The sequence below is a fragment of the Craurococcus roseus genome (assembly GCF_039523795.1).
GTDB lineage: Bacteria > Pseudomonadota > Alphaproteobacteria > Acetobacterales > Acetobacteraceae > Craurococcus > Craurococcus roseus.
This window is the reverse complement of record NZ_BAAAFZ010000047.1, coordinates 1-53,887: the sequence shown is the minus strand read 5'-3', so window position 1 is coordinate 53,887 and position 53,887 is coordinate 1. Positions and strand designations below refer to the sequence as shown.

Sequence of the window (53,887 nt, the reverse complement as noted above, 5' to 3'; positions counted from 1 at the left end):
TTTGCAAGGCGCGCACGCGCCGCTCCATCACCGCGGCGCGGGTGCGGGCGAGCACCAGCGCCGCGAAGGCCAGGGTGAAGCCCAGCGCGCAGACCAGCAGGGGGTACAGGATGTCCGCGTGCAGCGCTGGCGCGCCGATGCGGGTGACGCTGGCCGGCTGGTGCAGGGTGTTCCACCAATCCACGCTGAACTTGACGACCGGCAGGTTCACCGCCCCCGCCAGCGCCAGCATCGCGCCCATCCGGGAGCCCCGCTCCGGATCTTCAAAGGCGCGCACAAGCGCGGCGTGGCCGAGCCAGAGGAAGAACAGCACCAGCACGCTGGTCAGCCGTGCGTCCCACACCCACCACGTCCCCCACATCGGCCGGCCCCAGATGCTGCCGGTGGCGAGGCAGAGCGCCGTCACCGCGGCGCCCACCGGCGACAGTTCGCGGCAGGCGAGGTCCGCTAACGGGTGCCGCCAGACGAGCGCGATGGCGGAGCCGATCGCAAGCCCCGCGTAGCCGCCCATAGCCAGCCAAGCCATCGGCACGTGTATGTGGAGGATGCGGACCGTCTCGCCCTGTTGCCAATCCGGCGGCGAGAAGAACAAGGCCCAGGGCAGCCCGACGGCGAGCGCCAGCACGGCCGCGCCCGTCAGCCAGGGCAGTACCCGGCCGGACAGCCGCAGGAACCGCCCGGGATTGGCGAAGCGGTGCAGGCTCCGGCCACCTCCGCCACGCGCCGCGGAAGGGCCCCGCGGCGGCGGCACGTCATCGGGTGTCAACGTTTCCACGCCTCTACATTAAGGTGTGATCGCCGCGGGTTGAAGCGCTCAACCGCCCGGCAACCCACTAATCTAGTTGCAAGTTCAGAAGGGTTCCCGTTTTGGCGCACTGGCTTGTCAAGAGCGAACCCGACGCCTTTTCCTGGGAAGACCAGGTCAGAAAGGGCACGGAACCCTGGACCGGCGTGCGCAACGCCCTGGCGGCCAAGCACCTCCGGGAGATGCGCCGGGGCGACCGCGCCTTCTTCTATCACTCCAACACCGGCAAGGAGATCGTCGGCGTGGTCGAAGTGGCGCGCGAAGCCTACCCGGACCCGACCGACCCCACCGGGCGCTGGGTCTGCGTGGACGTGCGCGCCGTCGGGCCGATGCCGGAACCGGTCGGGCTCGCCGCCATCAAGGCGGAGCCGGCGCTGGCCGGCATCGCCCTGGTGCGCCAATCGCGTCTTTCGGTGATGCCGGTCTCCCCGGCGCATTGGGCCGCGATCTGCCGCATGGGCGGCTGGCGTGACGAGAAGCGGCCGAAGAAGGCGGCGGCCGCCGGATGAGGCTCGAAGGCTCCTGCCATTGCGGCGCGGTCAAGTTCCGGCTGCGCTCGGAGCACCCTTACCCGTACCAGCGCTGCTACTGCTCCATCTGCCGCAAGACCCAGGGCGGGGGCGGCCACGCCATCAACCTCGGCGGCGACGCCCGGACGCTGCGCGTCACCGGCAAGCAGCACGTCTCGATCTACCACGCCAGGATGCGCGAGGCGGGTGTGAAGCGCGCGGGCCGCAGCCCGGCCGAGCGGCACTTCTGCTCCAGGTGCGGCAGCGCCTTGTGGCTCTACGACAAGCGCTGGCCCGACCTCGTCCACCCCTTCGCCTCGGCGATCGACACGCCCTTGCCGGCCGCGCCGCGCTCCACCCACATGATGCTGGGCTCCAAGGCGCCCTGGGTGGAGGTCGCGGCCAAGCGCGGCGACCGGCGCCATGACGAATACCCGGACGAAAGCATCGCCGAGTGGCACGAGCGGCTCGGCCTGACGCGGGAAGGGGAGGGTTAGCGCGTGCGGGCTGGTGGCGAGGCGGCCGCGGTGGCGGGACCGGGCGAGCGGACGCTGTGCCGCCTGGACGACATACCGGACGGCGGCGCCCGCGGCTTCCCCGCCGCGCCGGGCGGCTTCACCGGCCTGTTCGCGGTGCGCCGCGGCGACCGGGTGTTCGTTTACGTCAACTCCTGCCCGCACATCGGCCTGCCGCTGGAGCCGCTGCCCGACCGTTTCCTCGACGCCCGCCGCCAGAACATCGTCTGCTCCGCCCACGGGGCCCGCTTCCGCGTGGAGGACGGGGTGTGCGTCAGCGGGCCATGCCTGGGCGACACGCTGGAAGCGGTGGAGGCGCGGATCGTGGACGGGGCGGTGGTGGTGCCGGCCGACGCGGGGCTGTGAGGGCGCGTCTCCCCGAGGCGCTCCGGTCCCCAGCGCCGACCGCGCCCAGGATCCGCGCTGACAAAAGCGGGAATGCCGCACTCCAGAGTTGACGTTACGGCCATCATCCGGAATGATGCGCCCTCGGAAAATCGAAGGATGAACGCAGGGGCGATGGGCACCAACGCGCCGCCATGAGTGACGGCAGCCCGTTCGGGTTGCGCGACTGACTTCGACGCCCGTGGTTTGGGGGCTTGGTGTCGCTCGTCGTGGCCTGGCCCGCTTCGCGCGCGGCGATACGCCGCGCGTCGTGCCCTGAACGATCGACTGCGCTTAGCGCCCTCCCGGCAAGGGAGGGCGTCATGCACGCGGCGCCTGTGAGTCCCCATGTCCTTCGAAACACACCCGCACACGGCCCTGACCGGGGTTGCCGATCGCGCTCGCGCATCAGCCGGGGTGGTGCCCCGCTTTCCCGTAGCCTTCTGGAACGCGCGTCCTGATCCGGATCGGCGCCGCGCCGGCACGGGCTCGGCCGGGTCGAGGCTTCTTCCTGCCCATTCCCTTCCTGCGCCGGCGCCTTCGACGGCAGGGGGCGCGCTGTGAACGAGATCCGTTCCCTGACCGCGCTCCGGGGGGTGGCCGCCCTCTGGGTGTTCGGCTTCCACCTCTGGCTGCTCGACCACGCCTCGCCCGCCCCCGCATACGACGGCACGCCCGCCGCGACGCTGTTCGAGCACGGGTGGACCGGGGTGGACCTGTTCTTCATCCTCAGCGGCTACATCCTGGCGACGGTCCACCCGGGCCTCTCCGCCGCCGGCACGTCCCGGTTCCTCGTCCGCCGCGCCTTCCGCCTCTACCCCTTGCATGTTGCCACGACCCTCGCGCTGGCCGCGGGGGTGGCGCTCGCTTCCGCGGCGGGCATGGAGCTGTCCCGCGACGGGCGCTACAGTTGGGACGACCTGCCGGCGTCGCTGCTGCTGCTGCACACGTTCTTCTCCGAACCGAACCGGTGGAACTCCGTCACGTGGTCGATCAGCGTCGAACTGGTCTGCTACGCCCTGCTGCCGGCGGTGCTGCCGGTGATGCGGCGCGTGCCGCGTCGCGGCCTGGTGGCCGCCGCCTTCGCCCTGGGCGCCGCGGCGGCCGTGTGGATCGTGGCGCTCGACGCGCCGTCGCACGGTTGGCCCGCCCTGGTCCGCGGGCTGTTCGGCTTCTACCTCGGCTGCTGCGTCGCGCTCGCCAGCGCCGGGCCGGGCGGGGAGGCGGGGTCGCGCTTCGGGCGGCACGCCGGGGCGTGGGCGCTCGCCGCGGCGGCCGTGCTCGCCTTCGGGGTCGTGGCGGACCTGCCGAGCTTGGTCCCGCCCTGCACCGCCGTCCTCGTCGGGGCGCTCGCGGCCGAGCGCGGAATGATGGCGCGGGCGCTGAACGCGGAGCCGCTGGTGTGGCTGGGCCGCGTGTCCTTCTCGATCTACCTGTTGCACATGCCGGTGCTCGCGGTCCTGGAGCGCCTGATGCCGTTGCACAAGCTGCCCCTGTCGCCGCTCGGCGGCGCGCTGCTGCGGGACGCGGTCGCGCTGGCCGTCGTCCTGGCGGCTTCCGCTCTCGCCTACAGGCTCGTGGAAGAGCCGGGGCGTCGGCTGCCGTCGCGCCTGGGCCTGCTCGCGCCCCGGCCCACCCCGGCATGACCGCGGGAGGCGACACCGCGCGGCGGGCCGGACCCGCTCCCCGTTCGGAGGGGCTGTCCCGCCCGCCGCGCCGCATGCTCCACCGCCGCCTCGTCCGTCGCGCCGCCCTGGCGTACGTCGCGCTCCTGCACGCCCTCGCCTTCGTGCCGGTCGCCGCGCCCGACCTGCCCGCCCGGTTGGGCAAGCGGTGGGGGCTGCTGCCGCCCGACGACATGGAAGACAGGTTCATCGAGCTAACGCTCCCCGTGGTGGAGCAGGCGCGCCTGGACCGGGCGGTGCCCGAAGCGGCCCTGGTCGTCCTCGGCGACAGCATCGCCAAGCAGATCGACGCGGCCCGGCTCGGCGAGAACGCCGTCAACCACGGCATCGGCGGCGACACGGTCCGGATGCTCACCTGGCGCCTGCCGGTCCTGCCCTCGGTCGAGCGCGCGCGGGCCGTCGTGGTCAACGCCGGGGTGAACGACCTCAAGTACCGCCCCGCCCCGGCCATAGCGGCGGATTACCGGACCCTGCTCGCCCGCCTCCCTCCCTCGGCCGCGTTGGTCATGGTCTCGCCGCTGCCTGTCGACGAGGGCGCTCCTTGGCCCCGCCGCAGCCTCCACCTGCGCAACGCCAACCTGCGGTCCTTGAACGTGGCGCTGCGCCCCGTTTGCGAGGAGCGCCCGAACTGCCGCTTCGTGGACGTTTGGCCGGTCTTCTGGGACGCCGCGGCCGGGGGCCTGCGGCCTTCCCTCCACAGCGGCGACGGTCTGCACCTGTCGCCGGCGGGAAGCCGGGAGCTGGAGGCGCTGATCCGGGGCGCCATGGGCGCGCGCACTGGCCCGAAGGACGCGGCGTAGGAGCCGATCGCCCGCGCGGCGCGGGCGTGGCGCCCGGATGGCCGCGCCGGTCATTCCGAGAAGCAACCGACCGCTCGCGGCCCGCCATCGGCACGCAGCGCTTGTCCCGGCCACGGCCGCCGCCACACTATAAGGCGATGGCAGCGCCCCTTTCCGCCACCGCCGGCCCGGAGCCCGACCCGGACTTCGCCGAGCTGGTCGCGGCCCGCCCCCACCTCTCCGCCAACGCCTTCGACGGGCTGACGGTGGAGGAGGTGCCGCTCGCCCGCATCGCGGAGGCCGTCGGCACGCCCACCTGGGTCTACTCCGCCGGCGCGCTCCGCCGCCGCGCCCGCGCGCTCCGCGCCGCGCTGGACGGCGCCGGGCTCCGCGCCTCGATCCACTACGCGGTGAAGGCCAACGGCAACCTCGCCGTGCTGCGCGTGCTCGCCGCCGAGGGCCTGGGCGCCGACGTCGTGAGCGAGGGCGAGTTGCGGGCCGCCCGCGCCGCTGGCGTCCCCGGCTCCGCCATCGTCTTCTCCGGTGTGGGCAAGACCGAGCGCGAGCTGCGTCTCGCCCTCGCCGAAGACATCTTCCAGATCAACGCCGAGAGCGCCGAGGAGCTGGAAGCGGTCTCCGCCCTCGCCGCGTCGCTCGGCCGCACGGCCCGCGTGGCGCTCCGGGTCAACCCGGACGTGGACGCCCGCACCCACGCCAAGATCACCACCGGCCGGTCGGAGAACAAGTTCGGCGTGCCCATCGCCGACGCGCCGGCCCTCTACGCCCGCATGGCCGCGCTGCCGGGGATCGAGCCGGTCGGCGTCGCCGTCCACATCGGCAGCCAGATCACCGCCGGCGTTTCCGCCTTCCGCGCCGCCTACGCCCGCTTGGGCGAGTTGGTGCGCGAGCTGCGCGCCGCCGGGCTGCCCTTGCAGCGCGTGGATTGCGGCGGCGGCCTCGGCATCCCCTACCGCGACGAGCCGGCGCCGCTGCCCGAAGCGTTGGCCGGCGCCATCCGCCACGGCCTCGGCGACCTCGGCCTGCCGGTGATGCTGGAGCCCGGCCGCTGGATCGCCGGTCCCGCCGGCGTGCTGCTGGCCTCCGTGGTGGTGCAGAAGCAAGGCGCCGCGCGCCGCTTCGTGGTGCTCGACGCCGCCATGAACGACCTGCTCCGCCCGGCCATGTACGAGGCGTGGCACGGCATCCTGCCCGTCTCGCCGCGCGCCCTGGTGGCGCCGTGCTCGCCCGCCGACGTGGTCGGGCCGGTCTGCGAGACCGGCGACACCTTCGCCCGCGGCCGCGCCCTGCCGGCGCTCGACCCCGGCGCCTTGGTCGCCCTGCTCGACGCCGGCGCCTACGGCGCGGTGATGAGCAGCACCTACAACATGCGCCCCTTGGCCGCGGAGGTGCTGGTGGACGGCGCCCGCTTCGCCGTGGTGCGCGACCGGCAGGACCACGCCGCGCTGCTCGCCGGCATGCGCGTGCCGCACTGGTTGGAGGACGCGCCATGATCAACCTCCGGGGCGGCCCCGAGGCGGCGCTGGAACGCCGCCGCCTGCTGTCGCGCGCGGCGCTGCTCTGGGAGTCGGTTTGGCCGCGCCTGTGGCCGGCGCTCGGCCTCCTCGGCCTCTTCCTCGTGCTGGCGCTGCTCGAACTGCCGCAGGCGCTCCCCGGCGGGTGGCATACGTTGCTGCTGGCCGCCGTCGCCGGAGGGATCGGCTTTCTGCTGTGGCGCGGCTTCCGCGGCTTCCGCCCGCCCGGCGACGCGGCGGCGGAGCGCCGGCTGGAGCGCCAATCCGGCCTGCGCCACCGCCCCCTCCAGGCGCTCGCTGACCGCCCGGCGGCGGCGTCGGACGACGACCCAGCGGCGCAAGCGCTGTGGAAGGCGCACCAGGAACGGGCCGCGGCGCAGATCGCCAAGCTCCGCGTCGGAGCGCCGCGCCCCGGCCTGCCGGCGCGCGACCCGGTGGCGCTGCGCGCGGCGCTGGGGCTCGGCCTGGTGTCCGCCGTCGTGGTGGCGTGGGGCGACGCACCGGAACGGCTGCGCCGCGCCCTCCTGCCCGAATTCTCCCGCCCGGCGCCTGCGCCCGCCCAGCGCCTGGAAGCCTGGGTGACGCCGCCCGCTTACACCGGCGCCGCGCCGGTGTTCCTCGACCCGGCCGGTGGCGCCGCGACGGTGCCGCAGGGCAGCCGGTTGCAGGTGGCGGTGTCGGGCGGCAGCGGCGCCCCGCCGCTCCTAACCACCGACGCCGGCGACGCGACGTTCCGCGCCCTGGACGGCGCCAGCTTCCTGGCGGAAACGCCGCTGGAGACCGGCGGCAAGCTGGCGGTGCGGCGCGAAGGTCGCACGCTGGCGGCCTGGACGCTCTCCGTGCAGGCCGACGCGCCGCCCACCGCCGCCTTTTCCGAACCGCCCGCCCGCGCCCAGCGGGGCCTCGGCACGCGCCTGCCCTGGCGGGCGGAAGACGATTGGGGCTTAGCATCGCTCCGCGCCGAAGCGCGGCTCAAGGCCCGGCCGGACGCGCCGCCTTTGGTGCTCGAACTCTCCCTGCCCGGCGGCAACCAGAACAAGCACGCGCGCGGCACCGCGCAGCCTGACCTCTCCGCCCACCCCTGGGCCGGGCTCGACGTGGAATTCCGGCTGGTCGTGCGCGACGGCGCCGGCCAGGAGGGCCGCTCCGACGCCGCCGCGCTGGCCCTGCCGGAGCGCTCCTTCAACCACCGCGTGGCGCAGCGGGTGATCGCCGTCCGCAAGGCGCTCTCGCTCGACCCCGGGGCCCGCCGGCCGGCGCGCGCCGAATTGGAGTCGATCGCCGCCGCGCCGGAACTCTTCGAGCACGACGTCGCCACCTACCTCGCGCTCCGCGCCGCCCGCACCCGCTTGATGGTGGACCGGCGCCCGGAAGCGATTTCGGAGGTGCAGGACCTCCTGTGGGAGGTCGCCCTGGCGCTGGAGGAGGGCAGGGACGGCCGCACCCTCCGCGCCCTCCAGCAGGCGCGCGAAGCGCTGCGCCGGTCGCTGGAAGAGGCCGAGCGCCTGGACCGCGAACAGCGCGAAGCCGATCAACAACGGCGCGAAGCCGAGGAGCGCGAAGAGGCGGAGCGCCGCGACGGCCAACAGCGCCAGGAGGACGGCAAGACGCAGGAGCAGCGCGACGCCGAGCGCCAGCAGCGCGAGCAGGCCGAACGCGAGCGCCGCGAAGCCCAGGACGAGCAGCGCGCCGAACTCCAGAAGCGCATCCAGGAGCTGCGCGACGCGATCCGCCAGCACCTCGAAGCCCTGGCCGAGAAGCTGCAGCGGGAGAACGCGGAGGCCATGCCCTTCGACCCGCAGAACCGCCTGATGGACCAGCGCGAGCTGAACCGCCGCACCGAGCGGATGCAGGACGCCGCGCGCGAAGGCCGCACGGAGGACGCCAAGCGCGAACTCGCCGAGTTGGAGGAGATGCTCCGCGCGCTGGAGGAGGGCCGCGTCGCCCGCCAGGAGAACCAAGAGCGGCAGGGCCAGCGCCAGCGCGGCCAGCAGCAGATGGGCGTGGTGCAGGACATGGTGCGCCGCCAGGGCGAGATGCTCGACCGCAGCCACCAGCGCGCCGACGCCGACGAAGGGCGCCGCGCCCAGGAGCGCCGCCAGCGCCAGCTCCGCGACCAGGGCCTGCGCTGGCCGCCCGAGCCGCAGCAACCGCAGCGGGGCCAAGGCGAATCCACGGACCCGCAAGCGCGCGAGCAGAGCGCCCAGGACGCCCGCCGCCAACGCGCGCTGCGCCGGGCGCTGGGCGAGCTGATGCAGCAGTTCGGCGACCTGACGGGCGAGGTGCCGGAGGCGCTCGGCCGCGCCGACCAGGCGATGCGCGACGCGCAGGAAGCGCTGCGCGAGGGCGGCGACGCCCGCGACCCGCAGGCCCGCGCCATGCGCGCCTTGCAGGAAGGCGGCCGGCAGATGGCGCAGTCCATGCAGCGCCAGTTCGGCGCCGCGCCGGAGGACGGCCAGGACGGCGGCGATGGCGACGACATGGCCGGCGACCCGCAGAACGGCGGCGAAGGCCAGGACCGCGCCCAGGCGCAAGGCGAAGGCCGCGACCCGCTCGGCCGCCGCCGCACCGAGACCGGCGGCAGCAACGAGGAAGGCGCCGACACCCGCGTCCCCGACGAGGCGGAGCTGCTGCGCACGCGGCGCATCCAGGAGGAACTGCGGCGGCGCGGCGCGGAGAAGGCGCGGCCGGTGGAGGAACTGGACTACATCGACCGGCTGCTGCGGCGGTTCTGACGGGGGGAGGGTGGGGCCGCTCAGCGGCCACTCTCTGCATGAAGTGCGGGTGCGGGCCGCGGCCTTCGACGAAACGGGAAGTAGGATTTGCAGAAAGCGATCGCTTACAACGGCGTTGCGCAGGGGCGCCTTGCTGTTGCTGTGCCCACCTTCGACGAACTCATGTGGCCACTTCTAAAGGCGCTCAGAGCCATGGGTGGGTCGGCGACCAACGAAGAACTCCTGGCGAAGATCATCGAGCAGGAAGCGTTCCCCGCTGAGGTCCAGTCGGTTCAGCACACCGATGGCCGACAAACGAAGCTGAACTACAACCTCGCTTGGGCGAAAACGTACCTGAAGAAGGTCGGTGCGCTCGAAAACAGCAGCCGAGGCGTTTGGTCGCTGACCAAGACGGGCGAACAGCTCACACGACAGGACATCGCTGCTGTCCCGAACCGTGTGCGCAAGCAAGACTTGGACGAGCGGAAAGCGAAGAGGCTTGCCGACACGGAAGCAAACCCGGCAGCCGCTGTTGACGCTGGCGACGTTGAGGAAACCGAGGCGTCCTGGAAGGACAAGCTCCTCCAGACGTTGCGCGCATTGGCCCCGAACGCGTTCGAACGCTTGGCGCAGCGCCTGCTGCGCGAAGCTGGGTTCCTGAAGGTTGAGGTCACTGGCCGCAGCGGTGACGGGGGCATAGACGGCATCGGCGTGCTGCGCGTCAACCTGCTTTCATTTCAAGTGCTCTTCCAATGCAAGCGCTACCAAGGCAGCGTCGGTGCGGGCGCCATCCGCGATTTCCGGGGAGCCATGGTTGGGCGCAGCGACAAGGGCCTTATGATCACGACCGGCACGTTCACACCGGACGCGAAGCGCGAGGCGACCAGGGACGGGGCGCCCGCCATAGACCTGATCGACGGCGACCAACTCTGCGATCTGCTCAAGCAGTTGAGGCTGGGCGTCCGTACCGAGATGGTCGAGAGGATGACGGTAGAAGCTGACTGGTTCTCCGCTATCTAAAATCCTAGCCTTTTCCAGCCATCGCTGGGGTGCATAGCTGCAAGGACACCGGCGCAACGACGCTCCGGGCGTGCTAACCAGTGCGACCCTCACCGGAGCCCCGCCGCCATGATCCTGTCCACCACCCCCACCATCCAAGGCCGCGAGGTCGAGCGCTACATGGGCCTCGTCTTCGGCGACGCGGTGCTCGGCGTGAACGTCGTGAAGGATTTGTTCGGCTCGGTGCGGGACTTCATCGGCGGCCGCTCCGGCACCTACGAGCGCGAACTCGGCGCGGCGCGGGACGCGGCCATGCGGGGGCTTGTGGCGCAGGCGCAGGAACTGGGCGCCGACGCGGTGGTCGGCATCGACCTCGACTACGAGGTGCTCGGCGCTAACGGCGGAATGCTGATGGTCAGCGCCAGCGGCACCGCGGTCGCGCTGAAGGGCGGCGCCCCCGCCAGCTCGTGGTCGCCCTCCTCGGCGGGATGATCGCCGCGGGAGGTTAAGCGCCCGCCCCACGCGCGCTTAGCCGTTCCGTAAAGCGTCCGGGGCCAGGCTGCCCCTCCGAAGACCGCCGCCAGGATGGAAGGCCGCGGCAGGAGGGGCATGGCCACCATCACCGGCGGCGCGGGCGACGACCCGCTGTCCGGCACCGCCGAAAGCGACCGCCTCCTCGGCGGCGACGGCGACGACACGCTCTTCGCCGGCGGGGGCGAGGACACGCTGCACGGCGGCGCCGGCCGCGATCGCGCGGTGCTGGACCGCTCGGCCGATACCGCCGCGCTCGCCGCCTGGATGCCCGCGGCGCCCGCGCAAACGACGCGCGTGGCCGGCGCGGTGCTCGCCGGCATCGAAGACTTCACCGTCCTCGCCGGGAGCGGGAACGACGGGCTGGTCGGCGCCGCGGGCGACGACAGCCTTTCCGGCGGCGCGGGCGCCGATTCGCTCCAGGGCGGCGCGGGCGCCGACACGCTCGTCGGCGGCGACGGCGCGGATTGGCTGCTCGGCGGCCTCGGCGGCGACGTGCTGGCCGGCGGCGCCGGCGCGGACCGTTTCGTGCTGCTGGAAGCGGGCGCGGCGGCGCCCGGCTCCACCCTCGCCGCCACCGACCGCGTCGTGGACTTCACCCCCGGCGCCGGCGACCGCTTGGTCCTGCGCGGGCAAGCGGCGGGCACGGCGCTCGACGCCATCGCGTCCGGCGCCTTCGCGCCGCCCGGCGGCGGCCCGCTGCTCCCCATAGGCTTCGCCGGTGCCCTCGCGCCCGCCGCGGCGCCGGTGGCCGGCCTCGCCCTGCCGGACCCGACCGAAGGCGCCGCGTGGCTCCTGCACTGGCTGCCCACCGCCGCGCCGGGCGACGGCGGCGGCTGGCTGGTGCTGGACGTCGACCGCGACGGAGTGCTCGGCGCCGCGGATGTCGTGGCGCGCTTCGACCTGCCGGCGGGCGCGACCATCGCCGCCGAGGACTTCGTCCCCGGCACCTTCGCCCTCGCCGGCACCGGCGGTGCCGACACGCTGATCGGCGCCGCCGGCGACGACACCGCGCTGGGCTTCGGCGGCGCCGACCGGCTGGAAGGCGCCGCCGGCAACGACGCGCTCGACGGCGGCGCCGGCGATGACACGCTCCTCGGCGGCGCCGACTCCGACACGCTGGAAGGCGGCGCCGGCGCCGACAGCCTGCTCGGCGGCGACGGCATCGACCTGCTCCGCGGCGGCGACGGCGGCGACCGCCTGGACGGTGGCGACGGCGCGGACCTGCTGCGCGGCGACGCGGGAAACGACGCGCTGCTCGGCGGCTCCGGCGACGACACGCTCGTCGGCGGCGCGGGCGCCGACACCTTCGCGGGCGGCGCCGGCGCGGACCTGTTCGTGCTGCGCGAGGACGGGCGACCCGCCGCCTCCGGCCCCGCCGAGGTCGACGCCATCCTCGACTTCAGCCGCGCCGAGGGCGACAAGCTGCGCCTGTCCTCCGCCTGGGGCGGCCTCGCGGACGGCAGCGGCGCCACCGCGGGCACCATCGCCGGCCCGGACGGCGCGGCGCGGCCGCTGCTCTTCGTCGGCGGCCTCCCCGCGCGGGAGTCGATCGCCCAGGGCATGGCGCTGCCGGCGCCGCGCCTCCCCGGCCTCGACGCCCGCGCGGCGTTCTGGGTGCCGGCGACCGAGGGCGGCGCGCCGGCCGGCGGCTGGCTGGTGCTGGACGCGGACGGCGACGGTGTGCTGGGCGCCGCGGACCTCGTCGCGCGCGTGGGTTCCGCCGCGTCGCCGGTCGCGCTGGACGCTTCGGACTTCGTCGCGGGCACCTTCTTCGCCAACGAGGGCGGCCGGTCGCGCGCCGGCACCGCGGGGAACGACACCCTGGTCGGCGGCACCATCGGCGAGATCTTCATCGGCAGCGGCGGCTCCGATCGGATCGAGGGCGGCGCGGGCAGCGCCAACGGCATCGCCTACGCCGGCCTCGCCGGGCCGGTCGAGGTCCGGTTCACCGGCCACGGCACCGGCGCCACGACGAAGGCCGACGGCGGCGCCGACACCTTCGCCGCCGTCCACGCCGTGTCCGGCACCGCCGGGAACGACACCCTGGACGCGAGCGCCGCCGGCAGCGGCCTCTTCGCCACGTCCCTGGAAGGCGGCCGCGGCAACGACCGCATCGTGGGCGACGGCGGCTTCGGCGCGCAGGCCACCTACGCCGCGGGCGCGCCCTTCGCCGTGCTGTTGGATCTGCACGCCGGCACCGCGGCGGACGGCTGGGGCGGCACGGACGCGCTGGTGAACATCCGCCGCGTCGCCGTCGCGTCGGACGCGCACGACACGGTGCTGGGTTCCGCCCACGACGACCTGTTCCTGTCGGCGGGCGGCGGCAACAAGGTGTTCGACGGGCGCGGCGGCTTCGACGAATACCGCTACGCCGGGGCCGGCAACATCACCGTCGCGCTGACGCCGCCGGTCTTCGACGGGCTGGCGGAAAGCGCCTACGTCCTGAAGCCGGACGGCTCCACCGACCGCCTCCAGGGCATCGAGGCCGTTTCCGGCGGCTCCGGCGCGGACAGCATCGTGGGTTCCGCCGCCGCCGAGCGGCTGGCGGGCGGCGCCGGCCGCGACACGCTCGACGGCGGCGCCGGGTTGGACACCGTGCGCTACGACCTCCTCAGCCCCGGCACGCCGCTTCCGGTGCGCGGGGCCGTGGTGGACCTCGCCGCCGGCACCGCCACCGATCCCTGGGGCGACACGGACACGCTCCGCCGGATCGAGAACGCCTGGGGCTCGCACGGCGCCGACGGCATCTTGGGCGCCGGCGGCGCCGGCAACCGCACCTGGCTGCGCGGCCTCGCCGGCGCCGACACGCTGCGCGCCGCGGCGTCGGGCACCCTCATCACGGCGGACCACGCCGCCGACCCCGGCGGCGTCCGCGCCGACCTCGCCGCCGGCGCCGTGCTGGACGGCTGGGGCGACCGCGACACGCTGCTGCTCATCGCACACCTCCGCGGCGGCGCCTTCGCCGACAGCGTGCTCGGCAGCGCCGCGGCGAACTGGCTGGACGGCGCCGCCGGGAACGACACCCTGGACGGCGCCGCCGGCGCGGACACGCTGCTCGGCGGCGCGGGCGACGACGCGTTCTTCGTGGACAACGCCCTGGACTCGATCGTGGAACTGGCGGGCGAGGGCACGGACACGGTGTTCGCCGCCGCTGCCTGGACGCTCGGCGCGAACATCGAGGCGCTGGCGTTCATCGGCGTGGCGGACATCCGTGGCGTCGGAAACGCTCTGGACAACCGCTTAAGCGGCAACGCCGGCGCCAACGCGCTGCTCGGCGGCGACGGCGACGACACGCTGGACGGCGCCAACGGAAACGACAGCCTCTCCGGCGGGAACGGCCGCGACTTCCTGATGGGCGACGCCGGCGCCGACACCCTGGACGGCGACGCCGGCGACGACCGGCTGGAAGGCGGGGCCGGCGACGATCGGATCCTGGGCGGCGTCGGCGACGACTGGCTGCGCGGCGACGCGGACGCGGACTCGTTGGACGGCGGCGCCGGCGCGGACGCGCTGGCCGGCGGCGACGGCGTCGACACCCTGGACGGCGGCACGGAGTCCGACACGCTGGCCGGTGAGGGCGGCTCGGACCTGCTGCGCGGCGGCGACGGGGACGACACGCTGCTCGGGGCCGCCGGTGCCGACTGGCTGCGCGGCGACGCGGGCGCGGACCTGTTGGACGGCGGCGCGGAAGCTGACACGCTGGAAGGCGGCACGGAGGGCGACACCCTGCTCGGCGGCGCCGGCGCCGACCTGCTGCGCGGCGGCGGCGGCGGCGATCTGCTCCGGGGCGGCACGGAAGCGGACACGCTCGACGGCGGCGACGGCGCTGACACCCTCCTGGGCGACGGCGGACGCGAGTCGATGGATGGCGGCGCCGGAGCGGACTTGCTGGACGGCGGCGCCGATACGGACACGCTGGACGGCGGCACGGACGCCGACACCTTGGTCGGCGGCGAAGGCGCCGACCTGCTGCGCGGCGGCGCGGGCGCCGATCTGCTCGACGGCGGCGGCGAAGCGGACGCGCTGGAGGGCGGCGCGGAGTCGGACACCCTGCTCGGCGGCGCCGGCGCCGACCTGCTGCGCGGCGACGCCGGCGCCGACGCGCTGGACGGCGGGATCGATGCGGACACCTTGGAAGGGGGGACCGAAGCCGACACCTTGCTCGGCGGCGACGGCGGGGACCTCCTGCACGGCGAAGCCGGGGCGGATCTGCTGCGCGGCGGCGCGGGGGCGGACACGCTGGACGGCGCGGGCGAGCCCGACCTGCTCCTCGGCGAAGACGGCGCGGACCTGCTCCTCGGCGGCGACGGCGCCGACACCGGGCTCGGCGGCCCGGACGCGGACACCTTGGATGGCGGCGACGGCGCGGACCTGCTCCTCGGCGGGGCCGGCGCCGACCTGCTGCGCGGCGGCGCGGGCGGCGACACGCTGGACGGCGGCGCGGGCGACGACACGTTGGACGGCGGCGGGGGCGTGGACCGGCTGCACGGCGGCGCGGGCGACGACCTGTTCCTGATCGACGCCGAGGGGGCCTTCGCTTTCGAGGCCGCCGGCGGAGGGAACGACACGGTGCGGGCCTCGGTCGGCCACCGGCTCAATCCCGACATCGAAGCGCTGGTGCTGGCGGGCGCGGCGGACCTCGACGGCGAGGGCAACGCTTCGGCCAACGCCATCGCCGGCAATGCGGGTTCCAACCGCCTGTCGGGCGGCGCCGGCGACGACACCTTGGACGGCGGCCCCGGCGGGGCGGACACCCTCCACGGCGGCGAAGGCGACGACGTGTTCCACGTCCGGGGCGCGGACGACGTGGTCGTGGAGTGGGCCGGGCAGGGGCGCGACACGGTGGTCGCGGACATCGGGCCGGCCGGCCACCATGCGCTCGCGCCGCACGTGGAGGGCTTGGTACTGGCGGGCGCCACGGCGCGCGGCACGGGCAACGACCTCGCCAACCGCATCGAAGGCAACGGCTTCGGCAACACGATCCAGGCCGGCGCGGGCGGCGACACGCTGCTGGGCGGCGGCGGAGACGACCTGCTGCACGGCGGGGCCGGGGCCGACCTGTTCGTCTTCGACCCCGGCATGGGCTCCGACCGCATCGCCGACTTCGAGCCCGGCGCGGACCGCTTGCTGCTGCGCGGCCTCGGGGTGTCGGGTTTCGCGCAGTTCCTGGCCGCGGCGGCGGACGGGGCGGGGGGCGCCTCGATCGACTTCGGGGGCGGGCAGCGCCTGTTGTTGGAGGGCGTCTCCGAAGCCCGGCTGGGGGCCGCGGACCTGCTGTTCGGTTGACCCGTCAGCGCTCGGGTTCGAGGCGCAGCACCCGGCCGCGGCCCTCGTCGGTGAGGACGTAGAGCAGGCCGTCGGGGCCCTGGATCACCTGCCGCAGCCGCGTGCGGTTCCAGAGCAGGCGCTCCTCGCCGGTGACGCGGTCCCCTTCCGTGGACAGGCGCACCAGGCCGGGCGGATTCAACGCCGCGAGGAACAGGCTGCCGCGCCAAGCGGGGAAGGCGTCGCCGGTGTAAAAGGCCATGCCGGAGGGGCTGACGGACGGCACCCAGATGTGGATCGGGTCTTCCAGGCCGGGTTTGGACGAGCCCTCGCCGATGCGGCTGCCGTCGTAGTCGACGCCGTGCGTCACCAGCGGCCAGCCGTAGTTGCGGCCGGGGCGGAGGACGTTCACCTCGTCGCCGCCGCGGGCGCCGAACTCGTTCTCCCACAGGCTGCCGGTGCGCGGGTTGAAAGCGAGGCCCTGCGGGTTGCGGTGGCCCAGCGTCCAGATCTCGGGCCGCGCGCCGGTCCTGCCGACGAAGGGGTTGTCGGCGAAGGGCGCGCCGTCGCGCGACACGCGCAGCACCTTGCCGGCCAGGTCGTCCAGCCGTTGCGCACGCATCTTGGTGTTGAAGCGGTCGCCGGTGGACAGGAAGAGTGCGCCGTCGGGGCCGAAGGCGATGCGGCAGCCGTAGTGGTTGCGGCCGGAGGATTGCGCCGGCGTGGCGTCCAGGATCGGCGTCACCGCTTCCAGGCCGGAGTCGTTCCCGGCGAGCCGGGCGCGCACCAGCCGCGTGGCGGCGCCCTCGGACAGCAGGACGGAGTGGCAGAAGAAGACCTCGCGCGTGCGGGCGAAGTCCGGCGCCAGGGCGACGTCGAGCAGGCCGCCCTGGCCGCCCGTCTCGACCCGCGGCACGCCGGACAGCGGTTCGGACACGCGGCCGTCGCGGCCGACCAGGCGCATCCGGCCCGGCCGCTCCGTCACCAGCAAACGGCCGTCCGGCAGGAACGCGCCGCCCCAGGGGCGTTCCAGGCCGGTGGCGAAGTCCACGGCGCGGAAGGGGACGGAGGAGGACCGCTCCTGCGCCGCGCCCGGCAGGGCGAGCAGGGGCAGGAGCAGGATGGCAAGGGCGATGGAACGGCGCATGGGGCGGAGGTTGGGCCGGACCGGCCGCGCCGCAACCCGCGCCGTCGCGGCCAAGGGCGCGGAGGGCAGCGCCGACACGGGCGCGTGGTCCCGGGGGCGCGGCGGCCTTTCGGCCGGGCGTCCGTGGTCCTGGCCTTCTTCCCGCGCTTCCGCCTTGCTGCCCCGCCATCCTGCTGTCGGGCGTCTGCCCGCAGCGCGTTTCGGACGAAACGTTTCCTTTCGCGCGCCCCGCGCCGAGCCGCCGCTCCCGGTCCTTGCCGCAGCCGCGCTCCGTCATGGGGCGCCTTTGCGCGTTTCGGACAAATGCCGCGGGGGCGCCTGGGGCCCGCGCCGCCTCCCCGTCGGCTGCGCGTTTCGGACGAATCGCCGCCGGATGCCTCGCGTGCGTGCCGCTCTGGTTGTACGCGGCCGCTCCGGGCGAAGCGGTCCGAGGGGCCCTTCGCCCCTCCGGTTCTCTTCGCCCGTGGTGCGTTTCGGACGAATCCTCCGCTGGCGCCTCGCACGCCTCCGGCTTGCCTCGGTCGCGGTTCCTTTCGGACGAATTTGCCCGTGGGCGCCTCGCGCTCGTCTTTCTCGCTAAGGGGGGCCGCCGCCCCTGTCCGCTTGGAGCGTGGCGGCGGATCGGGCGGCACGCGCGTCCCGCCCAGGAATCGGCCTCGCCCGGCGCGCATGCGTTGGGTGCTGCGCGGCGCGTCGCGGCCCGGCCGGGTGTCGCCCCGGGGCGCCATGAAGCGCGCGGAGGCGCTCGGCGAGTAGCCGAATTCCCGGGATTGCGCCTTGGACCAAGCAGTGCGCCCGGCGGCTCGGGGCGTCGGGGGCGGTTCCCTGAAGCCGAGGACCGGCGCTTCCCGCATCGCTCCGGTGGCCAGCTCGGGGATCGGCGACGTTCGCGGCATCGCCCGTTCTTCCTTCCGACACCCAAGCCGGTATATATTCCTACACAGGCCTCTTCGTGTCAAGTCCGGAGCGGCGTGTCGGCAGGGCGCCCACGGAGCGCCCGCGCCGCCCGCCTTGCCCGGCGGTGCGGGCGGCGGCAGGGTTTCGCTGTCCCCGACACAGGACGCCCGCGGATGGACTTCGCCGGATTGCTCGTCTTCGCCGTCGCCTACCTGATGGCGACGGCTTCGCCCGGCCCCGGCGTCGCGGCGGTGGTGGCGCGGACCTTGGCGCGCGGGCCCGGCGGCTCGGCGGAGTTCATCGCAGGCTTCGTCCTCGGCGACCTGATCTGGTTCGCGGTGGCGGCGAGCGGCCTCGCGCTGCTGGCCGAGACCTTCGCTGCGCTGTTCACCGCCATCCGCTACGCCGGCGCGGCCTTTCTGCTGTTCCTGGCCTGGAAGCTCTGGACGGCGCCGGCCGTCTTGCCCGGTGCGGAACCCGCCCGGCCGGAGAAGGGGGCGCGGCTGTTCCTCGCCGGGCTGGCCATCACCTTGGGCAACCCGAAGGTGATCGTGTTCTTCCTGGCCTTGCTGCCGACGGTGGTGGACCTGCCGTCGCTCACGTTCCGGGGCTTCGTCGAGATCGCGCTGCTGGGCACGGCCATCCTGACATCGGTGCTGGCGGCCTACACGCTGGCGGCGGCGAGGGCGCGGCGGCTCCTCACCTCGCCCCGCGCCGTACGCGCCGTGAACCGCGGCAGCGGCGCCGCGATGGCGGGCGCGGCGGTGGCCGTGGCGTCGCGTTAGGGTTCGTCGCGGGGCTTGGCCTGGAGCGCTGTTTCCCTGCCCGAACCGGGCGTTCGCGGCACGGGGTTTCGCCGGTGCGAACGGCGAGCACGTGCCCCTTCAGCCCCACCGGCATCACGCCAGCAACGCGAAGCGGGAGGCCTGCCTGCGCGCGGGTCAGCCTATGCGCTTGAGGCCGGCGGCGAAGCGGCGCCAGTTGGCGACGTAGTGCAGCGCCGAGGCGCGGATCTTCTCCGCCGCGGGGCCGTCGAGCGTCCGCACCGCCTTGGCCGGGGCGCCCACGATCAAGGAGTTGTCGGGGAACTCCTTGTTCTCCGTCACCAGCGCGTTCGCGCCGACGATGCACCCAGCCCCTATGCGCGCCCCGTTGAGCACCGCGGCGCCCATGCCGATCAAGGTGGCCGCGCCCACCGTGCAGCCGTGCAGGATCGCGTGGTGGCCCACCGTGACGTCCGGGCCGATCGTCAGCGGGAAGCCGGGGTCGGCGTGCAGCATGCAGCCGTCCTGGACGTTGGAGCGCTCGCCCACCTCCAGCGGCTCGCCGTCGCCGCGCAGCACGGCGCCGAACCAGACGCCCACGTCGGCCCCGAGCCGGACGCGGCCGATCACGTGCGCGTCCGGCGCCACCCAGAAGCGGCCGGGCTCCGGCAGGTCGGGCGCCTGTCCATCGAGTTCGTAGATCGGCATTCCTGCTCCTCCTCCACCACGCCCGGCCCGAGGCTCCGCCGCGCCCCGCGCGCCGCGGCGCCACGGCCGGATCAGGACCGGTAGTCTATGCGGTCGTGCTCCAACAGCCGCAGCGCAGCCTCCCAGGCCAGCGCCGAGCGCGCCCCGGTGTCGCGGCGGAATCGCTCGGCGTTGCGGGACCGCACCTCACTTCGCGGACCGCTACGGCCCGAAGGGCTCCGCCTAAGACGCGGAATTCGAGTGGGCAAGGGAGCGCGACCCCAAGCCGGCTGGCAACGGGCTCTACTACCTCGACCACCTGACCCACAACGTCGCGCGCGGCCGCATGGACGTGTGGGCCGGCTTCTACGAGCGGCTCTTCAACTTCCGGGAGATCCGCTACTTCGACATCAAAGGCGAGTACACGGGCCTGTTCTCCCGCGCGCTGACGAGCCCCGACGGCAAGATCCGCATCCCCATCAACGAGTCGGCCGACGAGAACAGCCAGATCGAGGAGAAACTGCACGCCTACAAGGGCGAGGGCGTCCAGCACATCGCCTGCGACTGCCGCGACATCCACGCCACCGTCGAGGGCCTGCGCGCGGACGGGCTCGCCTTCATGCCCTCGCCGCCCGGCGCCTACTACGAGCGGGTGGACGAGCGCGTGCCCGGGCACGGCGAAGACTTGGAGCGGCTGCGGAAGAACGGCATCCTGATCGACGGCGAGGGGGCGGTCGCGCTCGGCGAAAAGGAAGGCAAGATGACCAAGGTGCTCTTGCAGATCTTCTCCGGCACGGTGGTCGGGCCGATCTTCTTCGAGTTCATCCAGCGCAAGGGCGACGAAGGCTTCGGCGAGGGCAACTTCCGCGCGCTGTTCGTCTCGATCGAGGAAGACCAGCTCCGCCGCGGCGTGCTCAAGGCCGGGGAGGCGGCCGAGTGACGCGGCGCCGACGGCGGTCCTGGGGCGCCTGACGATGGCCGCCGCCGAGACCGGCACGGGAGCACCCGACGGCGGCCCGGTGCTGGGCCGCTTGTCGGACTTCCCGGCCGGCGCCGCGGCCCCGGCCGGCTACCGCCGCGCCGGCGGGCGCGAGGTCGCCGTCCTGGTGGTCCGGCGCGGCGCCGGGCTGCGGGCGTACCTAGACCTTTGCCCGCGCCAGTACCTGCCGCTGACCTGGCGCGGCCGGCGGGTGCTCAGCGCGGACGGGGAGCGCCTGCGCTGCTCCAACCACGGCGCCGAATTCGCGGTCGGGGACGGCCTAAGGGGTTTTGGAGCCGGGGGGCGCGTGCGGCTTGACGCCCGTGCCGCTGCGCGTGGACCCGGACGGGACCGTGTGCGTGGACAGCGGCGGCGGGCCGGGGTCCGTGCCGGGCTGAGCGGACCGAGGCCTGAACGGAGAACGAGGAGGAGGCATCCATGAACGTCGTGCAGCAGCTCACCCCGGCGAAGTCCGGCAGCGGGGAAGCGGACTACCTGTCCGGCTTCGGCAACCAGTTCGAGACGGAGGCCCTGCCGGGCGCCTTGCCCATCGGCCGCAACTCGCCGCAGCGCTGCGCCTACGGCCTCTACGCCGAGCAGCTCTCCGGCTCGCCCTTCACCGCGCCGCGCGCCGCCAACGAGCGGAGCTGGCTCTACCGCATCCGCCCCACGGTGGCGAACTGGGGCGGGTTCCGGAAGGCCGACGCGGGCCTGTGGCGCACCGCCCCCTGCGCCGAGGCCGAGATGGCCCCGGCCCCGCTTCGCTGGAGCCCGGTGCCGATGCCGCGCGAGGGCATGTCCTTCGTCGAGGGCGTGCGGACCGTCACGACGGCCGGCGACGCCGGCTCGCAGGCCGGCATGGCGGCGCACCTCTACTTCGCCACCCGCTCCATGCAGGACGAGTACTTCTACAACGCCGACGGCGAGATGCTCGTCGTGCCCCAGCAGGGCGACCTGCGGCTGCGGACCGAGTTCGGCGTCATCGATGTCGGGCCGGGGGAGGTCGCGGTGATTCCGCGCGGCGTGAAGCTCCGCGCCGAGCTGAAGGACGGACCGGCGCGCGGCTACCTGTGCGAGAACTACGGCGGCGCCCTCACCCTGCCCGAGCGCGGGCCGATCGGCGCCAACTGCATGGCCAACCCGCGCGATTTCCTCACCCCGGTGGCCGCCTACGAGGACCGCGACGCGCCCTCCAGGCTGACCGTGAAGTGGGGCGGGAGCCTGTGGGCCGCCGAGATCCCGGCCTCGCCGCTCGACGTGGTGGCCTGGCACGGCAACTACGCGCCCTACAAGTACGACCTGCGCCGCTACTCGCCGGTCGGGCCGATCCTGTTCGACCACGCCGACCCCTCGATCTTCACCGTGCTTACCTCGCCTTCGGAGACGCCGGGCACGGCGAACATCGACTTCGTGATCTTCCCCGACCGCTGGCTGGTCGCCGAGGACACCTTCCGGCCGCCCTGGTACCACATGAACGTCATGAGCGAGTTCATGGGGCTCATCTACGGCGTCTACGACGCCAAGCCGGGCGGCGGCTTCGAGCCGGGCGGCTTCTCGCTCCACAACACCATGCTGCCGCACGGGCCGGACCGGGAGGCCTTCGAGGGGGCGAGCAAGGCGGAGCTGAAGCCGCGCAAGCAGGAGGGCACCATGGCCTTCATGTTCGAGACGCGCTTCATGCAGCGCGTCACCGCCTACGCGGCCGGGCTCGAGCAACTCCAGAAGGACTACGGCGGCTACGGCCGCGGCCTGCGCAAGCTGTTCGACCCGAACCGGCGCGAGTGGTGAGCGCCGCCATGGCACAGATCGACGAAACCCACGACCCGGGGCTCCGGAGCTGGGTGGCTTCCGCGAACGGCCACCCGGACTTCCCGATCCAGAACCTGCCGCTGGGCGTGTTCACGCCGCCCGGCGGCGGCGTGCCGCGAGGGGGCGTGGCGATCGGCGACATGGTCCTCGACCTCGCCGCCGCGCACGCGGCCGGGCTGTTCACCGACGAGGCGGCACGGGCCGCCGAGGCCGCGGCGGGCGGGACGCTCAACGCGCTCTTCGCCTTGGGCGCGGGCCCGCGCCGCGCCTTGCGGGCACGGCTCTCGGAACTGCTCGCCGAAGGCGGCGCCGGGCGTGGGGAGGCGGAGGCCTGCCTGCACCCGGCGGCGCGGTGCGCGCTGCACCTGCCGTCGCGCATCGGCGACTACACCGACTTCTACGTCGGCATCCACCACGCCACCAACGTCGGCAAGCAGTTCCGCCCCGACAACCCGCTGCTGCCGAACTACAAGTGGGTGCCCATCGGCTACCACGGCCGGGCCTCCTCCGTGGTGCCGTCCGGCACGCCGGTCCGCCGCCCCAACGGCCAGCGCAAGCGCGCGGACGAGGCGGCGCCGAGCCACGGCCCGTCCCGCAACCTGGATTATGAGCTGGAGCTCGGCGTCTGGATCGGCCCCGGCAACGCGTTGGGCGAGCCGATCCCGATCGGCGCGGCGGCGGGGCACGTCGCGGGCTTTTGCCTGCTGAACGACTGGTCTGCGCGCGACATCCAGGGCTGGGAGTACCAGCCGCTCGGGCCGTTCCTCGCCAAGAGCTTCGGCACGACCGTCTCGCCTTGGGCGGTGACGCCCGAGGCGCTGGCGCCGTTCCGCGCCGCGCAGCCGCCGCGGCCCGAGGGCGACCCCGCGCCGCTGCCCTATCTCTGGGACGAGGCCGACCAGCGCGAAGGGGCGCTCGCCCTCGAGCTGGAGGTCCTCCTGCTCACGCCGGGCCTGCGCGAGCGGGGCCTGCCGCCGCACCGCCTCGCGCTCTCCGACGCGCGCCACATGTACTGGACCGCGGCGCAGATCGTGACGCACCACGCCTCCAACGGCTGCAACCTGCGGCCGGGCGACCTGCTGGGCACCGGCACCATCTCCGCGCCGGGCGAGGAGGGCTGCGGGAGCCTCCTGGAGACGACGCAAGGCGGCAAGAAGCCCATCCGGCTCGCCTCCGGCGAGGAGCGGCGCTTCCTGGAGGACGGCGACGAGGTGCTGCTGCGCGCCCGCGCCCGCCGGGAGGGCTTCGCCACGATCGGCTTCGGCGAATGCCGCGGCTCCGTCCTGCCCGCGCCGGCGTGCGCGGCCGCGCCGGGCGAAAGCACCTGAACCCGACCGCCCCGGCGCCCGGCGGGGCGCCGCGCCCGGCAGAGGACAACCGCATGGCCAGCCTCACGATCGAGCAGTTCCGGGACGCCAAGCGCCGCGGCTTCCCCGGGTGGGAAACGGCGCTGGTGCCCGGCCACGAGGGGGCCGCGCCCTACGTCGATCCCATCGACGCGCGGTACGGCGCGCCGTCTTTTCCGTTCGGCGCGGACCCCGCGTCGGCGTGCGCCGCGTTGGAGCGGTGGTGCGCCGAGAACTTCGCCGGCGGTCATTTCCTGGTCGCCGGCGCCTTCGGCGGCTTCGTCTACTGCGAACTCGACGCCGACGCCGCCCGGCTGCGACGGCTGTACGCCGCCCGTGCGTCCGGCGCGCACCGCGGCGCTTGAGCGCGGGCGAAGCGGTGCGGGCGCGGTCTTCCGCGCTCGTCTTCCCGTCGGGACGGCGGACGCGATTGCGTCAGGAGCTCGGCCAACCGCGCGGCGTGGCGGCGGAGGTCGCCGGCCCCGCGTGGGCAAAGCGCCCAAGGGCTCGGGGCGCTTGGGGCCAGCGGAGCCGTTCCCCCGCGGCGCCGCCGGCGAGATGGCCGGCGACGGCAGCGCCCGGGCCGTGCGCAGGTTGGAAAGGCGGAAGGCGCGCGGTGAGACGCCGAGCCGTTCGACCGCCGCAGCCGGCCCGCGGCCGTCCTCGCCGCTGCACCCGTCACCGGGAGGTCGCTCCGCGGCTCGCCAGCGCCACCCCCGCCGCCGTCAGCGCCATACCGACCAGGGCCACGGGGCCCAGCGCCTCGCCGAACAGCGGCCAGGCGATCAGCGCGGTGCAGGGCGGGACCAGGAAGAACAGGCTGGCGACCCGCGACGCGGCGCCGCGGCGGATCAGCACGTAGAGCAGCGACACCGCGCCGAGCGACAGCACGAGCACCAGCCAGAGCAGGGCGAAGACGAACTCGCCGTCCCATTCGACGCTGGTGTCCTCGAACAGCAGCGCCAGCGGGGCGGTGGCCAGGCCGGCGGCCGCGAACTGGACGACGCTCCCGGTGCGCAGGTCCATGCCGGCGCCGTGCCGCTTCTGGTAGAGCGTGCCGGCCGTGATGCCGAACAGGGCGGCGACGCAGGCGAGGGCGCCCAGCGCGTCGCCGGACCCCTGGCCGAGCTTGCGGGCCAGGACCAGGGCCACGCCGAGCAGTCCGAGGCCGAGCCCGGCCCACTGCCGTGGCGCCACACGCTCGCCGAGGAGCGCGCCGGCGAGCGCGGCGGTCAGCAACGGCTGGAGGCCGACGATGAGCGCCGAAACGCCGGCCTCGACCCCGAGCGAAATGCCGACGAAGACGCCGCCCAGGTAGACCCCGTGCACGAGCAGCCCGGCCACGGCGTAGTGGCCCAGCTCGGCCGGCCGGCGCGGCCAGGGCGCCCGCGTCGCCAGCGCGACCAGCGCGAGCAGCCCCGCGGCGATGGCGTAGCGCAGCGCCAGGAAGGTGAGCGGCCCGGCATGGGGCAGGCCGAGCCTGGCGCCGATGAAGCCCGTGCTCCACAGCAGCACGAACAAAGCCGGGATGCCAACGCCCTGGAGCGACGCGGGAGGCCGGGGCACGGTCATGCTCGTCCAGGCCTGCGGCGGAGCCGGATGGACCGGTTCAGCATCGACGCGCTGGCGGGGTTGGCGGAGCGTGCGGCTTGAAAGCCGGCCGAGGGGCCGCCTGAACCCCTGGTCCCGTCCGGGCGGCACCGGGCTTTTGCGATCCTGGACGCGGTCGGCGCATGGCCCGGAGACCTCCTCCCGAGCCGTGCCCGGCCGAGCGCAAGGAGACACTCGTCGAAGCGACGCGCCGGAGCGCGCCGATCGGCCGTCGCAGGCCAAAGGGCGTTCCGGGGCAGATCGCGTCCCGGGCGGCCCGTCCGCCCGCTACTCGCCGAGCTTGTCGGCGATCCAGCCCTTGAGGGCGCCCTTCGGCATGGCGCCGACCTTCTGGTCGAGCAGCTTGCCGTCGCGGAACAGCAGCATGGTCGGGATGCCCCGCACCGCGTACTCGTTCGGCGTCATCGGGTTCTCGTCGATGTCCATCTTGGCCACCGTGAGCTTGCCCGCGTAGTCCTTGGCCAGTTCGTCCAAGATGGGGGCGACGGCCTTGCAGGGGCCGCACCACTCGGCCCAGAAGTCCACCAGAACGGGGCCGGGGGCTTCCAGCACGTCGTGGCGGAAGCTCTCGTCGGTGACGGCCTTGGTCAGTTCGCTCATGCGGCTGGGTCGCCCTCTTCCGGAGGCCCGGATCGGCCCCGCGTCCCGTCCGAATTCGGATGGCGGCTTCTTGCGGTCAAGCACCCCGCGGCATGGGCCAGCCATGCGGCGCGGTCATGCGGGGGCGCCGCCGGCGGCCGGCGCGTGGGCGTCCAAAAGATGGGGCGGCAGCGTCATGACGAGGGCGCCGTAGGTCCAGACCAGCACGCATTCCACCTCGCGGCCAGGGAAGGCGGCGCGCAGCACGGCGCGGTAGGCGGCCATCTGCCGGAGGTGGATCGGGGCCACCTCGTCGGGCGTTTCCGGCGGGGGGCGGTTGGTCTTGTAATCGAGGACCACCACCCGGTCGGGCTCCACCGCCAGCCGGTCCACCTGGCCGGACACCAGTTGCCCGCCGACGCGGCCGACGATGGGCGCTTCGGCCAGGCTGCCGGGGGCGAAGGCGGCGGCGAGGGCGGGGGTTTCCACGATGTCGAGCACCTCGCGCAGCAGTTCGGCCTGCTCGTCGTCGGAGAGGCCGTGGCCTGGGCGTGAAAGGAAGCAACGGCCGGCGGCGTCCCGCTCGGCCGGGTCGCGCTCGGGAAGGTGCTGCAACAGGGCGTGGACCAAGCGGCCGCGGCGGAAGCGCCGGCCGTAGGGATCGGCCCGGCCGTGCGGCGACGCGGCCGGGGTTTCCTGCTCGCCGGGCAGGGCGGCGGGGGTGATGACGGTTTCGGCGCTCTCGGGCGGCGCCGGGCGGATGGCCCAATCCGGCAGCGCCTCCGCCGCGTCCTCCGCCGCCTCCGCCGCGGCGCGGTCCTCCACCGGGTCGAGGCGCTGCGGGCATTCGTGGCGCCACGCCTGCTCGGCGCCGAAGTCGCAGGCGGCGGGGGCGCCGAAGGCGAGGTGGTCGAAGGCGGATTGGGCGGCGCCGCGCTCCGCCAAGCGGCGGAAGCCGCCGGCGACCTTGCCGTGCCAGCTTTCCGGGTCCGGCTCGCCCATGCCGCAGACCAGCAGGCGGTCCTCGGCGCGGGTGAGGGCGACGTAGAGGAGGCGGTTCTCCTCCTCCTGCCGGCGGCGGTCGTCCTCTTCCTTCACGCGGGCGTAGGCGGGGGGCTGGTGGTCCTGGCGGGCGCGGGGCGCCCAGAGCGGCAGTTCGATCCCGCCTTCCGCGGCGGTCCAGCGCACCACCTGCTTGGGGTTGCCGGCGCCGAGGTCGGGCAGGATGACCACGGGCGCTTCGAGGCCCTTGGCGCCGTGGACGGTCATGATGCGCACCGCGTCGGCGCCGCCTTCCGCCTCGCGCTTCACCTGCGCGCCGCCGCGGCGGAGCCAGTGGACGAAGCCTTGCAGGCTCGGCGGGTGGGCTCGCTCGTAGGCCAGCGCCGCATTCAGCACCTCATCGAGCGGGTCGGCGGCGTCGGGGCCGAGCCGGGCCAGGAGCCGCGCCCGGCCGCTGGTGCCGCGCCCGCCGGCGGGGCCGAGGGAGGGTTCGCCCAGCACCTCCGCCAGCAAGGCGTGCGGGGTGACGAGGTCGGCGCGGGATTGCAGGGAGGCGATCCACTCCGCCGCGCGGCCTTCCGACGTGTCCGCGCCGCGCTTGGCGGAGAGCGCCGCCCAGAGCGGGCCGGCGCGGTTGTGGGCGAGGGCGAACAGCGCGTCTTCGGACAACCCGACCAGCGGCGACTTCAGCAGCGCGGCGAGCTGGAGGTCGTCCTCGGGCAGCAGCAGCGCGTCGCAGAGCGCGAGCAGGTCCTGCACCGCGATCTGCTCCACCAGTTCCAGGCGGTCCACGCCGCCCACCGGCACGTTGCGCTCCTTGAGCGCGCGCACCAAGCGCTGCACGAAGGCGGTGCGGCGGCGCACCAGCACCAGCACGTCGCCGGGGCGGACGGGGCGGGACTCCAGCGTTTCCGCGCCTGTCGCGGAACAGCGGCGGCGGACGCAGCGGGCGGGCAGGCGCTCGTGGCGCAGCATGTGGGCGATGCGCGCGGCGACGGCTTCGGCGAGCAGCGTGGGGGCGTCGGCCACCTGCTCCGGCTGCTCCGGCACGTGCCAGGGGAGGGGCTTGGGCTTCGTGGCGCGGCGGAGCAGCGGCCACAGCTCCACGGCGCCGGCGTGGCCTTCGCGGTCGGCGCGGTGGAGCAGCGGGGGCGCGCCGTCCGGGACGACGCCGCGGCGGGCCTGGTCGCAGGCGAACACCGCGTCCACCAGCGCGAGCACGGGCGCGGTGGAGCGGAAGGAGGTGGTCAGGGGGACTTGGCGGAACTCGCCTTCGCTCTCGCGGACGCGGTTTTCGAAGGTGCTCCCCCAGGTGCCGAAGCCGGCGGTGTCGGCGCCCTGGAAGCCGTAGATGGACTGCTTGATGTCGCCCACCGCGAAGACGGAGCGGCGGCGCATCGCTTCGGCTTCCGACAGGGCGCGCCGGGATTCCACGCCTTGCCCGGCGAAGAACTCCTCCGTCAGCGCGGCGGCTATGCGCCACTGCGCCGGGTTGCTGTCCTGCGCCTCGTCCAGCAGGACGTGGTCCAGGCCGCCGTCCAGCTTGAACAGCACCCAGGCGCTGCCGGGGTCGCGCAGGATGCGCTCGGCGTGGGCGATCAGGTCGTCGTAGGCCATCAGGCCGGCGCCGCGCTTGCGGGTGTCGAAGTGGCCGAGGACAGGGTGGGCGAGGGCGAGCAGGGCCTCGGTGGCGGAGAGGAGGCGGCAGGCGGCGAGGCGGCCTTGCGCCTCGGCCAGCCGCTCCGCTTCCGCCGCCATCGCCGCTTCGGCGGCGACCTCGGCGCGGACCTTGCCGTCCTTGGTGAAGAACAGGCCGTGCCAGTCCTGCCAGCGGGCGGCGCGCTCGTCGCCGTCGAGCGCGAGCCAGGCGCGGATGCCGGCGGCGAGGTCGCGGGGCTTCTTGTTCTTGTGGTTCACCAGCGCCGCGGCGGCGCGCGCGACCTCGTCCGGCACGCGGCACAGCGCGGCGACCGCGGAGGCGGCGTCCTCCTCGCCGTCGGGGAGGCCGATGGCGCGGGCGAGGCGCAGGCGCAGGCCGGAGACGCCGTTGCAGCCGTTGATGCAGGCGGCGATGCGCTCGCGCTCGCGCATCAGTTCGCCCAGCACGCCGGAGAAGTCGTCGGCCGAGATCAGGCCGGCCAGCAGGCCCAGGTTCTCGGGCGGGGCTTGGCCGGCGGTGAGCACGGCTTCGCGGGCGTCGGCGAGCAGGGAGGCGGCTTCGGCGTCCTCCAGCACGGCGAATTGCGGCGGCAGGCCGGCTTCCAGCGGGAAGGAGCGGAGCAGCGACTGGCAGAAGGAGTGGATGGTGGAGATGCGCATCCCGCCGGGCAGTTCCAGCACCTCGGCGAAGAGGCGGCGGGCGCGGCGGCGGAGCGTTTCGCCCGGCTCGCAGCCGAGGGCTTGGAGCTGCGCGTCCAGCAGCGCGTCGTCGGCGCAGGCCCAGGCGCCGAGGCGGCGGGCGAGGCGCGTCTGCATCTCCGCCGCCGCCGCCTTGGTGAAGGTGAGGCAGAGGATTCGGTTGGCCGCTTGGCCTTCCTGCAACAGCAGGCGCAGCACGCGGTCGGTCAGCACCTTGGTCTTGCCGGAGCCGGCGGAGGCGCCGACCCAGGCGGAGACCAGCGGGTCGGAGGCGGTGTGCTGCGCGAGTTCGGCCTGCGCGCGGGCGGAGAGCGGGGCGTTCACGCGCCGGCCTCCGCGTCCTCGGCGCCGGACCATTCGGCCAGGCGGGAAAGGTGGTCGTAGTCGCTGCCGGCCGGGGCGCGGCCCGGGTGCGGGCGGGCGGTGAAGGGCGCGTCGCCGAACAGGAAGCGCTCGGCCAAGCCTTGCAGGCGGTCCAGCGCGTGCGCGGCGGCGGCGTCGATGGCGTGCGCCTCGCGCATCACGGTGCGCACCTCGCCTGGCTCCGGGCCGCCGGTGAGGCGCCAGTAGGTGAGTTCGCTCGTGTCGCCGTCCTTCAGGCCCTCGAAGCAGCCCTTCGCGGCCATGGCGGCTTCCAGCAGGAGCTGGGGCTTGTGCCCCTCCTGCACCGCCTTGGCGGAGGGGAGGGTGCCGGTCTTGTAGTCGAGGATGGCGAAGGTGCCGTCGGCGCGGAGGTCCAGGCGGTCGGCGCGCGCGGACAGCGACACGACGCGCCCGTCCGGGTGGCGAAATTCGAGGCGGCCCCTGGTTTCGGTGTGGCTGCGGACGATGGCGCCGTTCTCCCGCAGCTCCTCCTCGCGCGCGACCACGAAGGCGCCGATGCGGCGGAGGCGCGGGCGCCAGAAGGCGGCGAGGCCGGAGTGCGCGCCGGCCTTTTGCAGCGCCGCCTCGGCGGCGTTGGCGAACTGCGCTTCGGCGGCCTCGCGGCCGGGCCAGACGGCGCCGAGGCGGCGCACGAAGCCGGCCATCGCGTCGTGGACCAGTTCGCCGTAGTCGGCGGCGCCCACCTCCGCGTCCAGCGGTTCGAGCGGGCGGAGGCGCAGCACGCGCTTGGCGTAGAAGGCGTAGGGGTCGGCGATCAGCGTTTCCACCTCGGTGACGCTGATCTGGTCCGGCCGCGCCGCCGCGGGCGGGCGCGGGGCCGGGCGTTCGCACGGCGCGGCCGTTTCCGGGCGGTCCAGCAGCGCGGCCCAGCGCATCGCGGGCTCGGGCGGCAGGCGGAGGCCGGCCGGGTGAGTGGCGTCGGTCTGCCCGCCGAGAAAGGTCTCGATGCGCGTGAGCCAGCGCGCGGACACGGTCGGCGCGCCGCCGCGCTTGGCCGCGCGCGACAGCACGGCCTTCGGGGCGGAGCAGGCGGAGAGCAGGAAGTCCGCGGCGACGCGCCCGATGCGCGCTTCCGGCTCCGGCAGGCCGAACGCGATCCGCATGGGGCGGCTCATCCACGGGCCGGGGTCGGTGGCGAGCGGCCACACCGTCTCGTCCAGCGCGCCGAGGACCACGGTGTCGAAGGCGAGGAGGCGCGCTTCGAGGAGGCCGAGGATCTCCACGCGCGGGTGCGGCCCGCCGTCGCGCCCCAGGGTGCCGCGGAAGGAGGGGGCGGCGGCGCCGGCCATGGCTGCGTCGAACAGCGACGGCCAGGCGGCGGGCGAGATCGGTCCAAGCGACGCCATGGCGGGGCCGAGGCCGGCGAGGTGGGAGGCGAGCGATTCGCCCTCCGGGCCGGCGTAGAGGCGGTGGCCGCCGGGCAGCAGGTCGGTCGAGGCCAGCGCCTCCGCCGCTTCGAGGTGCGCGGTGAGCAGGTCGGCCGGCGGCGTGGACGGCGACTCGGGCAGCCGGGTGAAGGCGCCGAGGCATCCCTCCAAGCGGTCGAGCACCGCGAGCACGGCGGCGGCGGTGTCCTCGCCCCGGCGCGCGAGGCCGGCACGGGCGGCGGCGCGCAGGCCGGACAGGCCGGGGGCGGGGCGGGTGCCGCGCAGCGCCGCGCGCTCCAGCCGCCGCACGTCGCGCAGCCATTCGCCGCGCTCGGTCCCGCCGGCGCAGAGCGGGTGCTTGAGGGCGGCGAGCAGCGGCACTGGCGCGAAGTCGGCGGCCACCATGCGGGCGAGGAGGCGCAGGAAGGCGCCGGCGGGCGTCTCGGCCAAGGGCTCGCCGGCGCTGTCGTCCGCGGCGATGCCGTGGCGGGCCAGCTCGGCGGAGACGCGGCGGGCGAGGTCGCGGTCGGGGGTGACGAGGGCGGCGCGGGCGCCGGGCTTCTCCAGCGCGCCGCGCAGCGCGAGGGCGGCGGCGGCGGCCTCGTGCTGCGCGTCGGGTGCGGAGAGCAGCGTCAGGCCCTCCATCGCCTTCCGCCATTGGGCGGGGCGGCGGGACTGCCACGCGGGCAGGCCGGCGGCGGGGCGGAGCGCCATGCCGATCAGGTCGGGGCGACCCGAGGGCACGGCGCGCTCGACCGCCTCGCCTTGCGGACAGCCGTGCCAGCGCTTGACGTCCTCGCGTTGCGCGCCGAGGGCGTGCAGCAGGCGTTGCTGGCCGCAGAAGGGGTGGCTCGGCGCTTCGCGGATGGCGTCCCACACCGCTTCGGCCGAAGCCTGGTCCACGCCGTGCAGCACCACGGCGCCGTGCGGAAGCCGCGTCGCCACCACGCGCAGCAGCTCCTCCGCGGCCGGGATGGTGCCGCCGACGCCGATGCCGGCGGCGATCACCGGGTCTTCCGGCGGCGACTCTTCCCAGGCGCGGGTCTGCACGCGCAGCGCCTGCACGCGCCGCATGCCGATGTCGAGCAGGCCGTGCTGAGAGAGCCAGTGCTGCCACTGGGCGACGACGCCGCGCAGGAAGACCAGGGTGATTTGCCAGTGGCGGGCGTGCTCCTCCGGCACCAGGGCGGCGAGGCGCTCGAGCCAGGCGTCGGCCAGCGCGTCCGGCGGGTTGGAGGCGAGCAGGTCGAGGTCGCGTTCCTCGAGGGCTATCTCGTCGAGCAGGGTGGCCAGCGCCCCGGCCAGCGACCACGCCTGCTCCGGCGTGGCCGGGCCGCCGCGGGAGGCGGGCAGGGTGCGGACGAAGCCGGCCAGCACCGCCTGCCGGCGCAGCGGGTCCACCGCCGGGGGCAGGTCGAGCAGCGCGGGCAGGGCCAACTCGTCCGCGTCCTCCGTGGACAGGCCGGCCAGCGCGCGCATCCGCGGCAGGAGCAGGGCGCGCGGGGAGGTGTCGTCGGCTCCGGCGCCCTCCGGGGCGACGGCGCGCAGGAAGGCGAGGCGCAGCGCGCGGGCGGAGCGGCGGGTCGGCAGCAGGATGGTGACGCGCGACAGCCGCTCCGGCTCCGGCACCGAGCGCAGCACGCCTTGCGCCAGGCAGTCGAGGAAGGGCAGGTGCGCCGGGATGTCGTAGAGGCTGAATGGCATTGCCGCTCGCGTCAGGATCGGTCCGGGGAGTGGGGTGGCGAGCGCTTCATGCGGCCTCGTGGCTGTCCTTCGCCCGGATAGCGGTCGGCTTGGAGTCGAGGCTACCAGATTAAGAGGGCCATCGTGCGTCGTTACGGTGCGGGTTGGCGGCGGGGAAGCGGGATCGGGTCAGCGCCGGCCTGGGCGGCGCCGGGCCGGGCGGGCGCCGTCGGGTCGGCTCGCGGCCATCATCGGGCGGTCCTTCAAAACGGCGCCTTGGCGAGCCCGTCGCGCATCGCCGCTTCGGCGCGCTCCAGGTCGGGCGGCGTGGAGAGGTGGAACCACACCCCATCGTGGACCAGGGCGAAGAGGCGGCCGGCGGCGATGGCGCGGTCGTAAACGCGGTTCAGGCTGAAGCGGCCGGTGGGCGCCTCGGCGAAGATGGCGGGCGTGAGGATCTGGACGCCGGCGAAGATGTAGGGCGCCACCTCGCGCTCCTTGGGGCGGCGGAGGCGGCCGAGCGGGTCGAGCAGGAAGTCGCCGCTCCCGACCTCGCCCTCCACCTGGGCGCTGCGGACCAGCAGCAGGAGGCCGTCCATCCGCTCCGGGTCGAAGGCGGCGGCGAGGCGCGCGAGGGCAGCGATCGGGCCGTCGAGCCACATGCTGTCGCCGTTGGCCACCGCGAAGGGGCCGGGGCCGAGGCGGGGCAGAGCGCGGGCAACGCCGCCGCCGGTTTCCAGCGGTTCTTCCTCGCGCTGGAGGTGGATGCGAGGGGTGCTCCGCTCGGCGACCGTCGCCGCGACCTTGTCGGCGTGCCAATGCGCGTTCACCACCGCTTCGCGCACGCCCGCTTCTTCCAGCCGGTCGAGCGCGTGGTCGAGCAGGGCGCGGCCCGCCAGCGTCAGCAGGGGCTTCGCGGTGTCCAGCGTGAGCGGGCGCATGCGCAGGCCGAGGCCGGCCGCCAGCACCATGCCGCGGGACAGGTCGATCATTCGCCGGCCTCCGCGGGAACGGTACCGGCGGCGGGCGCCGCGGGGTTGCGGCGCATCTCCCGCGGCACGTGGGCGTCCATGAAGGCGCGGAGCGGGGCGCAAGCGGGCTGCGACAGGGCGCGGTCCAGCAGCGCCCAGCAGCGCGGGCCGTGGCGGAGGTAGCCGGGCTTGTTGTCGCGCCGTTCGAGCCGGACCCAGAGGGCGGCGACGCGGAGGTGCCGCTGCGCGCCGTGCGCGGCCAGGGCGGCGAGGAATTCGCCGCGGTCCAGGCCGGGGCGGAGCGCGAGGTAGCGGGCGAGGGCGGCGCGGCGGACCTCCGGCGCCACGTCCCGCCGCGCGTCCTCCACCAGGGAAGCCACGTCGTAGGCGGGGTGGCCGAGGGCGGCGTCCTGGAAGTCGAGGATGCCGGTGCGGCGCGGGCCTTCGCGGTCGGGCAGGCGCATCAGGTTGGCGGGGAAGAAGTCGCGGTGGACGATGCCGCGCGCGGCCGCGAAGGGGGCCAGGGTGGCGCGGAGCGCTTCGTCCAACCCGGCGCGGACGGCGGGCGAGGGGGCGGCGCCGAAGGCGGCGGGCCACCACCAGTCGAGGAAGGTGGCCGCCGTCGCCTTGGACATGGCTTCCGCGTCCCAGCGTGGCAGGCCGGGAGGGGGCGGCGCGGCGTGCAGGGCGGCCAGGGCCTCGGCGGCTTCGCCGTAGAGCGGCGCGGGGTCGGCTCCGGCGTCGAGCAGGCCGGCGTGGGTCTGCTCGCCGAAGTCCTCGACGATGAGGAAGCCGGCGGCCGGGTCTTCGGCCAGGATCTCGGGCACGGACAGGCCGGCGGCGAGCAAGTGGCGCGCGAGGTCGGCGAAGGGGCGCACGTCCTCGGGCGGTGGCGCGTCCATCAACAGGGCCGGGCGCGGGCCGCCGCGCAGGCGGGCGTAGCGGCGGTGGCTGGCGTCGGCGGGCAGGGGCTCGCGCGCCGCCGCGCTGTAGCCGTGGGCGGCGAGGAAGGGCTCGGGGAACCTCACGGCGCGAGGGTCCGCAGCCGTTCCGGCGGGCCGGAAAGGGTGGCGAACCGTTGCTCCTCCCCTTCGCCGGGCGCCAGGGCCAGGGCGATGGCGTCGTCCGGCCTGAGCGCGCCGAGGCGGTCGGGCCATTCCACCAGGACGATGCCCTCCCGCGCCTCGTCCCAGCCGAGTTCCCGGAGGTCGGCCGGGCCGGACAGGCGGTACAGGTCGTAGTGGTGGGCCGCGCCGCCGTCCGGCAGGTCGTAGGACTGGACCAGGGTGAAGGAGGGCGAGGGCACCTCCAGCGTCGGGTCGCCCGCCAAGCGGCGCAGCACGGCGCGGGCGAGGGCGCTCTTGCCGGCGCCGAGCGGCCCTTCCAGCAGCAGCGCGTCGCCCGGCCGGAGGGCCGAGGCCAGGCGCGCGGCGAGGCGCTCGGTGTCGGCGAGGCTGTCCAGGTGCACGGTGATGGTCGGGCCTTCGTCGGGTCGCTGCATCGGGGCGCCGGTCCATCCTCTACGCCGCGGCGTTGATTCTTGGAAGGTGTTCTCGCGTCCTGCGCCCCGATCCGGCGCAGGCGTGGCCGCCGGGTTCGTCACCGTCCGGGTTTCGCACCGGAGGACCCGGCCCTATCTCCCGGTCCTGTTCTGGGAAGGGGAATCATGGCCGCCACGGTCGAAACGGACGTTGCGATCATCGGGGCCGGGCCGGTCGGGCTCTTCGCGGTGTTCGAGTGCGGGATGCTGCGGATGCGCTGCGCGGTGGTGGACGCGCTGGACGCGATCGGCGGGCAATGCACGGCTCTCTACCCGGAGAAGCCGATCTACGACATCCCGGCCCACCCGGCGATCGACGCGGCGGCGCTGATCGAGAAGCTGGAGCGGCAGGCGGCGCCGTTCACGCCGCTCTACCTGTTGGGCCGGCGCGTGGAGCGGCTGACGGAGGCCGACGGCGAGTTCACCCTGGGCACCTCGCAGGGCGACACCATCCGGGCGCGGGCGGTGATCGTGGCCGCGGGCGCAGGCGCCTTCGGGCCGAACCGGCCGCCCCTGGAGAAGCTGGCCGGTTACGAGGCCTCGGGCGCGGTGCGCTACATGGTGGCGCGGCGGGAGGAGTTCGCCGGCAAGCGCGTGGTGATCGCGGGCGGGGGCGACTCGGCGGTGGACTGGGCGCTGTCGCTCAAGGGCATCGCCCGCGTCACCATGGTCCACCGCCGCCCCAAGTTCCGCGCCGCGCCGGACAGTGCCGCGCGGCTGGAGCAGGCGGCGGCGCGCGGCGAGATCGAGATGGCGGTGCCCTACCAGCTCCGCGGGCTGGAGGGCGACGGCTCGCGCCTGTCCGGCGTGGTGCTGGCGACGCTCAAGGGCGAGACGCGGACGGTGCCGGCGGACCACCTGCTGGCCTTCTTCGGCCTGTCGATGGAACTCGGCCCGATCGCGCATTGGGGGCTGGGGCTCGACCACAGCCACGTCTCCGTGGAGCCCTCCACCTGCCGGACCAGCATCCCGGGCGTCTTCGCCATCGGTGACGTCGCCGCTTATCCGGGCAAGCTCAAGCTGATCCTGCAAGGGTTTTCGGAGGCGGCGATGGCGGCGCACGCCATACATCCCCTGGTGTTCCCGGGGGAGGCGCTGCACTTCGAGTATTCCACCACCAAGGGCGTGCAGGCGCCGGGCGCGGCCAGCGGGGCCAAGCCGCCGGGCTGAGGGCGCCCGGCGGCGGCAACCGTCGGGATCAGCCGGTCCGGCCGGGCTGCCGGTGGAGCATCTCTTCGAGCCGCTGCTTGTCGGCTTGCGGCACGGCGAGACGCACCGTCGCCGCGTCGCCGGCGCGCTCGAACTCCGCGCAGCCGCGGTCCACCGGGCCGTCGCGCACCAGCGCCTCGACCGCGAGCTTCGCCGATTCCATGCCGTCGAACCGGGCGGTCAAGGTGGCGGTGCCGCTCTGGGGCTTGTCGCCGCCGCCGCGCATCAGTTCGTCCATCGGCACGGCGCGCGCGCCCTGGGAGGCGACTGTGCCCATGGGGTCGCTGGCGGGGAAGGTGCCCTCCACCGCCGCCTCGACGTTGTTGTCGGGGGTGCGGTCGGTGCGTTCTTGCGTGGTCTTGGGGTCGTTCTGGCCGGACATGGCGGTTCCTGCTCTGCGCTGGTTGCGGGGCGAACGCGGCGGTGGAAAGCGGGTTCACCCGTGGCGGTCAGGCCGTGGCGGCGCGTTCTTCCCGGAACAAACGCAGTTTCTCCTGCGCCGCGCGGTCGGAGTAGCCGAACAGCACCAAGCGGCTCTCGGCCCGCAGCTCCAGCGCGTGCCAGGAGGGCACGACGAGCAGGTCGCGTTCGGAGAGCGCGAACTCCCGGCCGTCCACCCGCGCCGTGCCGCGGCCTTCCACCACCACCAGCACCGTGCCGTCGGTCGAGCGACGCGGGCGGGTTTCGAAACCGGCCGGCAGGTGGCGGACGTGGGCGGAGATGGTTGGCATCACCGGGCCGCCGTCGGCCGGGTTGGTGAACTCCATGGCGTGGCCGAGGTGCGGGTCCGGGTCCTCGGCGGCGGCCAGCGCCGAGAGGCTCTCGCGCCATTCCGAGTACGGGTAGTGGAACAGCGGCTGGTGCGCCGGGCGGCGGTCGGCGGCGGTGGCGCGGAAAGGGCGCATGTTGCGGCCGTAGCGGCGCATGCTGTCGCCCGGGGGCAGCGCCTCGCCCTGCGCCTTCTGCTCCGCGCGCTCGGCGAAGGACGCGTCGTAAAAGCGCACGGTCGGGATATCGAGCCCGTCCAGCCAGATCATCGGCCGGCCGCTGTCGTTGCCGTGGTCGTGCCACTGCCAGTTCGGCGTGAGCACGAGGTCGAAGGGGCGCATCACCGCGCGTTCGCCGTCCACCGCGGTGAAGGCGCCGTCGCCCTCCATGACGAAGCGGAGCGCGCATTGCGTGTGGCGGTGGGCCGGCGCCACCTCGCCGGGCATGATGAGCTGGAGGCCGGCGTAGAGGCTCGGCGTGACCGCGGAGGAGCCGGGCATGCCGGGGTTCTCCAGGATCAGCACGCGGCGCTCGGCCTGTTCGGCGCTGATGAGGTCGCCGGCCCGGAGCAGCAGGTTGCGCGCGGGCGCGTAAGACCACAGGTGCGCCTGTGCGGGCGAGCGCGGGGTGGGCGTGACCAGGGCGTGCAGCACTTCCCAGAGCGGGAAAAGGCCGTGCGGGCGCATGTCCTCGTAGAGGGACTGCAATTGCGCCTGCTGGGTGTTGGCGGCGTGCGCCGCCGGCGTGGTGCCGTCCATGGCTCTTTCCTCCTGCCGTCCGGCCTCCAGTTTACCAGGTCAACGGTTCCGGACACCAATTCGCCGCGGGGCGGGGCTTCCGTTGCCTGGCCAAGCAGGTTAAGAAGGATGCACGGACCCGTAGCTCAGCTGGATAGAGCGTTGCCCTCCGAAGGCAAAGGCCGGACGTTCGAATCGTCTCGGGTCCGCCAAGCTTCCTTTAGGCACCACTCGGTTAGAAGAGTTGCCTTGACGGCCTGCAGTGAGCCGGGCGCTGCCTGCGACCGGTGTCGTGCCGCGCTGCTTGTTCTTTGCGTCGCTGCTGAAATCGCGGCGCTCATGCCCTGGTGGATGCAGGACGGCACGATTCCAAGGAGAGCGGCAGAATCACCTCGTGGCGTTTGGCGGTGCTGAAGTCGGTCAGGGGTGGTCCATTGCAGGCACTGTCCCCCAGGCGGTAGCTCGACCCGAAATGTGACGTGCTTCCGCAAAAGAAGCGGTCCGCCGGCAGCACGAGCCCGGCGGAACGCTGGAGCGGAGTGGCCCGGAAGCAGCACAAGCCAGAGGAGATCGTGGCCAAGCTGCGGCAGGTCGAGGTGCCGGCGACACTAGGCAAGGCAAGCGGCCGAAGGTGCCCATGCGATCGAAGGCACGGAGGCCACCGCGGATAGGCTCGGCGCCGCCGAGACCCGGCCTGCTGGCGACGCAAGAGCCGAGAGAGCCCGCTCCCACGCACGCCGGTTGGCGGTTTCAGCGATCGGCGGTACCGCTGACCTCCTGATGGGCAAGGCACGCGCGTTCACCACCGCGGTGAAACGGACTCGAATCCCGTCCAGGGGACGAAGATTTTCACCGGCTTGGCGCGGCATTTCCGGTGTTCTTCCTGGGGGCTGGGGGAACGCACTGCCGCATTCGTCAGAAACCGCTGGTGGCCGCGGCAGCCCGCGGCACCCACGTCGCGTCGAGACCCCGCCATGCCCGTAGAGCGCGAGCTGAGTCTGCGGGCGGCGCTGACTGGGGCGCTGCTGGGTGTCTTTTTGACGCCGTCTAACGTCTACGCCGGCCTGAAGATCGGCTGGTCCTTCAACATGTCGATCATCGCGCTGCTGGTGGGGTTCGTCTTCTGGCAGGGCTTGGCGGCCCGGGTCCGGAAGGGGCCCTCGTGGACGCTGCACGAGAGCAACATAAGCCAGACCGTCGCCTCCGCCGCGGCTTCGGTCATCTCCGGTGGGTTGGTGGCGCCGATACCGGCCTACACGCTGTTGACCGGCGAGGCGTTGCCGGCCGCGCCGATGGCGGCCTGGGTGTTCTCCGTCAGCTTCCTGGGCATCTGGATCGCTTGGTACCTGAGGCCCTCGCTGATCGACGACGACAAGCTCAAATTCCCCGAAGGAAGGGCCACCCTCGAAGCCCTCACGCAAGTTTACGGGCATGGCCGCGAAGCGGCGAAGCGGATCGCGGTGCTCTTCGGCGCGGCCTCGCTGTCCGGCCTCGTGAAGTGGGTGGACGCCTTCTATTGGGCGCTGCCCCGGTGGGCGCCCACTGCCCAGTTGGAGCGGCTCACCTTCACCCTCGATCCGTCCCTGCTGCTGGTGGGGTTCGGAGGCATCATCGGGATGCGGGTGGGGTTGTCGTTGTTGTTGGGCGCCGTGCTCGCGTGGGGCGGGGTGGCGCCTTGGCTGCTTTCGCAAGGCTTGGTCGCGTTGCCGGCAGGGAGCGAAGGGCCGCAGTTCGCCGCGCTGGTCGAGTGGCTGCTCTGGCCGGGCGTCAGCCTCATGGTCTGCGCCACGCTGTCCTCGTTGGCGCTGCGCTTGTTCCGACGGGGCGAGGGGGACGCGGCGGCCGCGGCCGGGCGCTTCCGCCTGCGCCGTCCGGAGCGGGTGCCCGCGCTCGGCCTGTGCTTGGCCGTGCTGCTGGTCGTCGCCCTGCAGGCCGCGTTGTTCGGCATAGACGTGTTCATGGCGCTGCTGACGATCCCGCTGGCGCTCTGCTTGGCGGCGGTAGCCGCTAGAGTGGTTGGCGCCACCGGCATCCCGCCCATCGGGGCCATCGGCCAGCTGTCGCAGCTCGGCTTCGGCGTCGTCGCGCCTGGCCAGGTCTCGACCAATCTCATGGGCGCCAACACGGCCGGCGGCGCGGCCGGGCAATGCACCGACTTGATGAACGACTTCAAGGTGGGAAAGGCCATCGGCGCGACGCCTTCGAAGCAGGTGATCGCCCAATGCCTGGGGATCGCGGTCGGCAGCGCGGTGGGCGTGCTCGTTTACAAGGCGCTGATCCCCGATCCCCGGGCGATGCTCCTCACCGAGGAATGGCCGGCGCCCGCGGCGGCCACCTGGAAGGCCGTGGCCCAGACGCTCGCCTTGGGGCTGGAATCGTTGTCCTCGAGCGTCCGCTGGGCCATCCTGCTCGGCGGATTGGCCGGCCTCGTGCTGGGCGTGCTGGAGGTGGTGGCGCCGTCCCGGTGGGCGGGGTATCTGCCGAGCGCGGCCGCGCTCGGGTTGTCCTTCATCCTGCCCGCATCGGTTTCTGGCATGATGGCGTTTGGCGCGGCGCTCGCCTGGGCGGCCGGGCTGCGCTGGCCCGGCCTGAGGGACCGCTTCGCCATCACCGCGGCGGCGGGCCTTGTAGCCGGCGAAAGCGTGACCGGCGTCGGCGCCTCGCTTTGGCAGTTGCTCCGGCACGTGTGAGTCCAGCGGCGGGTTGCCCGCCCGTGTTCAGCGCATCAACCGCATCGCGTTTGACGGAGCGCCGCGAAGTTCGAGGGGAGCCGGAGCAATCCCGCGATGCGGCGTTTCCGCGATAATCCCTCCCCGATTCATTCAACAGGGTCCGCCCAGTCCGCGACGCGACGACCCGCCTCCTTGGGCCGGACGTCCTCGGCCGCTTCGGTCGGCTGGCTCGTGAAGCCCTGGAGGCCCGCGAGTTCCTCCGCGTCCCGCGTGATCTCGACGGGGCTGAGGACGTAGCTCGTCACCAACTCGGCTAGCGACCGGAGGGCGTGCATGTGGATGCGCTCGTATCCGTGCGACGCGTCGACGCCGAAGGTGATCAGCGCCGTCCGCACGTCGGCGCCCGCTTCCACAGCGGAGGCCGAGTCCGAGCGGTAATAGCGGAAGACATCCTTCTGGTACCGGATGTCGTTGTCGCGGCAGAGCTGCACCAGCTTCCGCGTCAGGTGGTAGTCGAAGGGCCCGGTCTGGTCGGCCATGGCGACCGTGACACCGAATTCCGAGGAGTTCTGGCCAGGCGCGGTGGTGCCGTTGTCGATGGTCACCATCGAGGCCACGTCGGGGACGAGGACCGAGGAGGCGCCGACGCCCGTCTCCTCGGCGATGGAGAACAGCCAGTAGGTGTCGACCGGCGGCTCCATCTCGTCCCGCGCCAAAGCGGCCAAGGCGGCGAACATGGTCGCCACGCCCGCCTTGTTGTCGAGGTGGCGGGAGTTGATGAAGCCGTTGGCCATGAATTCCGGTCGCGCGTCGATGGCGATGGTGTCGCCTATGTCGATCCCGGTCTGGCGCAGGTCTTTCGCGTCCCGGGCCAGCGTGTCCACGCGCAACTCGATATGGTCCCAGCCCGTCGGCTGGGTGTCGACTGCTTCGTTGAAGGTGTGCCCCGACGCCATGAGCGGCAGGATCGTGCCGCGGTAGCTGCCCTTCTCCGAGAAGATCGTGCAGCGCGCGCCCTCGGCGAAGCGCGCGGACCAGTTGCCGATCGGCACGATCCCCAGGCGCCCGTTCGGCTTCAAGGCCTTCACCTGCGCCCCGAGGGTGTCGAGGTGCGAGATGATGGCGCGCGCCGGCTTTGCCCGGAGGCCGGGGAACTTCGCGCGGATGGCGCCGCGCCGCGTCAGCTCGTAACGGATGCCGAGCCGCTCCAACTCGCCGCAGCATTCCCGGGCGATGGTGTCCGTGTACCCGGTCGGGCTCGGCAGTTCGAGCAGCCGGGCCAGCCAGTTGCGCAGGTAATCGGTGTCTATGGCCAATCGCGTCATGCGCAATCGTTCCCCCTGTCCGCCGCCGACCGGGCCGACACCGGGACCGACTGCGGGAACAGGAGGTCCACGAAGCGCTCCGCAGTCGGCTGCGGCTCGTGGTTGGCGAGGCCCGGGCGTTCGTTGGCCTCTATGAAGGCGTAATCCGGCCGGTCCGGCGCGGCCACGACGAAGTCGATGCCGACGACGGGGATCTCGATCGCTTGGGCGGCCCGGATCGCCGCGTCGACCAAACGGGGATGGACCTCCCCGGTCACGTCGTGGATGGTGCCGCCGGCGTGGAGGTTCGCGGCCTTGCGGACGACGATTTCGACGCCTTCCGCCAGGACGTCGTCGAGGCCGTGACCCTGCCCCGCGAGGCAGCGCATGGCCTCGTCGTCGACGGGGATGCGCGACTCGCCCCCGGTCGCGGCGGCGCGGCGGCGGCTTTGGCGGTCGATGAGCGCGCGGATGTCCGACCGGCCGTCGCCCACCACGCGGGGAGGCCGGCGGACGGCGGCGGCGACCAACTTGTAGTCGATCACGACGAGGCGCAGGTCCTCGCCGGTCACATGCTGCTCGACGATGATCCGGTCCGAGACGGTCCGGGCGGACGCAACCGCCGCGGTGACCGCGTCCATGGTGTCGAGGCCGACCGCGACGCCTTTCCCTTGCTCCCCCCTCGCGGGCTTCACCACGATCTTGCCGTGGCGGCGGAGGAACGCCTCTAGTTCCGCGTGCCCGTCGCCCGCCACTTCCAATTGTTCCGGAACGACGACGCCGGCGCGCTCGACGATCCGCCGGGTGACCGCTTTGTCGTCGCAGATCGACATGGCGACCGCGGAGGTCAGCTCGGACAGGCTCTCACGGCACCGCACGGTGCGTCCGCCGTGCGTCAGTCTGAAGAAACCTCCTCTGGCATCGATGACCTCGACCATGATGCCGCGCCGCCTCGCCTCGTCCGTGATGAGGCGGGCGTACGGATTGAGGCCTTGGTCGTCGAGCGGCACGGTGAAGAGCCTTTCGTTGATCGTGTTCTTTCTTTTCACGGCGAAGAAGGGGATGCGTCGGAAACCCAGCTTTTCGTACAGGGCTATGGCCAAGTCGTTGTCATGCAGCACCGACAAGTCCATGTGGCCGGCGCCGCCCTGCTTGAAGTGCTCGGCCAAGTGCCGCACCAGAGCCTCCCCGATGCCCGGCTGTGACGCTTGGGGATCGACGGCGAGGCACCAAAGCGAACTCCCGCGCTCGGGGTCCCCGAAGGCGCGGCCGTGGTCAACGCCCATAACGGTGCCGATCACGCCGCCGGTGCGTTCGTCTTCGGCCACCAGGTAGATGACTGCGGGGTTGTCCGCGTTCCGCTCGAAGAACTCGGGCGGCACGGGGACCATGCGACGCGCTGCGTAGATGCGGTTCACGTCCGCGGCGTCGGCGCGCGGCGCCAGCTTGCGGACCGCGAAGCCGCGCGCCTCGCGCCCGCCGTTCCCCGGGCCGGACGCGAGGTCGAGCCGGAAGGTGTGCGAGGGGTCGAGGAAGATTTCGAGCGGCGCCTTAGCGAGCAGCACGTGCGGATCGCTGATGTAGAAAGCGATGTCCCGGCGATCGGGGGACTCGGCGCGCATGGCCTCGGCGAGCGCGTGCGGATCGCTGAAGGTCTGGCCGAACAGCAGCCGCCCCCAACCGCAATCCACCGTCACATCCGTGGCCGGCGGCCTGGCGGCGGGAGTGCCGCCGAGTGGGTCCCGCCGGCGGCCGGGCCGAGCGTGGTGCATCCCATCCCCCTCAGATCCGATTGGCTTGCAGCCACATCTCGATGACCGCGGCCTGCCACAACTCCGAACCGCGCAGCGGCGTGATGTGCTCCGTCGGCGCCGCGAAGAGGCGCTCGAGGTACTCGGGCCGGAACAAGCCGCGCTGCCGCGCTGCCCGGGACGTCAGGGTGTCACGCACGAGGTCCAGGTAAGGCCCCTGGATGTACTTCAGGGCCGGGACCGGGAAGTAGCCCTTCTTGCGGTCGATGACCTCGTGCGGGATGACGAGGCGGGCGGCGTCCTTCAGCACGCCCTTGCCCCCGTCGCGCAACTTGAGTTCCGGCGGAATCCGGGCGGCGAGTTCCGCGAGTTCGTGGTCCAGGAACGGGACGCGGGCTTCGAGGCCCCAAGCCATGGTCATGTTGTCGACCCGCTTGACCGGGTCTTCCACCAGCATGACTTGAGCGTCGAGGCGGAGCGCCCTGTCCACCGGCGTTTCGGCACCGGGCTGCGCGAAGTGCTCGGCGACGAAACCTCGGCTCACGTCTTCCTGCGCCAGCCACTCGGGCGCGAGTTGCGTCGCGAGGGTGGCATGGTCGCGGTCGAAGAAGGCGCGCGCATAGTCGCCGAGCGCGTCCTTGGAGTGCAGCAGCGGCGGGTACCAATGGTAGCCGCCGAAGACTTCGTCGGCGCCCTGGCCCGATTGCACGACCTTGATGTGCTTCGAGACCTCCTTCGACAGCAGGTAGAAGCCCACGTTGTCGTAGGACACCATCGGCTCCGACATGGCGCCGAGAGTCCCGGGGAGGGCGTCGAGCAGCCCGTCGGAGGGCACGAAGATCTTGTGGTGCTTGGTGCCGTAATGCCGGGCGATGAGGTCGGAGTAAACGAACTCGTCGCCTTTCTCGCCATGGGCTTCCTCGAAGCCGACCGAGAAGGTCATGAGGTCCGCTTGGCCGGCTTCGGCCAGCAGCCCGACGATGACGCTGGAGTCGACGCCGCCCGAGAGGAGCACGCCGACCGGCACATCCGACACCATGCGGCGCTTCACGGCCGTGCGCAGGGACGCTAGCACCCGGTCTCGCCAGTCCTCGGCCGAAAGCCGGCCGTCCTCGGCGCGGCGCTCGTATCGAGGCGCCCAATAGATGCGTTCCTTCGCGCTCCCGTCGGGCTCCATGACGCGGATCGTCGCGGCGGGGAACTTCTTCACGCCCCGAAGCAGGGTGCGCGGCGCGGGTACGACGGCGTGGAAGGTCATGTAGTGGTGGAGGCCGGCCCGGTCGATCTCGGTGTCCACGCCGCCGCCAGCCAGCAGAGCGGGGATGGACGACGCGAAGCGCAACCCGCCGTCGCCTTCCGCCAGGTAGAGCGGCTTGATGCCGAAGCGGTCGCGGGCCATCACCACGCGCCCGGTCTCGCGCTCGTGCAGGACGAAGGCGAACATGCCCAGGAAGCGGTCGACGCACCCCATCCCCCAGGCGTGCCAAGCCTTGAGGATCACCTCGGTGTCGCCATGCGAGAAGAAGGTGTAGCCGAGCGCTTCGAGTTCGGCGCGCAACTCCGGGTAGTTGTAGATGCAGCCGTTGAAAACGATGGTGAGCCCGAGGGCGGGGTCCACCATGGGCTGCTCTGCCCGCTCCGAGAGGTCGATGATCTTCAGCCGCCGGTGGCCGAAGCCGACATGACCGCGCATGACGAGGCCGGACGAATCGGGGCCGCGCCGTTCGAGCGCCTGCGTCATGCGGGTGATCGCCGCGGCGTCCGCAGGGCGTCCCCGGAAATTCAGTTCACCGCAAATTCCACACATTATTGCTGCGCCGCAAAAAAGACCCGAACGTGACAACGATCGGTTGGGAAGCGGGTTGCCGAGAAGCGCACGGGGAGGTGCCGACGGCGTCGGTGAAGAACTGAAACGGGCCGCTTGGCGTCGTCGGCCGTGGGCGGGGCGAGGTGGCGGCTCAAGCGCCGCGCGCGATCTGCGTCACCGGGCATGGTCAAGCGCTGCTCCCTTCCGGCATCAGGCTCACATGGGCCGAGACGACGCGCCAGCCTCCCGGCGTGCGCGCCCAGGTCTGGCTCTGGCGGCCGAGGCGCCCGCCGCGCCGGAACAGCGTGTTCGCGGTCGCCATGTCGCGGCCGTAGGTGGTGATGACCGTCCTGTCCAACTCCCGCGCCAAGCCGGCGGGGGAGCGCCCTGCGCGGAACGCCTTGATCTCCCCATACCCGTAAAGGTTCTCGGCGATGCCGTAACGGATGGTGAGCGGGTCGTCCCAGAACAACTCGTCGAGCACCGCGACGTCGTTGGACACCAGCGCCGCCTCGTAGCGTCGAAACGCGGTCGTGACCTCCGCCACCACCTCGGGGTCGTTGATTTCCATGGTTCACCTCGGAGGGGTTGGGGAACCGGCGACGCCGGCGCGCTCCAGGGCGCGGGCGGCGCGGAAGAGCAGGTCCTCGCGCCACGGGGCGGCGACGAGTTGCAAGCCGATCGGCAGGCCGCCGGGGGCGCCCGCGGCGCCCGGATCGACCAGGGGGACCGACATGGCGGGCAGGCCGATGCAGGAGATCGGTTGCGTGTAGACGCCGAGATTGGGTCGCACGGGCACCGCTTCGCCGTCCACCTCGACGGTGTCCTGCCCGATGCGCGGCGCCACGTAGGGCGTGGCCGGCGTAAGGAGCAGATCCCATTCCTCGAACAACGGCAGCACGCGCGCCCGGTACGCGGCGCGGACGCGCTGGGCCTGCAGGAGCCACGACGCGGGCAGCAGCGCGCCGGCCAGGAAGCGGTCGCGGGTCATGGGGTCGAAGTCGTCTGGCCGGGTCCGCAGGTCGGGCAGGTGCAGGTTGCCGCCTTCGGCCATGGTGATGAGGAAGGCGGCGGCCCGGCCGCGCGCCGCTTCCGGCACCTCGACCCGCGCCGTGGCGCCGAGGGCGCGCGCCGCGGCGGCCACGGCGGCGAAGGCTTCCCCGTGGCCGTTGCGGGCGAAGTGACCGTCGGCCACCGCGATCCGCAGCGCGCCGATGCCGCTGTCGAGCAGCGGGGAAGCGGGCGCCGGCTCGCGCCATTGCTGCGCCGGGTCGTCCGGGTCGGCGCCCTGCGCCGCGTCGTAGGCCAGGGCTAGGTCGGCGGCGCTCCGCGCGAAGGGACCTACGTGGTCGAAGGACGCGGCGAAGGGGTAGGCGCCGCCCCGCGACAGGCGGCCGTAGGTGGGCTTCAGGCCGAAGACGCCGCAGAGCGACGCTGGCACGCGGATGGAGCCGTTAGTGTCGCTGCCGAGCGAGAGGGGAACCAGACCCGCCGCGACCGCGGCCGCGGAGCCGCCGGAGGAGCCGCCGGCGATGCGTCCCGGGTCGTGCGGATTGCGCGTCGGGCCATGATGATGGTTTTCCGTGGTGAAGCCGTAGGCGTACTCGTCCATGTTGAGGGCGCCCACCGGCACGGCCCCCGCGGCGCGCAGCCGGCGAAGCACGAAGGTGTCGCGCGCGGCCGCCGGCTTGTCCCGCTCGATCTTGGAGCCCGCGAGGGTGGTCAGGCCCTCGATGTCGAACAGGTTCTTCGCGGCCACCGGCACGCCGGCGAGCGGGCCGGGATCGCGCCCCGCGGCCACCGCGGCGTCCACGGCCGCCGCCTCCGCCCGCGCGCGGTCGGCGGTGACGGCGGTGAAGCAGTTGAGCGTTCGGTCGCGCACGGCGATGTCGGCCAGCGCGGACTCGACCACCTCCATCGCGGAACGGCGTCCGGCGCGGACGGCGGCCGCGGTTTCCGCCGCGCTCAACCGGGCGCGTTCCGGCCGGCGACGAAAACCGGCGCCGGCTCGTCGGCGGGCGCGAGCGGCAGGCCCTCCACAGCGGCGGCCATACGCGCCGCGAGGCGGAGGTTCGCGGCGACGCCGGGCCGGTGGCGGGGGTCGAGCGGCAGGCCGAGCGCCGCCGCGGCCGCGCGCGCGTAGGCCTCGGCGTCGAAGGCGGAGGGGTCGGGAGGCGTGCTGCTCATGCGGCGACTCCGGCTGGGAAGTGGCAGGCGACGCGGCGGCCATCGGGCATCGGCCGCAAAGGCGGCGGCACGGCGCGGCACGGGTCCCGCCCGCTCGGGCAGCGACCGTGGAAGCGGCAGGCATCCGGGTCTATGGGGCTGCTCGGCTTGCCAAACAAGCGGGGCGCGGGCGCCGCTCCCGGGCCTTCGGGCGTTGCGGCGGCCGCGGCCAGCGCCGCAACGGGGCGAACAGGGCGCGTCATGAGAGCTGTGCGCGGAGCGTCTGGGAGGCTGCGCATTCCGCGTTCCCGGGACGTTGAGGCGCTGGATGCGGTGCCGGGGCTTCGTCTCGGCTGCCGGCGGGCCGATCGCCGCGGTCTGGACAGACTCCTCCCCGATCAAGCCACGTCGGCGTGCAGGAGGGTGAGCGTCCGCCGCAGGTTGTAGGCCATGGCCGCGAGCCTGACTTGCAGCCCCGCCTTGGCCAGGCCGATCCAACGCATCCGCCGCAGGCCGTAGCTGCGCTTCCAGGTGCCGAACACCTTCTCGATGCGGCAGCGGATGCGGCGCACCGCGGCGTTGTGCGCGTGCAGCCGATCGAGCGCCTCCGGCCCGCGGCCCCAGATGCCGGTCCACACCGTGCGCGGCCGGCCGCCGCAAGCGGTGATCACCCGCTCGGCGGGCGCGCCGGTGAAGGCGCTGTCGGCGTAGACGTCGCCCGGCTCCGGCGGCAGCACCGCATCCAGCATAGCGGCGTCGTGGACATTGGCCGTGGTGACCTCGACGCCGCGGACCAGGCCGGCGCCTTCGTCGGCGGCCACGTGCGCCTTGTAGCCGTGGGTGGGCCTGCGCCGGCGGTGCCCGGCCCAGCGGGCCTCGCCGTCGCCGCCGATACTGGCCGACGGGATCAGGGTCGCGTCCACCAGCGTGCCCGTGCGCACCGCGACGCCCTTGGCCTCCAGCTGGCGCGTGACCGCCTCGAACAGCGCCCGGTCCAGGCCGCGGCGGACCAGCTCGCGCCGGAAGCGGACGAAGGCGGTGCGCTCGGGGGTGGGCTCGTGCGCGGCGAAGCCGCAAAAGCGGCGGAAGCTGGCGCGGTCGTCCAACGCTTCGGCGAGCCGCACGTCGGAGAGGTCGTGCCAGGTCGCCAGCAGCAGGGCGCGGAACAGGGCCAAAGGCGGCCAGCCGAGTTCGCCCTTCGCCGCGGCCGAGATGCCGGCGAGGTGGCGGTCGACCTCAGTCCAGTCGAGCAGCGCCGCGAGCTCCGCCAGCGATGATGCCGCGCGCGGCTCCGGCCGCGCGATGAGGTCCTCCTGTCCGATCCGCCGCCTTGCCATCGCCACCTCCTGCCGACGGCATCATGGAATCAGAGCGCGCCGCGTCGCCTCAAGCACATCCGCGCACAGCTCTCGTCATACCGAAAGGCATGTGCCGGATGCGCCCGGGCGCGGGACCGCATCGCGGGCAGCGCGGACGCGCCGGGCGCCGCGGCGACCAGGGCGCCGCAACCGGCGAGCAGGCCGAGGTGGAGCGCAGTCTGGGCGGCGCCCCTGGCATCGGAGCGCATGTTGAAGTGCATCATCTCTCGCGGCTTTTGGGGCCGCCGCCGCGCCGCTTGCGTCCATGGCACCGCATCCCGGTTTCAACGGCCGAGGGCTTTGCAAAACGCATGCCGCGCGCTCGTGTCGGCATGCCAAGCCTGCGGTTCGCGCCGCCGGTCGTGCACGGACTGCCGACGGGCCCCGGATGGATCGTGGAAGGGGACCGCCGAGGTGGGTGGCGGTCTGTGGAACGGGCGAGCCGAAGGGACTACCCCTGCTTCCGGGGCGCGCTCTTCGGCCGGAGCGACACCCGTGGGGGACCGCGGCGATCGTGCGCTCTACCGCCAGGGATTGCCCTCCGGGACTCCGGCCCGGCGTCGTTCGCCGCCCTCGGCTCCGCCTCCGGCCGCGGCACCCCTGTGGCCGATGCGGTGGTTTGGCGATCATGGGCAAGGAGGTGCGGAGTGCCTGTACTCGTTTTCGGCTCCGTCAACGCCGACCTCGTCTTCGCCCTGCCGGAGTTGCCGGCGCCCGGACGCACCGTCCTCGGCGAAGCGTACCGGGCGCTGCCCGGCGGGAAGGGCGCGAACCAAGCCGTGGCCGCCGCGCGGGACGGGGCGCGGCTGGCTCTGGCGGGGGCGGTCGGGCGCGACCCGCTGGCGGATGTCGCCCTTTCGGCTTCGAGGGCGGCGGGGGTCGATCTTTCGCGCGTGGCGGCGCTGGGCGCGCCGACGGGCTGCGCGGCCGTCTGCGTCGATCCGGCGGGGCGCAACCAGATAGCGGTGGCCTCGGGCGCGAACGCGCTCGCCCGCGCGGTGCAGGTGGAAGACGCCGCGCTGGACCCGGGAACCGTGCTGCTGTTGCAGATGGAGGTGTCGCCGGCGGAAACCGCGCGCCTGATCGCCCGGGCGCGGACCCGCGGGTCTCGGTCGGTGCTGAACTTGGCCCCTCCGGGTTCGCTGCCGGACGGCGCGTTGCAGGCGGTGGATCTGCTGGTGGCGAACGAGCACGAGGCCGCTTGGCTCGCGGCGCGGTTCGGCTGCGGAGCCGACGCGGCGGCTTTGCGGGCGGCGCTCGGCGGCGGGCCGGATGTGGCTGTGACGCGCGGCGAGGCAGGGGCCGGAGGCGGCGACCGCGGCCGGGACCGCGCGCGTGCCCGCCTTCCCCGTCGCGGCAATCGACACGACCGGCGCCGGCGATTGCTGGTGCGGCGTGCTGGCCGCGGCGCTGGAAGCGGGCGCGCCTTTGGAGGGGGCGATGCTGCGCGCCGCGGCGGCGGCCGCGATCGCCTGCACCCGCCCGGGCGCCGCGGCTGCGATGCCCGGCGCCGCCGAGACGGAAGCGTTCCTCCGCTTTTCGGCTTGAGCTTGCGAACGCCTCCGCCCTGCAGCCGCCTCGGGAAATGCTGGTCGGGACGGCGCGGCGGTCCGCGTTCTGGTGGCTGTACGCCGGCAGGATGGCGCCGGCCGCCGCTGTTGCCACCGCTTGGCCGGGCGGCACCGGAGCCGGGCAGTCGGTCGAAGTGAAAGTCGCGGGCAGGTACGCTCCCAACAAACCCCCGGCGAGCGGGGCGGCGAGTAGGCGGGCGCCGTCCCGCAACGGCGTGCCGCCACGCGCTCGCTCGCCGCCCCGCTGCCCGCGCCGCGGCACTTGGCTCAGGACCTCGTCCGGTGACGGCGCGCCAACGCGGTGCTAGTCGGCGGTGATGCCCGCGGCGCGGACCAGCTCGCCCCAGCGCTCGTCCTCGGCCGCGACGCGTGTCGCAAGCTCTTCACGCGTCGAGCCGATGGCTTCGGCCCCCAGGGTGGCGAAGCGCCGCGCGGTGTCCGGATCGCGGGTTGCGGCCATCACGGCGGCGCTCAAGCGCGCGGCGACAGCCTCGGGCAGGCCCGCAGGGGCGCCGACGGCGAGCCACGACGCCGTCTCGAAGCCCGGCAGGGTCTCTGCGACCGCCGGGAGATCCGGCGTCAGCGGCGAACGGCGGGGGCTGGTGACCGCCACCGCACGGGCGCGGCCGTCCCGCACCAAGGGCAGCGCGGTCGGAAACGCATCCACCATCACCTGCGCGCGCCCGGCCGCCAAGTCACGCAGCGCGTCGGGGTTGCCGCGGTAGTGGACCAGTTCGCAGCGCGTTTCCAGCCGCCGGAGCAGCATCTCGGTCGCGAGGTGGGGGATGACGCCCGCGCCCGGCGTGGCGCAGATCGGGGGCGCGGCTTGCGCCCTCATCCAAGCGCCGAGCTCGGCGACGCTCGAAACCGGGACGGAGGGATGCACCATAACCGCGGAAGGGAAGCGCGCGAACTCGCTGATGAGGGCGAAGTCGCGCCGCGGATCGAAGGGAAGGCTGCGGTAGACGTGCCGATTGACCGCGAGCGTGGCGGCGAACAGCGTGCCGAAGGTAAGCCCGTCCGGCGCGGCGCGGGCGAGCGCCGCGGCGGCGAGGTTGCCGGCGGCACCGGGCCGGTTCTCCACCACGACGGGCTGGCCGAGTTCCGCCTCCAACCGTTGCGCCAGGATGCGCGTGAGGAGGTCCGGCGCGCCGCCTGGCGGGAAGCCGACGAGCCAGCGGAGCGGCCGCTCGGGCCAGGACGCCGCCTTCCCAGGGGAGGGAAGCGCCGCCATCGTGGCCAGCGCGGCGGGGAGGGCGACGAGCGCGCGACGGGTCGGCATCGTGGCGGATCTCGGATCTGCGGCGGGCGGATCGGAATGGCCCGAGCTTAAACCCACCCAGAACGGACGCAATGCCGTAACCTCCCCAGACCGAAACCTTTGTCACGGAGCGGTCGCACCTCCCGAGAGGTCCAGCCCGTCTGCCGAAGCGCTGCAAATCCGTTCACGACTGTTGAGGGAGACACCATGGCACAGCGCAAGCTCGTGGATCTTCTTGCCGCTGCGTCGTGCCCCCGCGCATGCATCTGTTTGCCGCGGCCTCGCAGTTGGCGATGCACGCGCTGCGCTTCGGATCAACGCTGAAATACTGGGCGCGGCATTCGGCTATGCAGGATCGGCGCTTCGGCTCGCATTCGGTCTGCGTCTGCGCCAACGTGTGCGTGGGTTCCGCCGTGACCAGGGCGAGAGTAGCGGAAGCGAAAAGCCACACCAGGGGTGCCGAACGACGCATGGCTATGGACGGATGTAGGTCCACCCCTGCTCCTGCAATTGCACTATACGGCCGATGCCGGTGGGAACCAGATTCGTCTCGGGCAGCAGGCTGATGTCCTTGCCTTCCTGCTTCGACTGCGCGCTCATCGTGTTGCCGCAGCCTGTGAAGGTGATCGGCTGCGGCCTGCCGACCAGCGCGGCGAGGCGATCCTTCACCGGCGAGGTGTCGCTGCGGACCATGTTGAGCCCAGGTCCATAGGCGACGATCTCGATCTGCGCTGCCTCGCCCGACTGCTCGTAGAATTTCGCCAGGTTCTCGGCGTTGTTGAGCGCCAAATTCATGATCTTCGGGTCGTTCTCGCTCACCTGGATGACGACGCGGTGCTGTTTCCTCTCGCCCATATGCTGACGCGAGGAAGACGGGGTCGACGATTGCGCCCAAACCGGAGAGGTGAGAACGGGCATCGCCGCCAGCGAGGCGAGCAGGAGGGCGGTCAAGCCGGGATGGCTGGTCATGGGGCTGCTCCGGAGTTGAGAGGGGGCGTTCAACGCTGCGGCCCTCCCGTGGGCGCGCCGGAGGCCGCCGCACCGGATGCGCGTTGCGGACGGTCGGGGGCGTTGCGGTCGATCCACTCCTGCGCCGGGGCGAACCGTCTCAGACCCGGCACCTCCGCCACGATGTTCACGTCGCGCCAAGCGGGATGGAAGCCCGGCGTGCGCAACTGATCGAGCCGGCTGAACAGATGGTCCACCAAGCGCGCGACCCGGGCGTAGCGGTCCGAGCCCTTCGGCCAGTTGTAGGCGGCGAGAATGGTGGGCACCGAGATGGTCTGGACTTCCTGGCCCTCCGGGACGAGTTGCGGATAATCCTTCGAGGTCAGGGCCGAGGGGAGGTAGGTCGTGTAGAAATCGCCGTCCTCGATCCCCACGGGCAGGAACTTGAAGCCGGGGTCCCAACGCCCGCGCAGGAACGCGTCGACCGGCTTCGACGTGATGAACACGACGCCAGCCATGCCGCCCTCACCCTTGCGCATCTGCTCGATCGCGGCTGGGTGCGGAATGAAGGTCTTCTCCACGTCGAGCTTGAGCCGATTGAAGATCAACGGGCCCGAATAGGCTGCTGTGGTGCCGGGCGTGTTGAAGTTGATCCTTTTTCCTTTGAGGTCGGCGAGGGACTGGATCTCGGGACGGACGAGAATGTGCAGTTCTGAAGGGAAGAGGTTGAGGACGTAGTTGATGCGTTGGTCGATGTTCGGGACCAGGGTGCGGAATTGCTCGAGCGCATCGGCGTTGATGATCGCCGCGTCGACGCCGCGCAGATACAGCAGCGCCTCGACATTCTCCGCCGGCCCGCGTGTGACGATGGGGAGGACGTGGAGGGCATCGCCTTCGTCCACCACGCGGGCGATCTCGGTGGCGAAGCGGATCGGCGCCCCTTCGAGCAAGCCGCCTGCCAACCCCACCGTCCAGGCGTTGAGCCTGTTCTTGGCGGCCGTGTCTGACCTGTTCACCGGCCGGTCGGCGCGGGGCTGCGCGGCGGCAGGACTGGGTGGTTGTACAAAGCTTGTGAGAAGACCGAAGAGGCCGACTCCAGCCGCGCGCCTCGTGCTCATGTGCTTGCCCTGACGTTTAGGCCGCCCAGGATCGGTGTCGCATCCCCCATCGCCCCGCACGACTTCGTTGTGGTACCGCGCCGCAGGCGCGCCGAAGCTAGTCTCAGCTCCTCCGGCCATGCCGCGCGAAAACGATCGAAGCGCCTCAATCTCTGGTAATATCTTGTGCAATGGCCTGAGCCAGCATCTGTCACGACACTTCCGCCCGCAAGCGGTTTTTTCCTGATGGTGTGCTCGAATTGTATGTGCTGGTAGAGGAAAGTAGACGCGCGGTCCGTATTGAGGTCAGTTGTTGCGGGTCCGCGCTGTATCGTCGTGTTAGCACTGCTTCGGCAGGTGGGATGGAAGCCGCGACCGTGGGACGCGCTCCGC

Annotated in this window: 40 protein-coding genes, 1 tRNA gene and 1 pseudogene; 20 read left to right on the top strand and 22 right to left on the bottom strand. The window is 73.4% G+C overall.

Going from position 1 to position 53,887, the window contains the following annotated elements; genetic code table 11:
• Positions 1-766, bottom strand: a 766-nt coding sequence (locus ABD067_RS15440) for a heme ABC transporter permease (protein ID WP_408871562.1), incomplete at its 3' end; no start/stop codon positions are given.
• 101 nt (positions 767-867) lie between these two features.
• On the opposite strand from ABD067_RS15440, the gene ABD067_RS15435 reads away from it, so the two are divergent.
• The 10 genes from ABD067_RS15435 (at position 868) to ABD067_RS15390 (ending at position 15,742) form a co-directional block, all read left to right on the top strand.
• The gene (locus ABD067_RS15435; protein ID WP_343896237.1) at positions 868-1,314 is read left to right on the top strand and encodes an EVE domain-containing protein; all 447 of its coding nucleotides are present in this window, start codon (positions 868-870) and stop codon (positions 1,312-1,314) included.
• On the top strand, positions 1,311-1,811 hold the full coding sequence (locus tag ABD067_RS15430) for a GFA family protein (RefSeq protein WP_343896236.1): 501 nt from the start codon (positions 1,311-1,313) through the stop codon (positions 1,809-1,811). The genes ABD067_RS15435 and ABD067_RS15430 overlap by 4 nt, the downstream gene beginning before the upstream one ends.
• 3 nt (positions 1,812-1,814) lie before the next feature.
• Positions 1,815-2,195, top strand: coding sequence for a Rieske (2Fe-2S) protein (locus tag ABD067_RS15425; protein ID WP_343896235.1), 381 nt, complete (start codon positions 1,815-1,817; stop codon positions 2,193-2,195).
• A gap of 578 nt (positions 2,196-2,773) precedes the next feature.
• On the top strand, positions 2,774-3,859 hold the full coding sequence (locus ABD067_RS15420; RefSeq protein ID WP_343896234.1) for an acyltransferase family protein: 1,086 nt from the start codon (positions 2,774-2,776) through the stop codon (positions 3,857-3,859).
• Between the two features lie 74 nt (positions 3,860-3,933).
• Positions 3,934-4,698 carry an SGNH/GDSL hydrolase family protein gene (locus ABD067_RS15415; RefSeq protein WP_343896233.1) on the top strand — a complete coding sequence of 255 codons (765 nt, stop codon included), beginning with the start codon at positions 3,934-3,936 and terminating at the stop codon, positions 4,696-4,698.
• Positions 4,699-4,835: 137 nt separating this feature from the next.
• Complete coding sequence (gene lysA, locus ABD067_RS15410; RefSeq protein WP_343896232.1) at positions 4,836-6,188, top strand: diaminopimelate decarboxylase; 1,353 nt, start codon at positions 4,836-4,838, stop codon at positions 6,186-6,188.
• The gene (locus tag ABD067_RS15405; protein WP_343896231.1) at positions 6,185-8,944 is read left to right on the top strand and encodes a DUF4175 domain-containing protein; all 2,760 of its coding nucleotides are present in this window, start codon (positions 6,185-6,187) and stop codon (positions 8,942-8,944) included. Before lysA ends, ABD067_RS15405 begins: the two co-directional genes overlap by 4 nt.
• Before the next feature lie 87 nt (positions 8,945-9,031).
• Positions 9,032-9,943, top strand: coding sequence for a restriction endonuclease (locus ABD067_RS15400; protein WP_343896230.1), 912 nt, complete (start codon positions 9,032-9,034; stop codon positions 9,941-9,943).
• Between the two features lie 108 nt (positions 9,944-10,051).
• Entirely contained in the window at positions 10,052-10,414 is a 363-nt protein-coding gene (locus ABD067_RS15395; RefSeq protein ID WP_343896229.1) for a heavy metal-binding domain-containing protein, read from the top strand.
• Positions 10,415-10,531: 117 nt separating this feature from the next.
• Positions 10,532-15,742: a beta strand repeat-containing protein gene (locus ABD067_RS15390; protein ID WP_343896228.1), complete on the top strand. Its 5,211-nt coding sequence runs from the start codon at positions 10,532-10,534 to the stop codon at positions 15,740-15,742.
• Positions 15,743-15,746: 4 nt separating this feature from the next.
• Here the strand turns inward: ABD067_RS15390 and ABD067_RS15385 are convergent, their stop codons facing one another.
• Entirely contained in the window at positions 15,747-16,946 is a 1,200-nt protein-coding gene (locus ABD067_RS15385) for a PQQ-dependent sugar dehydrogenase (RefSeq protein WP_343896227.1), read from the bottom strand.
• Positions 16,947-17,938: 992 nt separating this feature from the next.
• On the opposite strand from ABD067_RS15385, the gene ABD067_RS15380 reads away from it, so the two are divergent.
• Positions 17,939-18,550: a LysE family translocator gene (locus ABD067_RS15380; protein ID WP_343896226.1), complete on the top strand. Its 612-nt coding sequence runs from the start codon at positions 17,939-17,941 to the stop codon at positions 18,548-18,550.
• A gap of 156 nt (positions 18,551-18,706) precedes the next feature.
• Here ABD067_RS15380 and ABD067_RS15375 read toward each other — a convergent pair whose 3' ends face one another.
• Complete coding sequence (locus tag ABD067_RS15375; protein ID WP_343896225.1) at positions 18,707-19,237, bottom strand: gamma carbonic anhydrase family protein; 531 nt, start codon at positions 19,235-19,237, stop codon at positions 18,707-18,709.
• A gap of 298 nt (positions 19,238-19,535) precedes the next feature.
• Here ABD067_RS15375 and ABD067_RS15370 point away from each other — a divergent pair, with 298 nt between their 5' ends.
• The 4 genes from ABD067_RS15370 (at position 19,536) to ABD067_RS15355 (ending at position 23,715) form a co-directional block, all read left to right on the top strand.
• Positions 19,536-20,156: a VOC family protein gene (locus tag ABD067_RS15370; RefSeq protein WP_456305254.1), complete on the top strand. Its 621-nt coding sequence runs from the start codon at positions 19,536-19,538 to the stop codon at positions 20,154-20,156.
• Between the two features lie 477 nt (positions 20,157-20,633).
• Positions 20,634-21,983, top strand: a complete 1,350-nt coding sequence (gene hmgA, locus ABD067_RS15365; protein WP_343896224.1) for a homogentisate 1,2-dioxygenase — start codon at positions 20,634-20,636, stop codon at positions 21,981-21,983.
• Positions 21,984-21,991: 8 nt separating this feature from the next.
• A complete protein-coding gene (fahA, locus tag ABD067_RS15360) occupies positions 21,992-23,332 on the top strand; it encodes a fumarylacetoacetase (protein ID WP_343896223.1) in 1,341 nt (446 codons plus the stop codon).
• A gap of 53 nt (positions 23,333-23,385) precedes the next feature.
• A complete protein-coding gene (locus ABD067_RS15355; protein WP_343896222.1) occupies positions 23,386-23,715 on the top strand; it encodes a hypothetical protein in 330 nt (109 codons plus the stop codon).
• Positions 23,716-24,028: 313 nt separating this feature from the next.
• Here ABD067_RS15355 and ABD067_RS15350 read toward each other — a convergent pair whose 3' ends face one another.
• From ABD067_RS15350 to tsaE, 7 genes are all read right to left on the bottom strand, one after another.
• On the bottom strand, positions 24,029-24,916 hold the full coding sequence (locus ABD067_RS15350; protein ID WP_456305252.1) for a DMT family transporter: 888 nt from the start codon (positions 24,914-24,916) through the stop codon (positions 24,029-24,031).
• Between the two features lie 312 nt (positions 24,917-25,228).
• Entirely contained in the window at positions 25,229-25,561 is a 333-nt protein-coding gene (gene trxA / locus ABD067_RS15345; protein WP_343896220.1) for a thioredoxin TrxA, read from the bottom strand.
• A 114-nt stretch (positions 25,562-25,675) separates the two neighbouring features.
• A complete protein-coding gene (addA, locus tag ABD067_RS15340; RefSeq protein WP_343896219.1) occupies positions 25,676-29,224 on the bottom strand; it encodes a double-strand break repair helicase AddA in 3,549 nt (1,182 codons plus the stop codon).
• Positions 29,221-32,355, bottom strand: a complete 3,135-nt coding sequence (gene addB, locus ABD067_RS15335; RefSeq protein WP_343896218.1) for a double-strand break repair protein AddB — start codon at positions 32,353-32,355, stop codon at positions 29,221-29,223. The genes addA and addB overlap by 4 nt, the downstream gene beginning before the upstream one ends.
• Before the next feature lie 242 nt (positions 32,356-32,597).
• The gene (locus ABD067_RS15330; protein ID WP_343896217.1) at positions 32,598-33,326 is read right to left on the bottom strand and encodes a nucleotidyltransferase family protein; all 729 of its coding nucleotides are present in this window, start codon (positions 33,324-33,326) and stop codon (positions 32,598-32,600) included.
• Positions 33,323-34,333 carry an aminoglycoside phosphotransferase family protein gene (locus tag ABD067_RS15325; RefSeq protein WP_343896216.1) on the bottom strand — a complete coding sequence of 337 codons (1,011 nt, stop codon included), beginning with the start codon at positions 34,331-34,333 and terminating at the stop codon, positions 33,323-33,325. The genes ABD067_RS15330 and ABD067_RS15325 overlap by 4 nt, the downstream gene beginning before the upstream one ends.
• The gene (gene tsaE, locus ABD067_RS15320; protein ID WP_343896215.1) at positions 34,330-34,806 is read right to left on the bottom strand and encodes a tRNA (adenosine(37)-N6)-threonylcarbamoyltransferase complex ATPase subunit type 1 TsaE; all 477 of its coding nucleotides are present in this window, start codon (positions 34,804-34,806) and stop codon (positions 34,330-34,332) included. The genes ABD067_RS15325 and tsaE overlap by 4 nt, the downstream gene beginning before the upstream one ends.
• A 165-nt stretch (positions 34,807-34,971) precedes the next feature.
• On the opposite strand from tsaE, the gene ABD067_RS15315 reads away from it, so the two are divergent.
• A complete protein-coding gene (locus tag ABD067_RS15315; protein ID WP_343896214.1) occupies positions 34,972-36,015 on the top strand; it encodes an NAD(P)/FAD-dependent oxidoreductase in 1,044 nt (347 codons plus the stop codon).
• Between the two features lie 28 nt (positions 36,016-36,043).
• Here the strand turns inward: ABD067_RS15315 and ABD067_RS15310 are convergent, their stop codons facing one another.
• Positions 36,044-36,436, bottom strand: coding sequence for a hypothetical protein (locus tag ABD067_RS15310; RefSeq protein WP_343896213.1), 393 nt, complete (start codon positions 36,434-36,436; stop codon positions 36,044-36,046).
• Positions 36,437-36,503: 67 nt separating this feature from the next.
• Positions 36,504-37,580, bottom strand: coding sequence for a gentisate 1,2-dioxygenase (gtdA, locus tag ABD067_RS15305; protein ID WP_343896212.1), 1,077 nt, complete (start codon positions 37,578-37,580; stop codon positions 36,504-36,506).
• A 114-nt stretch (positions 37,581-37,694) separates the two neighbouring features.
• Here gtdA and ABD067_RS15300 point away from each other — a divergent pair.
• Together ABD067_RS15300 and ABD067_RS15295 are read left to right on the top strand one after the other, a co-directional pair.
• Positions 37,695-37,771 (top strand) — tRNA-Arg (locus ABD067_RS15300).
• Between the two features lie 762 nt (positions 37,772-38,533).
• Positions 38,534-40,249, top strand: a complete 1,716-nt coding sequence (locus ABD067_RS15295) for an OPT family oligopeptide transporter (protein WP_343896211.1) — start codon at positions 38,534-38,536, stop codon at positions 40,247-40,249.
• 128 nt (positions 40,250-40,377) lie between these two features.
• On the opposite strand, the gene ABD067_RS15290 is transcribed toward ABD067_RS15295, so the two are convergent.
• The 7 genes from ABD067_RS15290 to ABD067_RS15260 form a co-directional block, all read right to left on the bottom strand.
• Positions 40,378-41,556: an osmoprotectant NAGGN system M42 family peptidase gene (locus ABD067_RS15290; RefSeq protein ID WP_343896210.1), complete on the bottom strand. Its 1,179-nt coding sequence runs from the start codon at positions 41,554-41,556 to the stop codon at positions 40,378-40,380.
• The gene (gene ngg / locus ABD067_RS15285) at positions 41,553-43,226 is read right to left on the bottom strand and encodes an N-acetylglutaminylglutamine synthetase (RefSeq protein ID WP_343896209.1); all 1,674 of its coding nucleotides are present in this window, start codon (positions 43,224-43,226) and stop codon (positions 41,553-41,555) included. The genes ABD067_RS15290 and ngg overlap by 4 nt, the downstream gene beginning before the upstream one ends.
• Before the next feature lie 91 nt (positions 43,227-43,317).
• On the bottom strand, positions 43,318-45,093 hold the full coding sequence (locus ABD067_RS15280; RefSeq protein ID WP_343896208.1) for an N-acetylglutaminylglutamine amidotransferase: 1,776 nt from the start codon (positions 45,091-45,093) through the stop codon (positions 43,318-43,320).
• Positions 45,094-45,280: 187 nt separating this feature from the next.
• On the bottom strand, positions 45,281-45,664 hold the full coding sequence (gene hpxZ / locus ABD067_RS15275) for an oxalurate catabolism protein HpxZ (protein ID WP_343896207.1): 384 nt from the start codon (positions 45,662-45,664) through the stop codon (positions 45,281-45,283).
• Positions 45,665-45,667: 3 nt separating this feature from the next.
• On the bottom strand, positions 45,668-47,011 hold the full coding sequence (locus tag ABD067_RS15270; protein ID WP_456305253.1) for an AtzE family amidohydrolase: 1,344 nt from the start codon (positions 47,009-47,011) through the stop codon (positions 45,668-45,670).
• Positions 47,012-47,058: 47 nt separating this feature from the next.
• The gene (locus ABD067_RS15265; RefSeq protein ID WP_343896205.1) at positions 47,059-47,280 is read right to left on the bottom strand and encodes a DUF4089 domain-containing protein; all 222 of its coding nucleotides are present in this window, start codon (positions 47,278-47,280) and stop codon (positions 47,059-47,061) included.
• A gap of 377 nt (positions 47,281-47,657) precedes the next feature.
• On the bottom strand, positions 47,658-48,596 hold the full coding sequence (locus ABD067_RS15260) for an IS5 family transposase (protein WP_343896204.1): 939 nt from the start codon (positions 48,594-48,596) through the stop codon (positions 47,658-47,660).
• A gap of 23 nt (positions 48,597-48,619) precedes the next feature.
• On the opposite strand from ABD067_RS15260, the pseudogene ABD067_RS15255 reads away from it, so the two are divergent.
• Together ABD067_RS15255 and ABD067_RS15250 are read left to right on the top strand one after the other, a co-directional pair.
• Positions 48,620-49,861, top strand: a pseudogene (locus ABD067_RS15255) (PfkB family carbohydrate kinase); the annotation flags it as partial.
• 91 nt (positions 49,862-49,952) lie between these two features.
• On the top strand, positions 49,953-50,165 hold the full coding sequence (locus tag ABD067_RS15250; protein WP_343896203.1) for a PfkB family carbohydrate kinase: 213 nt from the start codon (positions 49,953-49,955) through the stop codon (positions 50,163-50,165).
• Positions 50,166-50,492: 327 nt separating this feature from the next.
• Here ABD067_RS15250 and ABD067_RS15245 read toward each other — a convergent pair whose 3' ends face one another.
• The 3 genes from ABD067_RS15245 to ABD067_RS15235 form a co-directional block, all read right to left on the bottom strand.
• Positions 50,493-51,470: a Bug family tripartite tricarboxylate transporter substrate binding protein gene (locus ABD067_RS15245; protein WP_343896202.1), complete on the bottom strand. Its 978-nt coding sequence runs from the start codon at positions 51,468-51,470 to the stop codon at positions 50,493-50,495.
• A gap of 453 nt (positions 51,471-51,923) precedes the next feature.
• On the bottom strand, positions 51,924-52,418 hold the full coding sequence (locus ABD067_RS15240; protein WP_343896201.1) for a DsrE family protein: 495 nt from the start codon (positions 52,416-52,418) through the stop codon (positions 51,924-51,926).
• 29 nt (positions 52,419-52,447) lie between these two features.
• Entirely contained in the window at positions 52,448-53,413 is a 966-nt protein-coding gene (locus ABD067_RS15235) for a TAXI family TRAP transporter solute-binding subunit (RefSeq protein WP_343896200.1), read from the bottom strand.
• Positions 53,414-53,887: the final 474 nt, after the last annotated feature.

What these genes read in the sequence shown, in the direction of transcription:
- ABD067_RS15430 (WP_343896236.1), top strand. Translation starts at nt 1,311, where the DNA reads ATGAGGCTCGAAGGCTCCTGCCATTGCGGCGCGGTCAAGTTCCGGCTG.
- ABD067_RS15415 (WP_343896233.1), top strand. Translation starts at nt 3,934, where the DNA reads ATGCTCCACCGCCGCCTCGTCCGTCGCGCCGCCCTGGCGTACGTCGCG.
- lysA (WP_343896232.1), top strand. Translation starts at nt 4,836, where the DNA reads ATGGCAGCGCCCCTTTCCGCCACCGCCGGCCCGGAGCCCGACCCGGAC.
- ABD067_RS15405 (WP_343896231.1), top strand. Translation starts at nt 6,185, where the DNA reads ATGATCAACCTCCGGGGCGGCCCCGAGGCGGCGCTGGAACGCCGCCGC.
- ABD067_RS15395 (WP_343896229.1), top strand. Translation starts at nt 10,052, where the DNA reads ATGATCCTGTCCACCACCCCCACCATCCAAGGCCGCGAGGTCGAGCGC.
- ABD067_RS15390 (WP_343896228.1), top strand. Translation starts at nt 10,532, where the DNA reads ATGGCCACCATCACCGGCGGCGCGGGCGACGACCCGCTGTCCGGCACC.
- ABD067_RS15380 (WP_343896226.1), top strand. Translation starts at nt 17,939, where the DNA reads ATGGACTTCGCCGGATTGCTCGTCTTCGCCGTCGCCTACCTGATGGCG.
- ABD067_RS15375 (WP_343896225.1), bottom strand. Translation starts at nt 19,237, where the DNA reads ATGCCGATCTACGAACTCGATGGACAGGCGCCCGACCTGCCGGAGCCC.
- hmgA (WP_343896224.1), top strand. Translation starts at nt 20,634, where the DNA reads ATGAACGTCGTGCAGCAGCTCACCCCGGCGAAGTCCGGCAGCGGGGAA.
- fahA (WP_343896223.1), top strand. Translation starts at nt 21,992, where the DNA reads ATGGCACAGATCGACGAAACCCACGACCCGGGGCTCCGGAGCTGGGTG.
- ABD067_RS15355 (WP_343896222.1), top strand. Translation starts at nt 23,386, where the DNA reads ATGGCCAGCCTCACGATCGAGCAGTTCCGGGACGCCAAGCGCCGCGGC.
- trxA (WP_343896220.1), bottom strand. Translation starts at nt 25,561, where the DNA reads ATGAGCGAACTGACCAAGGCCGTCACCGACGAGAGCTTCCGCCACGAC.
- addB (WP_343896218.1), bottom strand. Translation starts at nt 32,355, where the DNA reads ATGCCATTCAGCCTCTACGACATCCCGGCGCACCTGCCCTTCCTCGAC.
- ABD067_RS15330 (WP_343896217.1), bottom strand. Translation starts at nt 33,326, where the DNA reads ATGATCGACCTGTCCCGCGGCATGGTGCTGGCGGCCGGCCTCGGCCTG.
- tsaE (WP_343896215.1), bottom strand. Translation starts at nt 34,806, where the DNA reads ATGCAGCGACCCGACGAAGGCCCGACCATCACCGTGCACCTGGACAGC.
- ABD067_RS15315 (WP_343896214.1), top strand. Translation starts at nt 34,972, where the DNA reads ATGGCCGCCACGGTCGAAACGGACGTTGCGATCATCGGGGCCGGGCCG.
- ABD067_RS15310 (WP_343896213.1), bottom strand. Translation starts at nt 36,436, where the DNA reads ATGTCCGGCCAGAACGACCCCAAGACCACGCAAGAACGCACCGACCGC.
- gtdA (WP_343896212.1), bottom strand. Translation starts at nt 37,580, where the DNA reads ATGGACGGCACCACGCCGGCGGCGCACGCCGCCAACACCCAGCAGGCG.
- ABD067_RS15295 (WP_343896211.1), top strand. Translation starts at nt 38,534, where the DNA reads ATGCCCGTAGAGCGCGAGCTGAGTCTGCGGGCGGCGCTGACTGGGGCG.
- ABD067_RS15290 (WP_343896210.1), bottom strand. Translation starts at nt 41,556, where the DNA reads ATGACGCGATTGGCCATAGACACCGATTACCTGCGCAACTGGCTGGCC.
- ABD067_RS15280 (WP_343896208.1), bottom strand. Translation starts at nt 45,093, where the DNA reads ATGTGTGGAATTTGCGGTGAACTGAATTTCCGGGGACGCCCTGCGGAC.
- hpxZ (WP_343896207.1), bottom strand. Translation starts at nt 45,664, where the DNA reads ATGGAAATCAACGACCCCGAGGTGGTGGCGGAGGTCACGACCGCGTTT.
- ABD067_RS15270 (WP_456305253.1), bottom strand. Translation starts at nt 47,011, where the DNA reads ATGGAGGTGGTCGAGTCCGCGCTGGCCGACATCGCCGTGCGCGACCGA.
- ABD067_RS15265 (WP_343896205.1), bottom strand. Translation starts at nt 47,280, where the DNA reads ATGAGCAGCACGCCTCCCGACCCCTCCGCCTTCGACGCCGAGGCCTAC.
- ABD067_RS15260 (WP_343896204.1), bottom strand. Translation starts at nt 48,596, where the DNA reads ATGGCAAGGCGGCGGATCGGACAGGAGGACCTCATCGCGCGGCCGGAG.
- ABD067_RS15245 (WP_343896202.1), bottom strand. Translation starts at nt 51,470, where the DNA reads ATGCCGACCCGTCGCGCGCTCGTCGCCCTCCCCGCCGCGCTGGCCACG.
- ABD067_RS15240 (WP_343896201.1), bottom strand. Translation starts at nt 52,418, where the DNA reads ATGACCAGCCATCCCGGCTTGACCGCCCTCCTGCTCGCCTCGCTGGCG.